The organism is Pseudomonas sp. LFM046 (genome assembly GCF_000949385.2).
Lineage (GTDB): Bacteria > Pseudomonadota > Gammaproteobacteria > Pseudomonadales > Pseudomonadaceae > Metapseudomonas.
Map to the genome: position 1 here is coordinate 390,413 of NZ_JYKO02000001.1, position 54,588 is coordinate 445,000.

Annotated in this window: 51 protein-coding genes (1 of these 51 running past the window's edge); 23 read left to right on the forward strand and 28 right to left on the reverse strand. The window is 64.2% G+C overall.

Annotation, left to right across the window (positions count from 1 at the left end; genetic code table 11):
• From TQ98_RS01810 to rpsU, 4 genes are all read right to left on the reverse strand, one after another.
• On the reverse strand, nucleotides 1-2,700 hold the 5' portion of the coding sequence (locus TQ98_RS01810) for a bifunctional diguanylate cyclase/phosphodiesterase (protein ID WP_044871246.1). Its footprint begins 1,038 nt before the window's first position; only the first 2,700 of its 3,738 coding nucleotides appear in the window; its start codon is at nucleotides 2,698-2,700; its stop codon lies off the left edge, out of view.
• A 141-nt stretch (nucleotides 2,701-2,841) separates the two neighbouring features.
• Nucleotides 2,842-4,695: an RNA polymerase sigma factor RpoD gene (gene rpoD / locus TQ98_RS01815; protein WP_044871247.1), complete on the reverse strand. Its 1,854-nt coding sequence runs from the start codon at nucleotides 4,693-4,695 to the stop codon at nucleotides 2,842-2,844.
• A gap of 67 nt (nucleotides 4,696-4,762) precedes the next feature.
• Nucleotides 4,763-6,757: a DNA primase gene (dnaG, locus tag TQ98_RS01820; RefSeq protein WP_044871248.1), complete on the reverse strand. Its 1,995-nt coding sequence runs from the start codon at nucleotides 6,755-6,757 to the stop codon at nucleotides 4,763-4,765.
• A gap of 182 nt (nucleotides 6,758-6,939) precedes the next feature.
• Entirely contained in the window at nucleotides 6,940-7,155 is a 216-nt protein-coding gene (gene rpsU / locus TQ98_RS01825; protein WP_003085057.1) for a 30S ribosomal protein S21, read from the reverse strand.
• 206 nt (nucleotides 7,156-7,361) lie between these two features.
• Between rpsU and tsaD the strand changes: the two genes are divergently transcribed.
• Nucleotides 7,362-8,387 (forward strand): tRNA (adenosine(37)-N6)-threonylcarbamoyltransferase complex transferase subunit TsaD, encoded by a 1,026-nt coding sequence (tsaD, locus tag TQ98_RS01830; RefSeq protein ID WP_044871249.1) that lies wholly within the window; start codon nucleotides 7,362-7,364, stop codon nucleotides 8,385-8,387.
• 31 nt (nucleotides 8,388-8,418) lie between these two features.
• On the opposite strand, the gene plsY is transcribed toward tsaD, so the two are convergent.
• Nucleotides 8,419-8,988 carry a glycerol-3-phosphate 1-O-acyltransferase PlsY gene (gene plsY, locus TQ98_RS01835; protein WP_044871250.1) on the reverse strand — a complete coding sequence of 190 codons (570 nt, stop codon included), beginning with the start codon at nucleotides 8,986-8,988 and terminating at the stop codon, nucleotides 8,419-8,421.
• Between the two features lie 51 nt (nucleotides 8,989-9,039).
• On the opposite strand from plsY, the gene folB reads away from it, so the two are divergent.
• Both folB and folK read left to right on the forward strand, forming a co-directional pair.
• A complete protein-coding gene (folB, locus tag TQ98_RS01840; RefSeq protein WP_044871251.1) occupies nucleotides 9,040-9,393 on the forward strand; it encodes a dihydroneopterin aldolase in 354 nt (117 codons plus the stop codon).
• On the forward strand, nucleotides 9,384-9,926 hold the full coding sequence (folK, locus tag TQ98_RS01845) for a 2-amino-4-hydroxy-6-hydroxymethyldihydropteridine diphosphokinase (RefSeq protein ID WP_044871252.1): 543 nt from the start codon (nucleotides 9,384-9,386) through the stop codon (nucleotides 9,924-9,926). Before folB ends, folK begins: the two co-directional genes overlap by 10 nt.
• On the opposite strand, the gene TQ98_RS01850 is transcribed toward folK, so the two are convergent.
• The 12 genes from TQ98_RS01850 to TQ98_RS01905 form a co-directional block, all read right to left on the reverse strand.
• A complete protein-coding gene (locus TQ98_RS01850) occupies nucleotides 9,899-11,131 on the reverse strand; it encodes a multifunctional CCA addition/repair protein (protein WP_044871253.1) in 1,233 nt (410 codons plus the stop codon). The two genes, folK and TQ98_RS01850, sit on opposite strands and share 28 nt — an antisense overlap.
• A gap of 32 nt (nucleotides 11,132-11,163) precedes the next feature.
• On the reverse strand, nucleotides 11,164-11,673 hold the full coding sequence (locus TQ98_RS01855; protein ID WP_044871254.1) for a DUF4136 domain-containing protein: 510 nt from the start codon (nucleotides 11,671-11,673) through the stop codon (nucleotides 11,164-11,166).
• 63 nt (nucleotides 11,674-11,736) lie between these two features.
• The gene (locus TQ98_RS01860; protein WP_044871255.1) at nucleotides 11,737-13,302 is read right to left on the reverse strand and encodes a SpoVR family protein; all 1,566 of its coding nucleotides are present in this window, start codon (nucleotides 13,300-13,302) and stop codon (nucleotides 11,737-11,739) included.
• A 13-nt stretch (nucleotides 13,303-13,315) separates the two neighbouring features.
• A complete protein-coding gene (locus TQ98_RS01865; protein ID WP_044871256.1) occupies nucleotides 13,316-14,587 on the reverse strand; it encodes a YeaH/YhbH family protein in 1,272 nt (423 codons plus the stop codon).
• 98 nt (nucleotides 14,588-14,685) lie between these two features.
• The gene (locus tag TQ98_RS01870; RefSeq protein WP_044871257.1) at nucleotides 14,686-16,608 is read right to left on the reverse strand and encodes a PrkA family serine protein kinase; all 1,923 of its coding nucleotides are present in this window, start codon (nucleotides 16,606-16,608) and stop codon (nucleotides 14,686-14,688) included.
• Nucleotides 16,609-16,897: 289 nt separating this feature from the next.
• Nucleotides 16,898-17,227: a thiosulfate sulfurtransferase GlpE gene (glpE, locus tag TQ98_RS01875; protein WP_044871258.1), complete on the reverse strand. Its 330-nt coding sequence runs from the start codon at nucleotides 17,225-17,227 to the stop codon at nucleotides 16,898-16,900.
• Entirely contained in the window at nucleotides 17,220-18,047 is an 828-nt protein-coding gene (locus TQ98_RS01880; RefSeq protein ID WP_044871259.1) for a symmetrical bis(5'-nucleosyl)-tetraphosphatase, read from the reverse strand. The genes glpE and TQ98_RS01880 overlap by 8 nt, the downstream gene beginning before the upstream one ends.
• Before the next feature lie 11 nt (nucleotides 18,048-18,058).
• Nucleotides 18,059-18,439, reverse strand: a complete 381-nt coding sequence (gene apaG / locus TQ98_RS01885) for a Co2+/Mg2+ efflux protein ApaG (protein WP_044871260.1) — start codon at nucleotides 18,437-18,439, stop codon at nucleotides 18,059-18,061.
• A 31-nt stretch (nucleotides 18,440-18,470) separates the two neighbouring features.
• Nucleotides 18,471-19,277 carry a 16S rRNA (adenine(1518)-N(6)/adenine(1519)-N(6))-dimethyltransferase RsmA gene (gene rsmA, locus TQ98_RS01890; protein ID WP_044871261.1) on the reverse strand — a complete coding sequence of 269 codons (807 nt, stop codon included), beginning with the start codon at nucleotides 19,275-19,277 and terminating at the stop codon, nucleotides 18,471-18,473.
• 144 nt (nucleotides 19,278-19,421) lie between these two features.
• Complete coding sequence (gene pdxA / locus TQ98_RS01895; RefSeq protein WP_044871262.1) at nucleotides 19,422-20,411, reverse strand: 4-hydroxythreonine-4-phosphate dehydrogenase PdxA; 990 nt, start codon at nucleotides 20,409-20,411, stop codon at nucleotides 19,422-19,424.
• 75 nt (nucleotides 20,412-20,486) lie between these two features.
• Complete coding sequence (locus TQ98_RS01900) at nucleotides 20,487-21,779, reverse strand: peptidylprolyl isomerase (RefSeq protein WP_103103121.1); 1,293 nt, start codon at nucleotides 21,777-21,779, stop codon at nucleotides 20,487-20,489.
• Nucleotides 21,760-24,537, reverse strand: a complete 2,778-nt coding sequence (locus TQ98_RS01905; protein ID WP_044871264.1) for an LPS-assembly protein LptD — start codon at nucleotides 24,535-24,537, stop codon at nucleotides 21,760-21,762. Before TQ98_RS01905 ends, TQ98_RS01900 begins: the two co-directional genes overlap by 20 nt.
• 126 nt (nucleotides 24,538-24,663) lie before the next feature.
• On the opposite strand from TQ98_RS01905, the gene TQ98_RS01910 reads away from it, so the two are divergent.
• The 3 genes from TQ98_RS01910 to TQ98_RS01920 are packed head-to-tail and all read left to right on the forward strand — an operon-like array spanning nucleotide 24,664 to nucleotide 27,126.
• Nucleotides 24,664-25,689 (forward strand): phosphotransferase, encoded by a 1,026-nt coding sequence (locus TQ98_RS01910; RefSeq protein ID WP_044871265.1) that lies wholly within the window; start codon nucleotides 24,664-24,666, stop codon nucleotides 25,687-25,689.
• On the forward strand, nucleotides 25,686-26,357 hold the full coding sequence (gene murU, locus TQ98_RS01915) for an N-acetylmuramate alpha-1-phosphate uridylyltransferase MurU (protein ID WP_044871266.1): 672 nt from the start codon (nucleotides 25,686-25,688) through the stop codon (nucleotides 26,355-26,357). Before TQ98_RS01910 ends, murU begins: the two co-directional genes overlap by 4 nt.
• A gap of 1 nt (nucleotide 26,358) precedes the next feature.
• The gene (locus tag TQ98_RS01920; RefSeq protein WP_044871267.1) at nucleotides 26,359-27,126 is read left to right on the forward strand and encodes a TerB family tellurite resistance protein; all 768 of its coding nucleotides are present in this window, start codon (nucleotides 26,359-26,361) and stop codon (nucleotides 27,124-27,126) included.
• 35 nt (nucleotides 27,127-27,161) lie between these two features.
• On the opposite strand, the gene TQ98_RS01925 is transcribed toward TQ98_RS01920, so the two are convergent.
• Nucleotides 27,162-28,172, reverse strand: coding sequence for an alpha/beta hydrolase family protein (locus TQ98_RS01925; RefSeq protein ID WP_044871268.1), 1,011 nt, complete (start codon nucleotides 28,170-28,172; stop codon nucleotides 27,162-27,164).
• Nucleotides 28,173-28,306: 134 nt separating this feature from the next.
• On the opposite strand from TQ98_RS01925, the gene TQ98_RS01930 reads away from it, so the two are divergent.
• The 12 genes from TQ98_RS01930 to trpC all read left to right on the forward strand — a co-directional run bounded on the left by TQ98_RS01930 (nucleotide 28,307) and on the right by trpC (nucleotide 41,578).
• Nucleotides 28,307-30,697: a sensor histidine kinase gene (locus tag TQ98_RS01930; protein ID WP_103102847.1), complete on the forward strand. Its 2,391-nt coding sequence runs from the start codon at nucleotides 28,307-28,309 to the stop codon at nucleotides 30,695-30,697.
• Nucleotides 30,694-31,323: a response regulator transcription factor gene (locus TQ98_RS01935; RefSeq protein ID WP_044871271.1), complete on the forward strand. Its 630-nt coding sequence runs from the start codon at nucleotides 30,694-30,696 to the stop codon at nucleotides 31,321-31,323. The genes TQ98_RS01930 and TQ98_RS01935 overlap by 4 nt, the downstream gene beginning before the upstream one ends.
• 151 nt (nucleotides 31,324-31,474) lie before the next feature.
• Nucleotides 31,475-32,584 carry an ABC transporter ATP-binding protein gene (locus TQ98_RS01940; protein WP_044871272.1) on the forward strand — a complete coding sequence of 370 codons (1,110 nt, stop codon included), beginning with the start codon at nucleotides 31,475-31,477 and terminating at the stop codon, nucleotides 32,582-32,584.
• A 49-nt stretch (nucleotides 32,585-32,633) separates the two neighbouring features.
• Nucleotides 32,634-33,665, forward strand: a complete 1,032-nt coding sequence (locus TQ98_RS01945) for an ABC transporter substrate-binding protein (RefSeq protein ID WP_044871273.1) — start codon at nucleotides 32,634-32,636, stop codon at nucleotides 33,663-33,665.
• Between the two features lie 110 nt (nucleotides 33,666-33,775).
• On the forward strand, nucleotides 33,776-35,023 hold the full coding sequence (locus TQ98_RS01950) for an ABC transporter permease (RefSeq protein ID WP_044871274.1): 1,248 nt from the start codon (nucleotides 33,776-33,778) through the stop codon (nucleotides 35,021-35,023).
• Between the two features lie 13 nt (nucleotides 35,024-35,036).
• Nucleotides 35,037-35,864 (forward strand): ABC transporter permease, encoded by an 828-nt coding sequence (locus TQ98_RS01955; RefSeq protein WP_044871275.1) that lies wholly within the window; start codon nucleotides 35,037-35,039, stop codon nucleotides 35,862-35,864.
• A 139-nt stretch (nucleotides 35,865-36,003) separates the two neighbouring features.
• Nucleotides 36,004-36,672, forward strand: coding sequence for a ribulose-phosphate 3-epimerase (gene rpe / locus TQ98_RS01960; RefSeq protein ID WP_044871276.1), 669 nt, complete (start codon nucleotides 36,004-36,006; stop codon nucleotides 36,670-36,672).
• 1 nt (nucleotide 36,673) lies between these two features.
• Nucleotides 36,674-37,513 (forward strand): phosphoglycolate phosphatase, encoded by an 840-nt coding sequence (locus tag TQ98_RS01965; RefSeq protein ID WP_044871277.1) that lies wholly within the window; start codon nucleotides 36,674-36,676, stop codon nucleotides 37,511-37,513.
• Between the two features lie 91 nt (nucleotides 37,514-37,604).
• A complete protein-coding gene (gene trpE, locus TQ98_RS01970) occupies nucleotides 37,605-39,092 on the forward strand; it encodes an anthranilate synthase component I (protein ID WP_044871278.1) in 1,488 nt (495 codons plus the stop codon).
• A 10-nt stretch (nucleotides 39,093-39,102) separates the two neighbouring features.
• Nucleotides 39,103-39,696 (forward strand): aminodeoxychorismate/anthranilate synthase component II, encoded by a 594-nt coding sequence (locus TQ98_RS01975; RefSeq protein WP_103102848.1) that lies wholly within the window; start codon nucleotides 39,103-39,105, stop codon nucleotides 39,694-39,696.
• Nucleotides 39,696-40,745 carry an anthranilate phosphoribosyltransferase gene (gene trpD / locus TQ98_RS01980; RefSeq protein ID WP_044871281.1) on the forward strand — a complete coding sequence of 350 codons (1,050 nt, stop codon included), beginning with the start codon at nucleotides 39,696-39,698 and terminating at the stop codon, nucleotides 40,743-40,745. Before TQ98_RS01975 ends, trpD begins: the two co-directional genes overlap by 1 nt.
• Entirely contained in the window at nucleotides 40,742-41,578 is an 837-nt protein-coding gene (trpC, locus tag TQ98_RS01985) for an indole-3-glycerol phosphate synthase TrpC (RefSeq protein WP_044871282.1), read from the forward strand. The genes trpD and trpC overlap by 4 nt, the downstream gene beginning before the upstream one ends.
• 58 nt (nucleotides 41,579-41,636) lie before the next feature.
• Here the strand turns inward: trpC and crp are convergent, their stop codons facing one another.
• Entirely contained in the window at nucleotides 41,637-42,281 is a 645-nt protein-coding gene (gene crp / locus TQ98_RS01990; protein WP_044871283.1) for a cAMP-activated global transcriptional regulator CRP, read from the reverse strand.
• 224 nt (nucleotides 42,282-42,505) lie between these two features.
• Here crp and TQ98_RS01995 point away from each other — a divergent pair, with 224 nt between their 5' ends.
• Together TQ98_RS01995 and speD are read left to right on the forward strand one after the other, a co-directional pair.
• Complete coding sequence (locus TQ98_RS01995; RefSeq protein ID WP_044871284.1) at nucleotides 42,506-42,931, forward strand: OsmC family protein; 426 nt, start codon at nucleotides 42,506-42,508, stop codon at nucleotides 42,929-42,931.
• A 249-nt stretch (nucleotides 42,932-43,180) separates the two neighbouring features.
• Nucleotides 43,181-43,975, forward strand: a complete 795-nt coding sequence (gene speD / locus TQ98_RS02000; RefSeq protein WP_044871285.1) for an adenosylmethionine decarboxylase — start codon at nucleotides 43,181-43,183, stop codon at nucleotides 43,973-43,975.
• Between the two features lie 60 nt (nucleotides 43,976-44,035).
• On the opposite strand, the gene coq7 is transcribed toward speD, so the two are convergent.
• Together coq7 and TQ98_RS02010 are read right to left on the reverse strand one after the other, a co-directional pair.
• Nucleotides 44,036-44,683, reverse strand: a complete 648-nt coding sequence (coq7, locus tag TQ98_RS02005) for a 2-polyprenyl-3-methyl-6-methoxy-1,4-benzoquinone monooxygenase (RefSeq protein ID WP_044871286.1) — start codon at nucleotides 44,681-44,683, stop codon at nucleotides 44,036-44,038.
• 118 nt (nucleotides 44,684-44,801) lie between these two features.
• The gene (locus TQ98_RS02010) at nucleotides 44,802-45,140 is read right to left on the reverse strand and encodes a histidine triad nucleotide-binding protein (protein ID WP_044871287.1); all 339 of its coding nucleotides are present in this window, start codon (nucleotides 45,138-45,140) and stop codon (nucleotides 44,802-44,804) included.
• Nucleotides 45,141-45,230: 90 nt separating this feature from the next.
• Here TQ98_RS02010 and TQ98_RS02015 point away from each other — a divergent pair, with 90 nt between their 5' ends.
• The gene (locus TQ98_RS02015; RefSeq protein ID WP_044871288.1) at nucleotides 45,231-46,712 is read left to right on the forward strand and encodes an AAA family ATPase; all 1,482 of its coding nucleotides are present in this window, start codon (nucleotides 45,231-45,233) and stop codon (nucleotides 46,710-46,712) included.
• Between the two features lie 6 nt (nucleotides 46,713-46,718).
• On the opposite strand, the gene TQ98_RS02020 is transcribed toward TQ98_RS02015, so the two are convergent.
• From TQ98_RS02020 to hemJ, 5 genes are all read right to left on the reverse strand, one after another.
• The gene (locus TQ98_RS02020; protein WP_044871289.1) at nucleotides 46,719-47,507 is read right to left on the reverse strand and encodes an SDR family oxidoreductase; all 789 of its coding nucleotides are present in this window, start codon (nucleotides 47,505-47,507) and stop codon (nucleotides 46,719-46,721) included.
• 55 nt (nucleotides 47,508-47,562) lie between these two features.
• On the reverse strand, nucleotides 47,563-48,603 hold the full coding sequence (locus TQ98_RS02025; RefSeq protein WP_044871290.1) for a DUF805 domain-containing protein: 1,041 nt from the start codon (nucleotides 48,601-48,603) through the stop codon (nucleotides 47,563-47,565).
• Between the two features lie 97 nt (nucleotides 48,604-48,700).
• Nucleotides 48,701-48,868 (reverse strand): hypothetical protein, encoded by a 168-nt coding sequence (locus TQ98_RS02030; protein WP_177410152.1) that lies wholly within the window; start codon nucleotides 48,866-48,868, stop codon nucleotides 48,701-48,703.
• Nucleotides 48,865-49,827 carry a nitronate monooxygenase family protein gene (locus TQ98_RS02035; protein WP_044871291.1) on the reverse strand — a complete coding sequence of 321 codons (963 nt, stop codon included), beginning with the start codon at nucleotides 49,825-49,827 and terminating at the stop codon, nucleotides 48,865-48,867. Before TQ98_RS02035 ends, TQ98_RS02030 begins: the two co-directional genes overlap by 4 nt.
• 20 nt (nucleotides 49,828-49,847) lie before the next feature.
• Nucleotides 49,848-50,273, reverse strand: coding sequence for a protoporphyrinogen oxidase HemJ (gene hemJ, locus TQ98_RS02040; protein ID WP_044871292.1), 426 nt, complete (start codon nucleotides 50,271-50,273; stop codon nucleotides 49,848-49,850).
• Nucleotides 50,274-50,406: 133 nt separating this feature from the next.
• On the opposite strand from hemJ, the gene argC reads away from it, so the two are divergent.
• Both argC and erpA read left to right on the forward strand, forming a co-directional pair.
• Complete coding sequence (argC, locus tag TQ98_RS02045) at nucleotides 50,407-51,441, forward strand: N-acetyl-gamma-glutamyl-phosphate reductase (protein WP_103102849.1); 1,035 nt, start codon at nucleotides 50,407-50,409, stop codon at nucleotides 51,439-51,441.
• A gap of 150 nt (nucleotides 51,442-51,591) precedes the next feature.
• On the forward strand, nucleotides 51,592-51,942 hold the full coding sequence (erpA, locus tag TQ98_RS02050) for an iron-sulfur cluster insertion protein ErpA (RefSeq protein WP_044871295.1): 351 nt from the start codon (nucleotides 51,592-51,594) through the stop codon (nucleotides 51,940-51,942).
• 57 nt (nucleotides 51,943-51,999) lie between these two features.
• On the opposite strand, the gene TQ98_RS02055 is transcribed toward erpA, so the two are convergent.
• Entirely contained in the window at nucleotides 52,000-53,091 is a 1,092-nt protein-coding gene (locus TQ98_RS02055; RefSeq protein ID WP_044871296.1) for an anhydro-N-acetylmuramic acid kinase, read from the reverse strand.
• A 4-nt stretch (nucleotides 53,092-53,095) separates the two neighbouring features.
• The gene (locus TQ98_RS02060; RefSeq protein WP_044871297.1) at nucleotides 53,096-54,535 is read right to left on the reverse strand and encodes a peptidoglycan DD-metalloendopeptidase family protein; all 1,440 of its coding nucleotides are present in this window, start codon (nucleotides 54,533-54,535) and stop codon (nucleotides 53,096-53,098) included.
• Nucleotides 54,536-54,588 lie beyond the last annotated feature (53 nt).

Here is a 54,588-nt window from a genome sequence, read left to right on the forward strand (position 1 = left end):
GCTGTGCAGGCCGGGCAGCAGGATGATGAATTCGTCGCCGCCCAGGCGCGCGACGGTGTCGATGTCGCGCAACTGGCCGCGCAGGCGAGTGGCGATGCCTTTGAGCAGCAGGTCGCCCACCGGGTGGCCGAGGCTGTCATTGATGTGCTTGAAGCGGTCCAGGTCGATGAAGAGTACGGCGCCGTGGTGCTGGTCGTTGGCAGCGTCGGCCAGGGCGAGCTGTAGCCGGCTCTCGAACAGGAGACGGTTGGGCAGGCCGGTGAGCGGATCGTGGTGGGCCTGGTAGTCGAGGCGGGCCTGGGCGTGCTTCAGCGGTGAGATGTCGGCGAATACGCCCACGTAGTGGGTCACCTGCTCGTGGCGGTCGCGCACGGCGCTGATGGTGAGCCACTCGGGGTAGGGCTCGCCGTTCTTGCGGCGGTTCCAGATTTCGCCCTGCCAGTGCCCCTCGTGTTCCAGTTGGTGCCACATGGCGGCGTAGAAGGCGCTGTCGTGCTGGCCGGAGGCGAGCAGGCGGGGGGACTGGCCGAGGGCTTCGCTCTCGCTGTAGCCGGTGATTTCGCTGAAGGCGCGGTTGACGGCGGTGATGCGCTGGGCGGTGTCGGTGATCATCACGCCTTCGGCGGTGCTTTCGAAGACAGTGGCGGCTTGCAGCAGTTTGTCCTGCATCTGCTGGCGTTCGGTGACGTCGCGCGCGATGGTCAGCATGCAGGCTTCGTCGCCGATGGGAATGGGCTGCGCGGAGAGTTCGCAAAGGCGGATCTGCCCGGATTTGGTCCGGATGCTGGTGGTGAAGTGGTACAGGCTGCCCCGCTCGCGGATGATCTTGATCATGTGGTTGCGGTCCAGCGGGTTGGCCCAGAGCCCCAGGTCCAGGGTGGAGCGGTCGGCGATTTCCTGGGAGCTGTAGCCGGTGATGCGGGTGAAGCCTTCGTTGGCTTCCATCAGCAGGCCGTCGCGGATGCGTGTGATGAGCAGGCCATCCGGTGAGGAATGGAAGGCGCGGGCGAATTTTTCTTCGGAGACCTGCAACTGCTGCTGGGTCTCCTTCAGTTGAGTGATGTCGCGGACCACCACCACCAGGGCAGCGGTGTCGTCGAGGTCGATGGCCTGGGCCGAGATGAGTCCGGTGAAGATTTCCCCGTTGGCGCGACGGAAGGGCATTTCCAGGTTGTGTAGCGGGTTGCCCTGCTGCAGGCGCTGGAGCAGCTTCGGCCCGATGCCGGGGATGCCCCAGATATCGAGTTCGGTGGCGGTCCTGCCGAGAACATCGCTGGCCTTGAGGCCGATCTGCTGTTCGAAGGTCTGGTTGACCGCCAGCAGGCTGCCATCGGTGCGCCGGGCGATGGCGATGATGTCTGGGCAGTTGTGGAACACCGAGGCGAATTTCTGCTCGGACAGGCGCAGGGCCTGCTCGGTCTGCTTGGCCTCGGTGATGTCGATCATCAGGCCGCGCATCATCTGGGTTTCGCCGTGGGGAATCAGGGTGATGATGTCCCTGACCCAGAGCACCCGGCCATCGGCGGCGACCATGCGGTAGTCGAGGCTGTGGTCGCGGCCGGCAAGAGTTTCCGCTTCACAGAAGGCGTTGGCCCAGGCGGAGTCGTCGGAGTGCAGGGTGCGGCGCCAGAAGCCCGGTTCCAGCCAGGTGGCCAGGGGGTAGCCGAACAGCCGTTCGGCGTGGGGCGAGACGTAGGTGTAGCAGTAGTCCTCGACACGCATTTCCCAGGCGATGGCGTTGAGGCTTTCCACCAGGCCGCGGTAGTGCTGTTCGCTGCTGCTCAGTTCTTCCTGGAGGGCGGCGCGGCTGGCCATTTCGTTGCTCAGGCGACGGTTCACGCGCAGGACGAAGGCGAGCACGCCAGCGACCAGGAACACGCCGGGCAGGCCGTAGAGCAGGATGCGGATCCAGTCGGTGGGCTGGTAGAGCGCGCCACCTACCCAGCGTTCCTGGATCGCGGCGGCTTCTTCGGGGGTGATGTCGGCGAGGGCCTTGTCGAGGATGCCGGCAAGGACCGGCTGATTCTTCGGCGTCGCCATGGCCAGTTGATAGCGATAGGGCGTTTCGCCGCTGATGAAGATGCCTTCGAGCTTGAGCTGGCGCAGGCTCCAGACGCTGGAGGCGAGGTCGCTGACGAAGGCGTCCACCTGGCCGGTGGCCAAGGCCTGGAGGGCGGCGGCGACGGAGGGGTAGGCCTGCAGGCTGAGGTCGGGATGCTGGCTGCGCAGTAATTCCTGGGGCGCATAGTCTGCCACTACGCCGACGCGCAGGCCGTAGAGGTCCTTGATGTTCGCGGGTTGCGAGCCCTCGGTGCGGGACAGGATGACGATGGGGAAGTCGAGATAGGGACGGGTGAAGAGCAGGTACCTCTGACGCTCGGGGGTGGACATGATGCCGGGAAGCAGGTCGAGGTCACCTGTCTGGGCGCGCTGCAGCACTTCGCTCCAACTGCTGGGCTCGACCGGGGTGAGTTTCACGTCCAGACGCTGGCGGATCAGGGTGATGTAGTCGGCGGCCAGGCCCCGGTGGTTGCCCTGGAGGTCGCGGAATTCGAAGGGCGGCCAGGAGGCATCGATGCCGAGGCGCAGGTCGCCATGCTGATCGAGCCAGGCCTGCTCCTGCGGGGTGAGTGTCAAGGCACCGGCCGACAGGGTCCAGAGTGCCAGCAGGAGCATTAGTAGGGCCCGCGCTCGCGCCATCGGCGGCCTCGATCCTTGATGAAATGTCAGTTCGAAGTGTAGACGTGGCCGCTTGGCTGCTCGGAAAGAAATGGGAGTCGTTGCGGCTTGGCCAGGGGCACAAAAGAAAACCCCCGGACTGGCCGGGGGTTCTCGTATCGCTTACTCGTCGAGGAAGGAGCGCAGGTGCTCGCTTCGAGACGGGTGACGCAGCTTGCGCAGCGCCTTGGCTTCGATCTGGCGGATACGCTCACGGGTTACATCGAACTGTTTGCCGACTTCCTCGAGGGTGTGGTCGGTGTTCATGTCGATGCCGAAGCGCATGCGCAGGACCTTGGCTTCACGGGCGGTGAGGCCGGCCAGGACTTCGCGGGTGGCTTCCTTGAGGCTTTCCACGGTGGCCACGTCGATCGGGGACTGCATGGTGCTGTCCTCGATGAAGTCACCCAGATGGGAGTCTTCGTCGTCGCCGATCGGGGTTTCCATGGAGATCGGTTCCTTGGCGATCTTCAACACCTTGCGGATCTTGTCCTCAGGCATCTCCATGCGCTCGCCAAGCTCTTCCGGAGTGGGCTCGCGACCCATTTCCTGCAGCATCTGACGGGAGATGCGGTTGAGCTTGTTGATGGTCTCGATCATGTGCACCGGGATCCGGATGGTGCGCGCCTGGTCGGCGATCGAGCGGGTGATCGCCTGGCGGATCCACCAGGTGGCGTAGGTCGAGAACTTGTAGCCGCGACGGTATTCGAACTTGTCCACCGCCTTCATCAGGCCGATGTTGCCTTCCTGGATCAGGTCGAGGAACTGCAGGCCGCGGTTGGTGTACTTCTTGGCGATGGAGATCACGAGACGCAGGTTGGCCTCGACCATCTCTTTCTTCGCCCGGCGAGCCTTGGCTTCGCCGATGGACATGCGACGGTTGACGTCCTTGATCTCGTTGACGGTCAGTTCGACTTCCTGCTCGAGATCCACCAGCTTCTGCTGATTGCGCTTGATGTCGTCTACCAGCTTGCCGATGGCTTCAGCGTATTTGGCCTTGCCCTTGGCCAGGCCGTCGGCCCAGTCGAGGTCGACTTCGTTGCCCGGGAACAGGCGCAGGAAGTCGGCGCGCGGCATGCGGGCGTCACGTACGCAGAGCTGCATGATGGCGCGTTCCTGGCCGCGGACGCGGTCCAGGGCGCTGCGAACTTTTTCCACCAGGGCGTCGAATTGCTTCGGTACCAGCTTGATGGGCATGAAGAGCTCGGCCAGGGCCAGCAGTTCTTCAGTGGCCTGCTTGCTGTCGCGACCGTGCTTCTTCAGGGCCTTCTTGGCCTTGTCGAGCTGGTCGGAAACGGCGGTGAAGCGGCGTAGGGCTTCTTCCGGATCCGGACCGCCATCGCCTTCTTCCTCGGACTCTTCGCCGTCGCCTTCTTCGTCTTCTTCTTCGTCCTTGTCTTTGGCCGAAGCGGAGTCGTCCTTCAGGTCGACGGGTTCGACTTCCTCGGCCGGCACGGAGCCGTCATCGGGGTCGATGTAGCCGCTGAGAACGTCGGACAGGCGGCCACCTTCGCTGGTAATGCGCTGGTATTCGGCAAGAATGCCGTCGACGGCGCCGGGGAAGTGGGCGATCGCGCTCATCACTTCGCGGATGCCTTCCTCGATGCGCTTGGCGATTTCGATCTCGCCTTCGCGGGTCAGCAGCTCCACGGTACCCATTTCACGCATGTACATGCGCACGGGGTCGGTGGTGCGGCCGATATCGGTTTCCACTGCAGCCAGGGCAGCGGCGGCTTCTTCAGCGGCGGCTTCGTCGGTATCGGCTTCGGCCAGCAACAGGGCATCCGCATCCGGGGCACTCTCGAATACGTTGATCCCCATGTCGTTGATCATGCGGATGATGTCTTCCACCTGTTCCGGATCGGAAATATCCTCCGGCAGGTGGTCGTTGACCTCCGCGTAAGTCAGGTATCCCTGCTCACGGCCACGGGCGATCAACTCTTTGAGGCGAGACTGCTGTTGCGCTTTTCCGGACATAGCACCCTATCCACTTAAGGTCTTGGCGGGCTGAAAACAAGCCGAGGATTATACCTGATCCGGGGCCCTACGCGCCAGTTGAGGTCGGAGTCAGGGGAGACGTGTTGCGGCTGAGGAGATCGCGCAGCTGATCTTTTTCCTCTGCGCTGAGTTCGCTTTGCCGTGCTTTCCGCAGCAGATTTTCCAGGCGGCGTTCCCGCTGGCGAGCCGACAACCTAGTTATAGTGTCGAAAAACTGTTGTTCAAGGTTGTCGTCGGAAATCAGCCATTCCTTTTCCGCAAGTGCCCGGAGTAGACGGCCTTGGTCGGTGCCGTGCCAACGGGCGATCAACTGCAGCGAGCGCAGTTTCGGATTCTTCTGCACCGCCTCCACCAGTGACACCATGAGCTGGGCGTACGTGTCGTCTTCTGCGGCGAAATGGCTGGCATCCTCCACCTTCTGGGCCAGCGACGGATGGTGGAGCAGGGTGCGCAAGGCGGTCAGGGTGGGGGATTCCACCTTCACTTCGGTGCGTGGCGGACGCTTGAAGTCGTCACGTCCCTGCTGGTTCCACTTCTTGCCGTCCTTCTTCCAGTCGTCCTTTTTCCAGCCATCCTTGCGTTTCTCGCCCTTCTGCCAATTGCCTTGGGGAGTCGCAGGCTGCTCGAAGTAGTGGCTGTGGTCCGGTTCGTACTGCTGGTCGTCGTAGCCGGAGAAGGATTCGTAGTAGGCATCGTCCGAGTGCCCATGGCTGTCATTGCTGACACTGGCGGCGGCGCTGCGAGCGAACTGGCCGAGGGCGTCGCCGTTGAGGCCGGTGATTTCGGCCAGGCGCTGGCGCATCAGGACCTTGAGATTGGCGCCGGGAATGCGTTCGATCAGTGGGGCCGCCAGCGTGGCCAGGTGGGCTTTGCCTTCCAGGGACGAGGGGTCTGCTTCCTGGGTCAGTTGCTGGAAGAAGTAGTCGGCCAGGGGCTGGGCGTACTGGGTGATCCGGGCGCGGAAGGCGTCGGTGCCTTCCTTGCGGACCAGGCTGTCCGGGTCCTCGCCCTCGGGCAGGAAGAGGAAACGAGCGCGGCGGCCATCTTCCAGGCTTGGCAGAGTGGCTTCCAGTGCGCGCCAGGCGGCCTTGCGTCCGGCTTGGTCGCCGTCGAAACAGAAGAGGATGCTCGGCACCAGGCGGAACAGGCGGCGGACGTGCTCTTCGCTGGTGGCCGTGCCCAGGGTGGCGACGGCATTGCGCAGACCCTGCTGGGCGAGGGCGATGACGTCCATGTAGCCCTCGACGACCATGATCTCGTCGAGGTTGCGGTTGTGTTTGCGTGCCTCGAACAGCCCGTAGAGTTCCTGGCCCTTGTGGAATACCGGGGTCTCCGGGGAGTTCAGGTACTTGGGCTTGTCATCGCCCAGGACTCGGCCGCCGAAGGCGATGATGCGGCCGCGGCTATCGCGGATCGGGAACATCACTCGGTCACGGAAGCGGTCGTAGCGCTTGCCGGTCTCGGCGTTCTCGATCAGCAGGCCGGCATCGATCATGTGCTTTTGCTGCAGGTTGTCGCCGCCCATGTGTTTGAGCAGGTGGTCCCAGCCGGGCGGGGCGAAGCCCAGGCCAAAATCGCGGGCGATCTCGCCGGTCAGGCCGCGACCCTTGAGGTACTCCACCGCGGCCTTGCGGGTCGGGTGCTGCTTCAGGGCGTGCCGGTAGTAGTCCGACGCTGCGGTGAGCAGGGCATAAAGCGGGGAGTCGGTGGGTTGGTGCGGGCGGTTGCTGCGTCCGCCTTCCTCTCGCGGGACTTCCAGGCCGGCGCGTTTCGCCAGTTCATCGACCGCCTGGGGGAAGTCCAGGTGATCGTGGTCCATGATGAAGCCGAGGGCGTTGCCGCCGGCGCCGCAGCCGAAGCAGTAGTAGAACTGCTTGTCCGGGCTGACGCTGAAGGACGGGGTCTTCTCGTTGTGGAAGGGGCAGCGCGCCGTGTAGTTCTTGCCAGCCTTCTTCAGCTGCACGCGAGCGCCGACCACTTCGACTATGTCGGTGCGGTTCAGCAGGTCGTCGATGAAGCCTTGGGGGATCAGGCCAGCCATAAGGTGCTCAGGGCGCGGGAAGGTTCAAAGCATACTCCAGCAGGGCGGCGCTTGGTGTGCCGGGGCTGGAAAGCAAAAAACTCCGCCATTCGCCAAGGCGAAGCGGAGTTTCTTGTGTGCGCTACATGCATTCGCCCGGCCAGGGCCGGGCGTTGCTTGTGCGTGCGGCGGAGCCTGTTAACTCAGTACAGGCGCTCGCGGCGGCGCTGCTCGCGCTGCACTTTCTTGGCGTGACGCTTGACCGCGGCGGCGGCTTTGCGCTTGCGCTCGGCAGTGGGCTTCTCGTAGAACTCACGGCTGCGGACTTCGGCCAGTACGCCGGCTTTCTCGCAGGAGCGCTTGAAACGACGCAGGGCTACGTCGAAGGGTTCGTTCTCTTTAACTTTGACGGCTGGCATCCAGGTCGTACCTTCATCAATTACCGAATGGTCGACGCATTCCGGCAAAAGCTGGCTCGGTGGCGCGTCGGATTTCAAGGGCTGCGGATATTAACGCCTCAAGGCTCGGAATGCAAAGCCTTCAGTCGAAAACCGCTGGTCGGCGGGAGGGGCGGCGATTATGATTCGCGCCTTCTTGTTTGACCAGGCCAGAAAGGCTCGTTCCCATGCTAGTGCTGGGGTTGGAAACCTCCTGCGACGAAACCGGCGTCGCCCTTTACGACAGTGAGCGTGGCCTGCTGGCCGATGCGCTGTTCAGTCAGATCGACCTGCACCGGGTTTACGGCGGCGTCGTGCCCGAATTGGCCTCCCGTGACCACGTCAAGCGCATGCTACCGCTGCTGCGCCAGGTGCTGGAAGAGGCCGATCGCAAGCCCGAAGACATCGACGGCATCGCCTACACCGCCGGCCCCGGCCTGGTGGGGGCGTTGCTGGTGGGCGCTTCCTGTGCCCAGGCCCTGGCCTTTGCCTGGGGCGTGCCGGCACTCGGCGTACACCATATGGAAGGCCACCTGCTGGCGCCCATGCTCGAGGAGCAGCCGCCGGAGTTCCCGTTCGTCGCCCTGCTGGTTTCCGGTGGTCACACCCAACTGGTACGGGTGGACGGTATCGGCCGCTACGCCCTGCTGGGCGAGTCGGTGGACGATGCCGCCGGTGAAGCCTTCGACAAGACCGCCAAACTGATCGGCCTCGGCTATCCGGGCGGTCCCGAGATCGCCCGCCTGGCGCAGAGCGGTACCCCCGGCCGCTTCACTTTCCCGCGTCCGATGACCGATCGCCCCGGTCTGGATTTCAGTTTCAGCGGCCTCAAGACCTTCGCCCTCAACACGTGGCAGCAGTGCCGCGATGCTGGGGACGACGGCGAGCAAACCCGTTGCGACATCGCTCTGGCCTTCGAGCAGGCCGTGGTGGAGACTCTCACCATCAAGTGCAAGCGCGCCCTGAAACAGACCGGTCTGAAACGCCTGGTAATTGCTGGCGGGGTAAGTGCCAACCAGTCGCTGCGCCAGTCTCTCGGCAAAATGCTGGGGGACCTCAAGGGGGAGGTGTTCTATGCGCGGCCGCGTTTCTGCACCGACAACGGCGCGATGATCGCCTACGCCGGTTGCCAGCGTTTGCTGGCGGGGCAGCAGGATGGTCCGGCGATTGCCGTACAGGCGCGCTGGCCGATGGAGCAGCTGCCAGCGGTCTGACAGCCAGCTGAGTCGTTTTCACCAACGCCAGTCAGAAATGTCGTTCGCGTCCCGCGAAAAGGTCGCGTAGATTGCCGCGATGACGCCAGACGATGAGCGCGGTCAGCGCGGTCATCGGCAGGAGCGCGCCGGGCTGTTGCCAGGCCAGTAGTGGCAGGGTCAGCGGCGTGGCGATCAGCGCGGCCAGCGAGCTGGTGCGGGTCAGGTAGAAGGTCAGCAGCCAGACGCAGATGGCCAGCAGTGCGGCCGGTGGATAGAGCCCCAGCAGCATGCCGGCGGCGGTGGCGACGCCCTTGCCACCACGGAAACGGAAGTACAGGGGATACAGGTGCCCGAGCACCGCGGCGAGGCCGACCCAAGCCTGCTGCTGGATGCCCAGGCCGCAAAGAGCGGCGACCACCACCGGCAACAGGCCTTTGGCCAGGTCGCCGAGCAGGGTCAGGATCGCCAGCTTCTTTCCCGCCACCCGCAGCATATTGGTGGCACCAGGGTTGCCGGAGCCCTGGGCACGTGGATCGACCGTGCCGAACAGACGGCTGAGCAGAATGGCGAAGGACAACGATCCGAGCAGGTAGGCGAGAGCCGCCAGCAGCCAAAACATGGTTTCCATTCCGGGGCGAGGAAGTCCCGATTCTAGCGGGGCAGCACTGACGTGGACACGGTTTTCATCGAGGGTCTGGAGGTCGACACCGTAATCGGTGCCTATGACTGGGAGCGGAGCATTCGCCAATGCCTGCGCCTGGACCTGCAGCTGGGCTGGGACAACCGCCCGGCCGCCGAGGGCGACGATCTCGACAAGGCGCTCGATTACGCTTCCGTGTCCCAGCGCATCCAGGCCTTTGCCGCCGAAGCCCAGTTCCTGCTGGTCGAGACCTTCGCCGAGCGCCTGGTTGCGGTCCTGATGGCCGAGTTCAACATTCCCTGGATTCGCCTGAAACTGCACAAGCCCGGCGCCGTGCCGGCGGCGAGCAGCGTTGGCGTGGAGATCGAGCGCGGATGTCGCTGACCTCTATCTACCTCGGCCTCGGCAGCAACATCGACCGCGAGCGCAACTTGACCGCCGGCCTTGAAGCCCTGACGGGTTTCCTCCAGGACATTCGGTGCTCACCCGTGTTCGAGAGCCTGCCCGTAGGCATCAAGAGCGGGAATTTCTTCAATTTCGTGGTGGCGGCCCGTACCGAGCTGTCGCTGCACGAGCTGGATCGCCGGCTAAAGGAGATCGAGGCTGACAACGGTCGATATGCTCCGGGCCGCAAGGGCCTGCCGCTGGATATCGATGTACTGCTCTTTGGCGATCGCGTGGGTAACTTTGATGGCTTGGTCCTGCCGCGCCCCGAGGTCCTGAAGAATGCCTTCGTGCTGTGGCCGCTGGCATTGCTGGCGCCCGAAGTGCGACACCCGGGGGATGGGCGGACGTTCGCCGAGCTCTGGGAAAGTGCCAGTATCCCGCAGACGCTGTGGCCCGCCTCCTTCAGCTGGCACGGCGAAGAGCTGACGCCTCCGGCACTGCTTCAGGCCTTCCCGCCGCTCTCCTTGTAAGCCTTCAGCACCTTGAGTCGCTCGTTCTTGAGCGCCTCGCCCAATTCGGCGCCTTTGAAGCCCTTTTCCAGCAACGGTTGAACCGCCACGGCACGGGCGGCGGCGGCTGCGCCCAGCAGGTAGGTTGATTGCGGGTACTCGCGCTGTTCCAGGCCGGTACGGCCACGAGCGTCCATTTCGCTGGCGGCGACGAACTCCTCGAAGCGCTGGGGGCGGCGGTAGACGTCGAAGCTCTGCAGCAGCTCCAGCAGCGTCGAGGCCCGAAGTTCCAAGGCTCGGTGGGCGTGGGTGTGGTACTCGCCCACCAGTAGCGCCAGTTCCTGACAATCGCGAGGCGCCTTGCAGCGCTCGTTCACCGCCTTGATCAGATTCAGCCCGCGCTTTTCGTGGGCGATGTGCTGCGGCCACTCTTCTTCCGGGGTCGCACCCTTGCCCAGATCGTGGAGCAGGCAGGCCCAACGCACGGTCAGCGGCTGGTCGTGCTCAGCGCACTGGCGCAGGACCGCGAGCACATGGATGCCGGAATCCACTTCCGGGTGATGCTGCTCCGGCTGGGGCACACCGAACAGGCGGTCCAGCTCGGGCATCCAGGCGGCAAGGGCGCCGCTGTCGCGCAGCACCTGGATGAACACATCCGGGCGAGGCTCCATCAGGGCCCGGGAAATTTCCTTCCAGCTGCGCTCCGGGGTGAGGGCGTCCAGTTCGCCGGACTCGGCAATCGTCCGCATCAGCTCCAGGGTTTCGTCGGCTACGGTGAAACCAAGTGGCGCGTAACGCGCGGCGAAGCGTGCCACCCGCAGCACCCGCAGCGGGTCCTCGGCGAAGGCGGGGGAGACATGGCGCAGCAGGCGATTTTCCAGATCCTTCTGCCCGCCGTAGGGGTCGATCACATGGCCTTCCCCGTCTTCTGCCATGGCGTTGACGGTGAGGTCGCGGCGGATCAGGTCCTGCTCCAGGGTCACGTCGGGGCTGGCGTAGAAGGTGAAGCCGCCATAGCCGCGACCGCTCTTGCGCTCGGTGCGGGCAAGGGCGTACTCCTCGCCGGTCGTGGGGTGCAGAAATACCGGGAAGTCCGCGCCTACCGGGCGGAAACCCTTCTCCAGCATTTCGTCGGCAGTGGCGCCCACCACCACCCAGTCGTTTTCGGTCACTGGACGACCCAACAGGCGGTCGCGAACCGCACCACCTACTTTGTATATCTGCATGGCTTGCCTCCGTGGCTGCGGAGGATAGCAGCCTAGCGGGCTGTGGGAACCTGCCCCACCAGGGCACGTGTGGCGCTCTCCAGCAGTTCCTCGCTGTCCCAGGAGGGGCTGAGGCCGGTGCTGGCCAGGCCTTCCCAGAGGACGTTGCCTGTCGGGTCGGTCAGGCGCAGGCGCAGGGTGCCGGTTTCATCCCGCAGACGGTGGATGGCCTGGTAAGGGCCGAGGGGGCTCGGGGGCGCCTGGTTGACCTTGAATTCCAGCGGCTGGTCGGTCACCGCAAGCCAGTAGTAAACCCGCAGCTGGGCGTCGCTGGCGGCCCGGTAGCCGCGCCCTTCCAGGCCCTGGCGAAGCAGTGTGGCGAGCTGGGCATAGCGCTCGTGGTGGGGCAGTTCGCCGTTTACCGCCTGCTCCGGCGAAATCAGCTCGAAGCTCCCGCGGCCGGCCAGTTCGGCCGTGGCTGGCTGCAGGATGTGGATCTTTGGAATGGACGTGGAGCACGTGGCCAGGGCCAGGCACAGCAGCAGGACGAGGAACAGACGCATCTGAGGGCGGCTCCCATGAGGGTCGACTCCATGCTCGGGCTGGCCGGGCATGGAGGCAACCGATCAAATGGGTGGAATGATCAGGTCCAGGCGTGGGTATTCCCCGTCCTCAGTGCGTTCCCCCTTTGGGGGGACATGGTGGCTCCCGGTGATCTGTTCACCCTGGCGGGTTTCCAGGTGGATATCGAAGCCCCACAGGCGGTGCAGGTGCTTGAGCACTTCGTCGGTGGAGTCGCCCAGGGGTTTGCGGTCGTGTTGCTGGTGGCGAAGGGTCAGGGAGCGGTCGCCACGGCGGTCGACGCTCCAGATCTGCACATTGGGCTCGCGGTTGCCCAGGTTGTACTGGGAGGCAAGGGTTTCGCGGATCATGCGGTAGCCCTGCTCATCGTGGATGGCCGGAACCAGCAATTCGTCCTTCTGGTCGTCGTCGAGGACGCTGAACAGCTTGAGGTCGCGGATGACCTTGGGCGAGAGGAACTGCAGGATGAAACTCTCGTCCTTGAAGCTCTTCATGGCGAACTTGAGGGTGGACAGCCAGTCGCTGCCGGCGATGTCCGGGAACCAGTGCTTGTCTTCTTCCGTGGGGTCTTCGCAGATGCGGCGGATGTCGCGGTACATGGCGAAACCCAGGGCATAGGGGTTGATCCCGCTGTAGTAGGGGCTGTCGAAGGCCGGCTGGTAGACCACGCTGGTGTGGGACTGGAGGAACTCCATCATGAAGCCGTCGGTAACCAGGCCTTCGTCGTATAGATCATTGAGCAGGGTGTAGTGCCAGAAGGTGGCCCAGCCCTCGTTCATCACCTGGGTCTGACGTTGCGGGTAGAAGTACTGGGCGATCTTGCGCACGATGCGCACCACTTCACGCTGCCAGGGCTCCAGCAGCGGTGCGTGCTTCTCGATGAAGTAGAGGATGTTTTCCTGGGGTTCGGCCGGGAAGCGCTGGTTGTCCTTTTCGCCGCCCTTGCCAGTGCCCTTGGGAATGGTGCGCCAGAGGTCGTTGATCTGCTTCTGCAGGTGCTCCTCGCGCTCTTTCTGCCGGCGCCGCTCTTCCTCCGCCGAGATGGGGTAGGGGCGCTTGTAGCGGTCGACGCCGTAGTTCATCAGGGCGTGGCAGGAGTCCAGCAGGTCTTCCACGGCATCGATGCCGTGCCGCTCCTCGCACTGGTTGATGTACTGCTTGGCGAACACCAGGTAGTCGATGATGGAGCTGGCGTCGGTCCAGGTGCGGAACAGGTAGTTGCCCTTGAAGAAGCTGTTGTGGCCGTAGCAGGCGTGGGCGATGACCAGGGCCTGCATGGTGATGGTGTTTTCCTCCATCAGGTAGGCGATGCACGGATCGGAGTTGATCACGATCTCGTAGGCCAGGCCCATCTGGCCGCGGGAATACCCCTTCTCGGTGGCGAGGAAGTGCTTGCCGTAGGACCAGTGGTGATAGCCGATGGGCATGCCCACCGAGGCGTAGGCGTCCATCATCTGCTCGGCACTGATCACCTCGATCTGGTTCGGATAGGTGTCCAGTGCATAACGCTCGGCAATCCGGCTGATCTCACGGTCGTAGGCCCGGATCAGGTCGAAGGTCCATTCGGACCCCGTGGAAATCGGTTTGCGTTCCTTCTTGCTGGCAGTCATGTCACGCCTCCCCTCAGGTCACCAGCCGGCGCTGGAAGAGCTCGCGGAACACCGGGTAGATATCCGACGCCGAGACGATTTGCTGCTGGGCGAAGGTATCGTCGAACAGCTCGCAGACCTGTTCGTATTCGTACCACAGCGCCTGGTGCTCCCGAGGCGTGATCTCGACGTAGGTGTAGTACTGCACGAACGGCATGATCTGCTTGATCAGGATATCCCTGCAGATGGGGGAATCGTCATTCCAGTTGTCGCCGTCCGAGGCCTGGGCGGCATAAATGTTCCACTCGTTGATGGGGTAGCGCGCGGCCATGATCTCCTGCATCAGCTTGAGGGCGCTGGAGACGATGGTCCCGCCGGTTTCCCGGGAGTAGAAGAACTCTTCCTCATCCACTTCGCGGGCGCTGGTGTGGTGGCGGATGAACACGACCTCGATCTTGTCGTAGTTCCGCTTCAGGAAGAGGTAGAGCAGGATGAAGAAGCGCTTGGCGATGTCCTTGGTGGCCTGGGTCATGGAGCCGGAAACGTCCATCAGGCAGAACATCACCGCCTTGGACGAGGGGTTGGGCTGCTTGACCAGCAGGTTGTACTTGAGGTCGAAGGTGTCGAGGAAGGGAACTCGCTCGATCCTTGCACGAAGTCTTGCGATTTCGGCTTCCATTTCCTGGATATCGCCGAAGTTGTCCGGCTCTTCCCGTTTCAGGCGTTCCAGCTCAGCCTTGGCTTCCTTGAGCTTGGTGCGGCTGCTCCCGGAGAGGGCGATGCGCCGGGCATGGGCCGAGCGCAGAGTGCGGACGATGTTGATGCGCGAAGGGCTGCCTTCGTTGCTGATGCCAGCGCGCACTGTCTTGAAGGTGTCGGCACCGGTGAGGTGACGTTTGACCAGGTTGGGCAGTTCCAGGTCCTCGAACATGAAGTCGAGGAACTCTTCCTGAGTGATCTGGAAGACGAAGTCATCCATCCCTTCGCCCTGGTTGCTGGCCTTGCCGCCGCCTCGGCCGCCACCGCCGCCGGACGGACGGGGGATGCGGTCGCCGGCCGTGAATTCCTTGTTGCCAGGGTGGACGATGGTCTGCCGACCACCGCGACCGTGGTGAAGGATGGGCTCGTCGATGTCTCTGCCAGGGATGCTGATCTGTTCACCGTGCTCCATGTCGGTGATGGAACGGCGACTTACGGCCTCTTCCACGGCCTTCTTGATGTGCTCGCGGTAACGCCGCAGGAACCGCTGGCGGTTCACCGTGCTCTTGTTCTTGCCGTTCAAACGCCTGTCGATGACATAGCTCATAGACCCCTCCGGGGAGCTTCAGGCTGCAAGGCGCGGAGGACGTCGTACGAAACGGCGCCTCCGGCGGGCTTGCTCCAGACTTGCAGCTTGAGACTGTTTTACTGCGACTTGCGGACCCGCAGGTACCATTCGGACAGCAGGCGTACCTGCTTCTCCGTGTAGCCGCGCTCGACCATGCGTTTGACGAAGTCGTTGTGTTTCTGCTGCTCCTCTTTACTGCCCTTGGCATTGAAGCTGATGACCGGCAGAAGGTCCTCGGTGTTGGAGAACATCTTCTTCTCGATGACCACGCGCAGCTTCTCGTAGCTGAGCCAGCTCGGGTTCTTGCCGTTGTTGTTGGCCCGGGCGCGCAGCACGAAGTTGACGATCTCGTTGCGGAAGTCCTTCGGGTTGCTGATGCCGGCGGGCTTCTCGATCTTTTCCAACTCCTCGTTCAGGGCCACCCGATTGAGGATCTCGCCGGTTTCCGGGTCGCGGTATTCCTGGTCCTGGATCCAGAAGTCCGCATACAGCACGTAACGGTCGAAGATGTTCTGGCCGTATTCGCTGTAGGACTCGAGGTAGGCGGTCTGGATCTCCTTGCCGATGAACTCGATGTAGCGCGGCGCCAGGTATTCCTTGATGTAGCGCAGGTAGCGTTCGCGGGTTTCGGCCGGGAACTGTTCCTGCTCGATCTGCTGCTCGAGGACGTAGAGCAGGTGCACCGGGTTGGCGGCCACCTCGTGGGGGTCGAAGTTGAACACCTTGGACAGGATCTTGAAGGCGAAGCGGGTCGACAGGCCGTTCATGCCTTCGTCCACGCCTGCGGAGTCGCGGTATTCCTGGATCGACTTGGCCTTGGGATCGGTGTCCTTGAGGTTCTCGCCGTCATAGACGCGCATCTTCGAATAGATGTTGGAGTTCTCCGGCTCTTTCAGTCGCGACAGGGCGGAGAACTGGGCCAGCATGCGCAGGGTGTCCGGCGCGCAGTGCGCATGGGCCAGGGAGCTGTTGGCCAGCAGCTTGTCGTAAATCTTGATCTCGTCGGTGACCCGCAGGCAGTAGGGCACCTTGACGATGTAGATCCGGTCGATGAACGCCTCGTTGTTCTTGTTGTTGCGGAAGCTGTGCCATTCCGATTCGTTGGAGTGGGCCAGGATGATGCCGCTGAACGGCAGCCCGCCCAGGCCCTCGGTGCTGTTGTAGTTGCCTTCCTGGGTTGCGGTCAGCAACGGGTGCAGCACCTTGATCGGCGCTTTGAACATCTCGACGAATTCCATCAGGCCCTGGTTGGCCCGGCACAGGGCGCCCGAATAGCTGTAGGCGTCGGCGTCGTTCTGCGGGAATTCTTCGAGCTTGCGGATATCCACCTTGCCCACCAGGGAGGAAATGTCCTGGTTGTTCTCGTCGCCCGGCTCGGTCTTGGCGATGGCGGTCTGGTTGAGGATCGACGGGTACAGCTTGACCACGCGGAACTTGCTGATATCGCCGCCGAACTCGTTCAGGCGCTTGGTGGCCCAGGGCGAGATCACGGTGCGCAGGTAGCGCCGCGGGATGCCGTATTCCTCTTCGAGAATCGCGCCATCCTCGTCAGGATTGAACAGGCCGAGTGGCGACTCGAACACCGGAGAGCCCTTGATCGCATAGAAGGGCACGTGCTCCATGAGTTGCTTCAGCTTTTCCGCCAGGGACGACTTGCCACCGCCTACCGGGCCCAGCAGGTAGAGGATCTGTTTCTTCTCCTCAAGGCCCTGGGCGGCATGGCGGAAGAACGCGACGATCTGGTCGATGCATTCTTCCATGCCGTGGAAGTCGGCGAAGGCGGGGTAGCGGCGGATCACCTTGTTGGAGAAGATCCGCGAGAGCCTGGGGTCCAGCGAAGTATCCAGCAGCTCCGGTTCGCCAATGGCCAGGAGCATGCGTTCCGCCGCGCTGGCATAGGCACTACGGTCCTGCTTGCAGAGCTCAAGATATTCCTGCAGGGAATATTCTTCCTGGCGACTAGCTTCGAAGCGTTGTTGGAAGTGGCTGAAAATGCTCATGACGTCACCTCGCTGGAATCGGGTAGCCGGCGCGGGGGTCGGTTGTGCGGGTGCGGGCAGTCAGCCGGAGAAGGTCGGCTGATGAAAGTCCCCCAGAACACCTGAATGGTCGCTGCCGATGGCCCGGAACCGGTGTACCGGCTCTCCCCTTTTTTGGATGGCCTGAGCTAAGAGTAGTTCGTTATCGGCAAGGTCAAGCATGACGGGACGATAACAGGGGATTACCGTCCGTCGGAGAGGAGGCGCCAGCCCAGAGGCGGCGCGGGCTCGCGCCTCTCGTAAAAAAATTTTACTCGGTGCTGCCCTGGGCAACTTCGCCGGGATAGACGCTGCGCCAGAGTTCGAAGCCGCCATCCAGGCTATAGACCTCCGAGAAGCCCTGATGCGCGAGATAGGCGGCCGCGCCCTGGCTGGAGTTGCCGTGGTAGCAGGCCACGATCAGTGGCTTGTCGAAGTCGGCACGGGCGATGAAGTCCGCCAGTGAGTAGTTGTCCAGGTGGTGCGAGCCGCTGATGTGGCCGAGGGCGAAGCTCTGCGGGTCGCGGATGTCGACCACCACCGCGCCCTGTTCGCGCAGGGCCTGGGCCTGTTCCGGGGCGATGCGTTGGAATTCACTCATGGCGGTACTCCTCGCAGCTGCAACTGATGCGCTCGCCGCTGTCGATGTTCAGAAGGGTCATGGCGCCGCCCCAGACGCAGCCGGTGTCGAGGGCGAACAGGCCGGGTTCGTCGCACTGGCCTTCCAGGGCCGCCCAGTGGCCGAAGATGATTTTCTGCCCACGGGTCTTGCGCTCGGGGTAGCTGAACCAGGGGGCGAAGCCGGGCGGAGCCGTGTCCAGGCCTTCCTTGGACTTCAGGTCCAGGGTGCCGTCGGCACGGCAGAAACGCATGCGGGTGAAATAGTTGGTGATGACCCGCAGGCGCGCCGCGCCGTGCAGGTTTCCGTCCCATTTGACCGGCTCGTTGCCGTACATGCCGTCGAGGTAGAGCGGCAGGCGGGCATCGTCCTGCAGGGCTTCCTCTACCTCGGCGGCGCGCTTCAGGGCTTTCTTCAGCGACCACTGGGGCGGAATGCCGGCATGAACCAGGACAACGTCACGTTGCTCGTCGTAATGCAGGAGTTTCTGCCGGCGCAGCCAGTCGAGCAGTTCGGCACAGTCCGGTGCGTCGAGGATCTCGCGCAGGGTGTCCGCCTTGCGCAACCGCTCGATGTTGTGGGCGGCGGCGAGCAGGTGCAGGTCATGATTGCCGAGCACGCAGACCAGCGATTCCCGTATGGAGTAGAGGAAGCGCAGGGTTTCGAGGGACTTGGGGCCACGGTTGACCAGGTCGCCCACCAGCCAGAGTTCGTCCTTCGCCGGGTCGAAACGGACCTGCTCCAGGAGACATTTCAGAGGGTCCAGGCAGCCTTGGAGGTCGCCTACTGCGTAAGCCGTCATGCGGGTCTCTCTCAGTGCAGGGAGCCGGGAACGGCGAGGCGGAAGGGGGCGATGATGGCATCGAAGTGCTTGCCGTCGTCGGCGACCATCTGGTAGCTGCCCTGCATGCTGCCGACGCGGGTCGCCATCACGGTCCCGCTGGTGTAGGTGTGGCTGGCGCCCGGAGCGATCAGGGGCTGCTGGCCGACAACGCCGGCGCCGCGAACTTCCTGCACGTGGCCGTCGCCGTCGGTGATCACCCAGTGGCGGGTCAGCAGTTTGGCCGGCAGTTCGCCGTTGTTCTGGATGGTGACGGTGTAGGCGAAGGCAAAGCGGTTCTCATCCGGCTGCGACTGGTCCGGGAGGAAGCGGGTGGCGACGCTGACGTCGACCTTGTAGCGGGGATCGGACACGCGAAGGTTCTCGAATTACTGGAATTGGAGTCTAGGGCCTTGGGCCGGTAGTGGCCAATTGATCGGCCAGGCGGACGAACGCGGCCAGGTCGAGCTGCTCCGGGCGCAGGCCGCCGTCGACACCCGCAGCCTCAATGGCGGCAGCGTCCAGCAGACCCTTGAGGGTGTTGCGCAGGGTCTTGCGGCGCTGATTGAACGCCTCGCGCACGACGCGCTCCAGCAGGGCGACATCCTGGGCCGGATGGGGCACCACTTCATGGGGCACCAGACGGACGATGGCCGAGTCCACCTTGGGCGGCGGGTTGAAGGCGCCCGGGCCGACGTTGAACAGGTGCTCCACGCGGCAGTGGTACTGAACCATGATCGACAACCGGCCCCAGTCTCCGCCGCCTGGCTCGGCGGCCAGGCGCTCGACCACTTCCTTCTGCAGCATGAAATGCATGTCGCGGATCAGGTCCGCGTGGTCCAGCAGGTGAAAGATCAGCGGCGTGGAGATGTTGTACGGCAGGTTGCCCACGACCCGCAGGCTGTGCGGTTCGGCATCCAGCTGGCGGAAATCGAATTTCAGCGCGTCGCCCTGGTTGAGGCGGAAGTTCGGCAACTGGCCGAACTTGTGCTGGAGGATTGGGATGAGGTCCAGGTCCAGCTCGACCACGTCGAGTTGGGCACCACTGCCCAGCAGGCCCTCGGTCAGGGCGCCCTGGCCCGGGCCAATCTCCAGCAGGCGTTCGCCGGCACGGGCGTGGATGCTGCGCAGGATGCGGTGGATGACGCCCGCGTCGTGCAGGAAGTTCTGGCCAAAACGCTTGCGCGCGCGGTGTTGGTAGTGTTCAGACATCAAAGGCTCCAGGTGGAGCAGCTTGAAGCGTGAGGCTCGAAGCTGAAAGCGGGGAAAGGCGCGCAGTTTACAGCATTGCGCCACCAAGGCCGAAACTGCGGCGTCCGACGCCTTTCGCGCCTGAGGTTCTCTCAGGCATCCCGCTCAGCGGCTGCTGGTCGCCATCTGGTACGCGGTTTCCAGGGCGACTTCCAGGCTGCCGCAATCGATACGGCCGGTACCGGCCAGGTCCAGCGCTGTGCCGTGGTCCACCGACGTACGGATGATCGGCAGGCCCAGGGTGACGTTCACCGCCGCGCCAAATCCTTTGTACTTGAGCACCGGCAGTCCCTGGTCGTGGTACATGGCGAGCACTGCGTCGCAGTGGTCCAGGTGCTTGGGCGTGAACAGTGTATCGGCCGGCAGCGGACCCACGAGGTCCAAACCTTCAGCGCGCAGGCCTTCCAGCGTGGGTTCGATGATCTCCAGTTCCTCACGGCCCAGATGGCCGCCCTCGCCAGCGTGGGGGTTGAGGCCGCAGACCAGGATACGCGGGTTGGCGATGCCGAACTTGCTCACCAGATCGGCGTGAAGGATTCGGCTGACCCGCTGCAGTCGCTCGGGGGTGATGGCTGTGGCCACGTCCTTGAGGGGCAGGTGCGTGGTCACCAGGGCCACGCGCAGGCCCCGGGTGGCCAGCATCATCACCACCTGGCGAGTGGCCGTCAGTTCCGCGAGGAACTCGGTGTGCCCGGAGAACGCGATGCCCGCTTCGTTGATCACCCCCTTGTGCACCGGAGCGGTGATCATCCCGGCGAACAGGCCATCCATGCAGCCCTGGCCGGCTCGGGTCAGGGTTTCCAGTACATAGTCGGCATTGGCCGGCTCGAGCTCGCCGGGCCGGGTCGAAGCTCGCAGCGGCGTATCCCAGACGTAGAGGCTGCCGGCGGGAGCTGGGGTGTCGGGAAGGGCGGTCGGGGTGACTTCGATCAGCTGAATCGACAGGCTCAACTCGGCGGCGCGCTGTTCGAGCAGGCTGCGACTGGCAATGGCGATCAGGGCGTGGGGCTGGGCGGAGCGGGAGAGGAGCAGGCAGAGGTCGGGGCCGATGCCGGCGGGTTCACCTGGGGTGAGGGCGAAGCGGAGAGGTTTCATTCCGGGTCCTTGCGTGGTGTCCAGCGCGATGGCGGTGATTGTACCGCCAGCGCGCTGGACTGAGACCCGGACAGATTACAGCTTGGTTTCGACGTAGGCCTCGTCGCGGATCTGGCGCAGCCAGGTCTGCAGTTCCTCGTCATATTTGCGATTGCGCAGGATGTTGATGGCCTGCTGTTCGCGGAACTTCTCGCTGCTGTCGGTAGCGCGACGACCCAGTACTTCCAGTACGTGCCAGCCGTATTGGCTCTTGAACGGCTTGGAGAGCTTGCCGGCCGGGGTCTGGGCCATGACTTCGCGGAATTCCGGCACCAGGGCGTTGGGGTCGATCCAGTTCAGGTCGCCACCGTTGAGGGCAGAGCCCGGGTCTTCGGAGAAGCTCTTGGCCAGCTCGCTGAAGTCTTCGCCGGACTGGATGCGCTCGTAGAGGCGTTCGGCCAAGCGCTTGGTTTCCGCTTCGCTGCGAATCTCGCTCGGCTTGAGCAGGATGTGGCGCACATGCACTTCGTCGCGAACCATGGCATCGCCGCCGCGCTTGTCCAGCAGCTTGAGAATGATGAAGCCGCCCGGAGTGCGGACTGGCTCAGTCACCTCGCCCACGGACAGGGCGCTGATCATGCCGTCGAACGGCGGGGGCAACTGGGCAGCCTTGCGCCAGCCGATCTCGCCGCCTTCCAGGGCGGTCTCGCCGGCGGAGCGGGAGATGGCCAACTGGGCGAAGTCGGCGCCCTGCTGGAGCTGCTGGTAGAGCTCCTGCGCCTGCCGCTCGGCAGCCTGGATGGTGCTGGGGGAGGAGCCTTCCGGGACCGGGATCAGGATGTTCGCGAGGCGGAACTCTTCCGACAGCTGCATCTTGCCCATGTCGGAGGCGAGGAAGTTCTGCACTTCCTGGTCGGTGACTTGGATGCGCTCGGCCACGCGGCGCTGGCGCACGCGGCTGATGATCATCTCGCGGCGTACCTGGTCACGGGCGTCATCAAAGGACAGGCCATCCCGGCCCAGGGCGGCGCGGAACTGGTCAATCGTCATGCCATTGCGCTGGGCGATGGCTGCGATGGCCTGGTTCAGTTCTTCGTCGGCGATGCGGATACCGGAGCGGTCACCGATCTGCAGCTGAATGTTCTCGATGATCAGGCGTTCCAGCACCTGCTGGCTGAGCACATGCTCGGGCGGCAGCGACGCGCCGCGCTTGGCGATGGTCTGTTGCACTTCGCGCAGGCGCTGGTCCAGCTGGCTCTGCATGATCACGTCGTTGTCGACGATGGCGACAACTCGGTCGATGGAGTGAACCTCGGCGTGCGCGAGGCCGCCGAGGAGCAGGGCGCCCAACAACAGCGGGCGCAGACAATCAGAGAGCTTGGTCTTCACGTTCACGGTAACCTTGAATACCTTTTTCCAGGAAGCCTTCGGCCTTGTTGCCGACGATGCCGCCGAGGCCCTTGAGGACGATCTGCAGGAAGATCCCACGGTCGCCGCTTTCGTTTGTGCTGGACGGGTTCTGGTCGAACTCGTCGTAGTTGACCCAGTAGCGGTTGATCAGGCGCAGCTTCCAGCAGCAGCTGTCGTACTCGAAGCCACCGAAGGCTTCCAGGGTACGGTCGCGATTGTAGTCGTACTGCCAGCGGGCAATGGCACTCCACTGCGGGACCACCGGCCAGATGACGGAGAAGTCGTGCTGGCTGATCTTGTAGTAGTCCTTGATGAAGCCTGGGGTGCCCGGCGTGCCGAAGTCGTTGTTGAAATTCCACTGACCGGTCGTCTGGTCGAAGCGGATGGTGTCGTTGCGGTAGCGGTAGCCGGCGTTGACCACCTTGTTCGGGTTGTCTTCAGGCTGGTAGTGGAACATTGCGCTGCCTGAGCGGGTGTGATGGGTATCCGGATCCCAGTTGAAGGTCGAATTTAGGCGCCAGTCGCGGTTGAAGCGGTACAGGTAATCCATCGCATAGGGTGAAACGGACGCCTGGGCGTCGGGGCGATCATGGAAGTCGACACCCGGCAGCTGCACCTTGCGGTCCTGGAAATAGAAGGCCTGGCCGATGCTGAAGCGCTGACGTTCGAATCCGTTGGACTCGATCCAGCGGTTGGTCGCCCCGAGGGATACCTGGTTGGCGTCGCCGATGCGGTCGCGTCCGGAGAAGCGGTTGTCACGGAACAGCGACGCGTAGCTGAAGGTGTACTCGCCGGTGTCGAACACCGGAATATCGGTCTGGTCCTCTTCCGGCACGTACAGGTAAAACAGCCTCGGTTCCAGGGTCTGGGTGTAGTTCTTGCCAAAGAACTGGGTCTTGCGATCAAAGTAAAGGCCGCTGTCGACGCTGTAGATCGGCACCTGACGGTCCTGGCTGCTGTGGAAGGTTTGTTCGGCCAGCAGGGTGTTCTTGCCGCGCTGGTCGAGGTCCAGATCGTACTGGGTGTAGGCGTACTTGACCTGTGGCTTCAAGAAGCCCCAGGTCCAGGCCATCGGCAGGCTGACTCCCGGCTCAAGATGGGTGCGGTCGCCGTTGGAGCGTGCCAAGCCTCGGATATTGTTGTCGTTCCAGGGCGACGGATTGCCATCGATGTCGAAGAAATTGCCTTCGCGCAGGTTGCGGTCGAAACGCACGAACTCGGTCTTGTAGGCGAAGTTCAGTCCGCCCGGCTGGAAGGGCAACTTGCCGTCCAGGGTAATCTGCGGCAGGCGATCATATGGCGTGATATCGGTAATGGTTGCCAGCTCGTAGGCATGGGCGTTCAGCTTCGCGGTGTAGTTGTCGCCGCGATAGGTCAGGGTGCCGCGCTGGTTGACGTAAGTCGGTCTGTCGACATCGAGGTCAGTATCCAGATCCTCGAAGTAGTACGGGTCGCTGATGTCGGTGTAGTCGACCTCGGTCAGCAAGCGCGAGTCCAGACCGCCGGTGTGCTTCCAGTTATAGAGCCAGCGCTTCTCTTCGAACTCGGACATGAGCTCGCGCTCGTCTTCCTTGTCATTGAGGTAAGCGGCGCCCAGTTGGCCTTCGCTGCTTTTGGTCAGGTAGCGGAATTCGCCTTCCATCATCAGGCCGCGCTTGGCCATGTAGCGCGGGTACAGGGTGGCGTCGTAATTAGGCGCCAGGTTGAAGTAGTACGGCGTGACCAGCAGGAAGCCGGTATCGCTGTTGCTGCCGATGGTCGGCGGCAGGAAGCCGGACTGGCGACGGTCGTCGATCGGGAAGTAGATGTACGGCGTGTAGAACACCGGAAGGTCTTTGACCCGCAGGGTGACGTTCGTCGCGGTGCCGAAGCCCGTGGCCGGGTTCAGCGTGATGTTATTGCCCTTCAGGTGCCAGGCGTTGTCGCCCGGTTCGCAGCGGGTGTAGGTGCCATCCTTCAGGCGGATGACGGCATCTTCCTGGCGCTTGGCATAAAGCGCGTTGCCGCGGGTATGGGACTGGTGCAGGACATACTCGGCGTTGTCGATCTTGGCTTCGCCGTTGTCCAGTTGCAGTTCGGCGTTGTCGCCGACCACCAGGGCGCCCTTGTCACGCAGCTTGACGTTGCCGACCAGTTCACCGCGGTTTTCAGCCTGATGCAGGTTGGCCTCGTCGGCCTCCACCTGCATGCTGCCCTGACGAAGGACCACGTCACCGGCGAGAGTGGCGATCTGCTTTTCCTGCTCATAGCGCGAGGCTTTGGCGGAAATGTAGGTCGGCGCATCTTCCATCGGGGTTTTGTCGTTCATGCCCGGGCGTGGCGGCTCGATATACGCGCCGGCGCAATAGGGACCCGTCTCGGCCAGTTGGGCGGGGGTGAGCTTCTCGCGTGGCACCCAGTCGAGGTGACTGTAGTCGGCGCTGCGGGATGCCAGTCCTTTGCCACCAGCTTCGGTGACCAAAGTGGCCTTGCTGCCTTCGCCTGCGGCCTGGCCTTCTACGGCCTGGGGCGCGGCGCCGATGGTCGAACTCACGGCGCCGGCACTGTGTACCGGGCGCGGTGGCAGCTTTTCAGCGTTGGCCTTGGGCGCGCACGCCCAGCCGCCAGTGGCGGATGCCTGGCAGTCGAACTGCTCAGCTGCGACGACGAAGGAAGTGGCTACTGGCTGAAGGGCCAGCAGGCTGCCGGTCACCAGCAGGGGGAATTTTTTACGAAACGCGGGGGATGTTACTGCCATCTTGTTAGTCCGGGCTTCCTGCGCGCCTTCGGCCCGCTGGGCCGCACGCCTCTCGATGGGCTGAAAAAGATGCTGGATAATAAAGCATGACCCGCACAACGGCTAGCGCCGCCGGAGACCCCCCCGATGCATCACGAAGACCTGCGCCTTCAGCAGCTGAGCCAATGGCTGGACCAGCAGTTGCCCACCCTGTTCACTGCCGAAGGCTGGGGCCCCGTGCCGGCCGCGACGTTGGTTCCGGCCAGCAGCGACGCCAGCTTTCGCCGCTACTTCCGCTGGGAGGCGGAAGGCCGCACGCTGATCCTGATGGACGCCCCGCCGCCCCGCGAGGATTGCCGCCCTTTCGTGAAAGTGGCAGGCATGCTCGCCGAAGCCGGTGTGCACGTACCGCGCATCCTCGCCGCGGACGTGGAGCAGGGCTTCCTGATTCTCGATGACCTGGGCCGCCAGACCTACCTCGACGTGATCGATCCCGACAACGCCGATGCGCTGTTCGACGATGCCCTGGAGGCTCTGCTGACGTTCCAGAAGCGCAGCCTCGACGTCCCGATGCCTCACTATGACGACGCCCTCATGCGCCGCGAGCTGCAACTCTTCCCCGAGTGGTACCTGCAGCGCCACCTCGGTATCGAGCTCGAGGGCGAGCGACTGGCCGCCTGGGAGCGCATTTCCAACCTGCTGATCGACAGCGCCCTGGCTCAGCCGAAAGTACTGGTGCATCGGGACTACATGCCGCGCAACCTGATGCTGAGCGCCCCCAACCCCGGCGTGCTGGACTTCCAGGACGCGGTATACGGTCCCGTCACCTACGACGTCACCTGCCTGTTCAAGGATGCCTTCCTCAGCTGGCCCGAAGAGCGTGTTGCCGCTTGGCTGGAGCGCTATTGGCAAAGGGCGCGGGCAGCCGGGATTCCGGTTCAGGCCGATTTCGCCGAGTTCCACCGCGCCAGCGACCTGATGGGGGTGCAGCGCCACCTCAAGGTCATCGGTATCTTCGCGCGCATCTGCCATCGCGACGGCAAGCCCAAGTACCTGGATGATGTGCCGCGCTTCTTCTCTTATATAGAAGCGGTGGTCGCGCGCAGGCCGGAACTGGCCGAACTGGGCACCTTGCTGGCCGGCATGCCGCTGCTGGAGGTCCTGCCCGAATGAAGGCGATGATCCTTGCCGCCGGCAAGGGCGAGCGCATGCGCCCCCTTACCCTGCACACCCCCAAGCCGCTGGTTCGTGCCGCTGGTACCCCGCTGATCGAGTTCCACCTTCGCGCCCTGGCTGAAGCCGGCTTTCGCGAGTTGGTGATCAATCACGCCTGGCTCGGCCAGCAGATCGAGGATCACCTGGGCGACGGTACGCGCTTCGGCCTCTCCATCCGCTATTCCCCTGAAGGGGAGCCCCTGGAAACCGGCGGTGGCATCTTCCGCGCCCTGCCGCTGCTGGGAGACGAGCCTTTCCTGGTGGTCAATGGCGATGTCTGGACCGAGTTCGACTTCAGCCGCCCGCGTCTGCCCCTGGATGGCCTGGCCCACCTGGTGCTGGTGGACAACCCGGCGCACCATCCGCACGGTGACTTCCGTCTGGCAGACGGCCGCGTGAGTGATGCGGTAGAGGGAAAGCCCAGCCTGACCTACAGCGGCATCGCCGTGTTGCATCCGCGTCTGTTCGGGGGTTGCCAGGAGGGCGCGTTCAAACTGGCGCCGTTGTTGCGTCAGGCCATGGCGGCCGGCCAGGTGAGCGGCGAGCATTTCGCCGGTCGCTGGGTGGATGTCGGTACCCATGAGCGCCTGGCCGAAGTCGAACGCCTGCTGATGGCGGAGGCCTGAGTTGCTCTGGCCGGCCACCCTGATCGGCGTTGTCGCCGGATTCGCCCTGGCGAACATCCCCGGCGCGTTGCTCGGCGGGTTGCTGGGGCACGTGCTGGATCGGCGCTTGGCGTTGGACTCCTGGGCCGCGCTGCGCGCCCGGATACGGGGCGAGCCGGCCATCGACCAGCAGGACCTGTTGTTCATCCTCCTCGGGCGGCTGGCCAAGAGTGATGGGCGGGTGCGGGAAGCCCACATCCAGCAGGCACGCTCGGAGATGAAGCGGCTGGGGCTGGACGAGGCCGGCAAACGCCGCGCCATCGCCGCCTTCAACCGTGGCAAGGGTGGCGCTGACGACCTGCATTCCAGCCTGCACCAACTGAAGGACGACCACCCTGCCGCAGAGCGCCTGTTGCGCAGCTGCTGGCAGATGGCCGCGGCCGATAGCCGGATCGGCCGGCACGAACGCGAGCTCATCTTGAAGTGGGGCCATTGGCTCGGCTTGTCGGCGTCCCGGGTGGAAGCGCTTGGCGCGGGGTACGACACGCCCCAGGGGCTGCCGCCCAGGCGTGGCAACAGCTACAAGGAGGCGCTCGCATTGCTGGGGGTGACCGCCGATTGCGAGCCGGCCGTCATCAAGCGTGCCTATCGCCGCCTGCTCAGTCAGAACCATCCGGACAAGCTCGCCGGCTCCGGTGCAGGCCCGGCGGTGGTGCGCGCCGCCACCGACCGCACTCGCGAATTGCACAACGCCTACCAGCTGATCCGCGAGCGCCACGGCTTCCGCTGAGAGTGGAGGTGAGTTTTTGAGGCGGTCGGCGCCGATCAGCTGTCTGGCGACTGGCCATCCGCTGTCAGATGCAGGCTCAGCCAGCCGCGAACGCGACGGATCAGTTGTTCCTGCTCGGTGACCCGATCGGCGGGCAGCCCCTTCATGGCGATCTGGATGTAGGCCGGATGCTTTTGCCGCTTGCTCGCGTGCAGGCGGCGGAGGGCGGAGTCGCGGTCCGCAGGCTGGTCCTTGTAGTAGAAGTCGCCAGTGGCCAGTTTCAGTGCCGGCAGTGAATCCTCCAAGGCGGGCTCGTAGCCGGTGGGCAGTTCTGCGGCCACCAGCAGCAGGTTGCGCACGTCCTTGGGGTCCTCGGTTGAGAGGTACTGCACCGCCCAGTACGCGCCAGTGCCGTGGCCCAGCAGCACGATGGACTTCGGCTTCTGCTGGCGGGCGAAGGCCAGTGCCGCCTCGATCCGGGCAAAGACCCGGTCGGTCTGCGCTTTCTGGATGGCATCGCGGGAGAGTGGCGGAGGCGCCGGGTCCGTACTGGGTTCGGCGCTGCCGGCCTGTTCGGTATTGGCCGGGCCCTCTTCCTCGGCTTGTTCGGGGCTGACGGCAGGCTCCGCCTTGCTGGGCTCTTCAGCCTTCACCGGGCGCGGCGGCAGTGGATCGCCGCTGGGGTCGGGAAGGCTCAGGCTCAGGGTGCTCCAGCCGGAATTGGGCAGCCGGCGCCGCAGCGGTCCAATGGCCTCCGGCCAGTCCGCGCTTTCGCCGTCGCCAGGCAGGAGAATCACCAGCCCGTTGGGCTCGCCCACATTCGCCGGTTGCCAGAGGGCCAGGAAGCCTTCCTCGCCCGCCTTCAAGTGCTGCTGCTCCCGGGGCGGCAACCGTCGCTCCAGGCCGCTCGCCTCCTCCTGGCTGCGCTCCTCCAGTGCGGCCCGTTCGACTATCGGCGCCGGCTCCTTGGCCGGTTCGGCTGCCTGCTCCTCCGCGAATACGGCAGGTGAGGCGGGCAGCAGGGCGAGGCAGAGGGCCACTAGGGAAGGACGATAGGCGCGAGACATCTGGGGGTTCCTGGTCGAGCGGGGAAACTGGAGCCTAATGGCTCGCCCGGCATTTGTCAGGCCGAGCCTTCGCATGGTTTGCCACGGCTGGAGTAAGGTATGTCGGCTGTTTTCCAGACTGCGGTTGGCTTTCGATGATTCGTGCGTTCCTTTCCCTGCTGTTCGCCTGCTGCCTGGCGATTCCCGTCCTGGCAGCGCCGAACCGGTTGCCCCTGGACGAGAACCAGCGGCAGTGGTTGGAAAATCATGGCCAGCTCCGGGTGGGCGCCGTGTTGCAGGCGCCCTACGTCCAGCTGGATCGCCGCCTGCAGCAGCTATCCGGCGCCAATGCGGAACTGATGAACTGGCTGGCCCGGGACCTGGGCGTCGAGCTGGTCTGGCGCACCTACGACAGTCAGGGCGAGCTCGAACAGGCCCTGCGGGCCGGGCAGATCGACCTCGCGCCCGGCCTTGTCCAGACGCCCGCCGGCCTTCGTCTTTGGCTATTTTCCGACCCGTACTTGCGTGTTTCGCAGCTATTGGTGGGCGAGCGCGACGGCGCGGCGGCGTTGGACCTGGAGCAACTGGATGCCACTTCGCCCGTCGCCCTGCGCCATCCCAGTGCCGTATTCGATTACCTGAGTTCCACCTATACCAACCTCAATCTCAAGCCCATGGACAGTGAGCGCCAAGCCCTGCAGGTGCTGCTATCCGAGCAGGTGCGCTACGCGGTACTGGACGAAGCCCAGCTCAGCCGCTTGTCCCGGGAGCAGGAATTCTCCGGGCTGGCGGTGGTGGGGGACATCGGTTTTCCGCAATTGCTGCGAGTCGGCACCCGGCGGGACTGGCCGGAGTTGGCGGCCATCATCGACATCGCCCTGCGCGGCCTGCCGGCCAAGGACCTCGATCAGTTGCACGAGCGCTGGCTGCAAGCCAAATATCCGCGCCTGGGCGAATCCGCCGGCTTCTGGCAGAACCTCAGCTTCCTGCTCGGTGTATTGCTGTTGTCCGCCGCCGCCGTCATCACCTGGCTGCGCCGCCAGCGCCGGGGCCTGGAGCGTCAACTGCTGGATGCCCGCCACGCCCTGCAGCTGCGAGATGCCGCCGAAGAGGCCTTGCGCCTCACCCAGTTCTCGATCGACCAGAGCACCTTGGGCATTCTCTGGGTGAACTGGGACAGCCACGTGCGCTATGCCAACCGCGCTGCCGAACAGATGCTCGGTTACTCGCCGGGGAGTCTGGCGGACCGGCCCCTGGCGGATTTCCAGCCGGAACTGAACATGGACCGCTGGCTCAATCTCTGGCGCCGTGCCCGCAACAGCGACGAAGGACCGCTCAGTTTCGAGACCCGTTGCCTGTGCCCCGATGGCCGCTGGCTGCCGGCAGACGTGTCCCTGAGTTTCCTGCGCTTCGGCTCATCGGAATACCTGGTGGTGTTCCTTTCCGACGCCACCGAACGCCGCCGCTCCCGCGAGGCTCTGGAAGAGAGCGAGGCGCGCCTCAAGGGCATCGCTTCCAACGTGCCCGGCCTGGTGTTTCGCCTGGAGCGGCCCACGGCCGGCGCGCCCTCCGCCTTCGCGTTCATCGGCGAGGGCAGCGAGGGTCTGGTGGGCTACAGCGCCAGTGAGCTCCTGGACACCGGCCGTGGCATTCGCGGCCTGGTGCATCCGCAAGACCGTGATGGTTACTGGGCCAGCCAACTGGCGGCACTGGATGCCGATCGTGATTGGCATTGGCAGGGCCGCATCCTCACCCGCGACGGCCAGGTGCGCTGGGCCGATATCAAGGCCAGTGCGCGGATCTTCGACGACGGTCGCGCAGTCTGGGACGGCGTGGTCTGGGACATCACCGACAACAAGCAGATCGAACTGGAGCTGGCCGCCTCCCGGGCCCAGTTGCGGGACCTTTCCGCTCACCTGGAGAGCGTGCGCGAGGAGGAGAAGGCACGTATCGCCCGTGAGGTGCATGACGAACTGGGTCAGGTGCTTACGGTACTCAAGCTGGAGACCTCCATGTGCGAACTGGCGTTCGCCGAGCTCGATGCCGGCTTGCGTGATCGCCTGGACAGCATGAAGCGCCTGATCGCCCAGCTCTTCCAGCTGGTCCGCGACGTGGCCACCGCCCTGCGTCCGCCGATTCTCGACGCTGGCATTGCCTCCGCCATCGAATGGCAGGCCCGACGCTTCGAGGCGCGCACCCAGATTCCCTGCCTGGTCGAGGTGCCGGAGCTGGTGCCGCGCCTGTCCGATGCCAAGGCCGTCGGGCTATTCCGGGTATTGCAGGAGGCACTGACCAATGTGATGCGCCATGCCGAGGCGCATACTGTTGCGGTTTGTCTCAGTGAGGAAGACGGCATGCTCTGCCTGCGTATCAGCGATGATGGCCGGGGTTTCGACACCAGCGCCAAGGGCGGCAGCTCCTTCGGCCTGGTGGGGATGCGCGAGCGGGTGCTGATGCTGGGGGGCAGCCTGCAGATCGACAGCCAGCCGGGGGAGGGCACCACCCTCTCCGTGCGCGTGGCGCTGGATAAGGAGAAAGTGGCGTGATTCGTGTACTGGTGGCTGAAGACCACACCATCGTCCGCGAGGGCATCAAGCAATTGATCGGGCTGGCCAAGGACCTGTCCGTGGCGGGCGAGGCCGGCAACGGCGAGCAACTGATGGACGCCCTGCGGCATACGGCCTGCGAGGTGGTGCTGCTGGATATCTCCATGCCAGGGGTCAACGGCCTGGAGGCGATTCCACGGATCCGTGCCCTGACCAATCCTCCGGCGGTGCTGGTGCTGTCCATGCACGACGAGGCGCAGATGGCGGCTCGGGCCCTGAAGATGGGCGCGGCCGGCTATGCCACCAAGGACAGCGATCCGGCGCTGTTGCTCACCGCCATCCGCAAGGTGGCCTCGGGCGGTCGTTACATCGACCCGGAACTGGCCGACCGCATGGTGTTCGAAGTCGGTCTGACAGACGCCAGGCCGGCCCACACGCTGCTCTCGGAGCGGGAGTTCTCGGTCTTCGAGCGTCTGGTGCGGGGTGAGGGCGTCAACGAAATCGCCCAGCAACTGGCGGTCAGCAACAAGACCGTGAGCACCCACAAAGCGCGGCTGATGCAGAAACTCGGGCTGCATTCGGTCGCCGACCTGGTGAAGTACGCCGTGGAGCACAAGCTGCTGTGAATGTCCGACAACGCCGCTCCGATTTGTAGGGGAATCCCTACAAAAAATCCTCTCTAAGCCTTATAGCAATCTCTCATACCGCCCGATTTGCGTGGTCTGTGGCCTTCTCTAGGCTTTCCCCTACGGCAGACACAAAAACAAAGGTGCGGTTATGGCCGAGACACAAGGCAGCGACATCCTGGTCAGCTTTCGCGGCGTACAGAAGAGCTACGACGGCGAGACCCTGATCGTCAAAGACCTCAACCTGGACATTCGCAAAGGCGAATTCCTCACCCTGCTCGGGCCGTCCGGCTCCGGCAAGACCACCAGCCTCATGATGCTCGCCGGGTTCGAAACCCCCACCAGCGGCGAGATCCTTCTGGCCGGTCGCTCCATCAACAACGTGCCTCCGCACAAGCGCGATATCGGCATGGTGTTCCAGAACTACGCGCTCTTCCCGCACATGACGGTGGCCGAGAACCTCGCGTTCCCGCTCACCGTGCGTGGCATGAGCAAGACCGACGCCAGCGAGCGGGTCAAGCGCGCGCTGTCCATGGTCCAGCTGGACGCCTTCCGCAACCGCTACCCCGGCCAGCTTTCCGGCGGCCAGCAGCAGCGCGTGGCCCTGGCCCGCGCCCTGGTGTTCGAGCCCCAGCTGGTGCTGATGGACGAACCCCTCGGTGCACTGGACAAGCAGCTGCGCGAGCACATGCAGATGGAGATCAAGCACATCCACGAGCGCCTGGGCGTCACCGTGGTGTACGTGACCCATGACCAGGGCGAAGCCCTGACCATGTCTGACCGGGTTGCCGTGTTCCACCAGGGCGAAATCCAGCAGATCGCCCCGCCGCGCGAACTCTACGAGCTGCCGAAAAACACCTTCGTGGCCAACTTCATCGGCGAGAACAACCGCCTCAACGGCCAGTTGGAAAGCCACAACGGCGACAAATGCGTTGTGCGCCTGGCCCGTGGCGAGAAGGTCGAGGCGCTGGCCATCAATGTCGGCAAGCCGGGCGAGCCGGTGACCCTGTCGATCCGTCCCGAGCGCGTGCGCCTGAACGGCCACAGCGAGAGCTGCGTCAACCGCTTCTCCGGGCGTGTCGTCGAGTTCATCTACCTCGGTGACCACGTGCGTATTCGCTTCGAGGTCTGTGGCAAGCCCGACTTTTTCGTCAAGCAACCCATTGCCGAGCTCGACCCCGCTCTGGCGGTAGGCGACGTGGTGCCGCTCGGCTGGCAAGTGGAGCACGTTCGCGCACTGGACCCGCTGATCGCCGAGTGACGCGACGGCACCAAGGCTTTAGCAACCCTGCACTGTGGAGAAAACAACAATGTCCAAATCCCTGAAACTCACCGCCATCGCCCTCGGGTTGGCCTGCGCCGCCCAGGCCATGGCTGCCGACCTGACCGTGGTGTCCTTTGGTGGCGCCAACAAGAATGCCCAGGTGAAGGCCTTCTACGAGCCCTACCAGAAGAGCACCGGCAACAAGATCATCGCCGGCGAATACAACGGTGAGATGGCCAAGGTGAAGGCCATGGTCGACACCAACAGCGTTTCCTGGAACCTGGTGGAAGTGGAATCGCCCGAACTGGCCCGTGGTTGCGATGAAGGCCTGTTCGAGGAGCTCGATCCGGCTCAATTCGGCAAGCAGGAAGACTACGTGCCCGGCGCCATCCAGCCCTGCGGCGTCGGCTTCTTCGTGTGGTCCACCGTGCTGGCCTACAACGCCGACAAGCTGAAGTCCGCCCCCACCAGCTGGGCCGATTTCTGGGACGTGAAGAAATTCCCGGGCAAGCGCGGCCTGCGCAAGGGCGCCAAGTACACCCTGGAATTCGCCCTGATGGCCGACGGCGTTGCGCCGAAGGACGTCTACAGCGTGCTGGCCACCAAGGAAGGCCAGGACCGCGCCTTCAAGAAGCTCGACGAGATCAAGCCGAGCATCCAGTGGTGGGAAGCTGGCGCCCAGCCGCCGCAGTTCCTCGCCTCGGGTGACGTGGTCATGAGCTCCGCCTACAACGGCCGTATCGCCGCCGTGCAGAAGGAGAGCAACCTGAAAGTCGTCTGGACCGGCGGTATCTACGACTTCGATTCCTGGGCCATCCCGAAGGGCGCCAAGGATGCCGAGAAGGCCAAGGAATTCATCGCCTACTCGGTCAAGCCCGAGCAGCAGAAGACCTACTCCGAGAACATCGCCTACGGCCCGGCCAACACCCAGGCCGTGCCGCTGCTGGACAAGGGCCTGCTGAAGGACATGCCGACCACGCCTGAGAACATCAAGGACCAGGTCGCCATGGACGTCACCTTCTGGGCTGACTACGGCGAGCAGCTGGAACAGCGCTTCAACGCCTGGGCGGCCAAGTAAGGCTGCCTGCTCCACCCCTCTCCTCCGGGAGAGGGGCTGGGGTGAGGTCACGACGTCCTCACCCGGCCCTAGAGGCCTGAAAGTCCAACCCTGTTCCAACGGAGTTCGCCATGGCCACTGCAGTGCCCCTGAACGAGGTCGCCGGCCCCAGCCTCAAGCAGCGCCTCGCCCGAGCCGAGCGGATGAACCGCCTGAAGTCCCAGGCGCTGATCCTGCCGCTGCTGATTTTCCTTCTGCTGACCTTCCTGGTACCCATCGCCGCGCTGCTCTACAAGAGCGTGAACAACCCGGAAGTGGTTGGCTCCATGCCGCGCACCGTCGACGCCATTTCCAGCTGGGACGGCAAGGCGCTGCCCGCTGAACCGGTCTACAAGGCCCTGGCCGAAGACCTCGCCGCCGCGCGCAAGAACCAGACCATTGGTGACCTGTCCAAGCGCCTCAACATGGAACTGGCCGGCTATCGCAGCCTGATGGCCAAGACCGCCCGCGCCCTGCCGTTCAAGACCGAGCCGGCCTCCTACAAGGACGCCCTGGAAAGCCTGGACGAGCGCTGGGGTGACCCGGCTTACTGGCAGGCGATCCGCCGCAACGCAAGCCACCTGACCCCCTATTACCTGCTGGCCGCCCTCGACCATCGCATCGACGACCTGGGCGAGCTGGCGCCGGCGACCCCGGACCAGGCCATCTACCTGGACATCTTTGCCCGTACCTTCTGGATGGGCGCGATCATCACCGTGATCTGCCTGCTCCTGGCCTATCCGCTGGCCTACCTGTTGGCCAACCTGCCAACCCGCCAGAGCAACCTGCTGATGATCCTGGTGCTGCTGCCGTTCTGGACGTCCATCCTGGTGCGAGTGGCGGCGTGGATCGTGCTGTTGCAGTCGGGCGGCCTGATCAACGGCGCGCTGATCAAGCTGGGCCTGATCGATCAGCCGCTGCAATTGGTGTTCAACCGCACCGGCGTCTACATCGCGATGGTGCACATCATGCTGCCGTTCATGATCCTGCCGATCTACAGCGTGATGAAGGGCATCTCCCCCAGCTACATGCGGGCGGCGATCTCCCTCGGCTGCCACCCCTTTGCCAGTTTCTGGAAGGTGTACTTCCCGCAGACCGTGGCCGGTGTCGGCGCCGGGTGCCTGCTGGTTTTCATCCTGTCCATCGGCTACTACATCACCCCGGCACTGCTGGGCAGCCCGAACGACCAGATGGTCAGCTACTTCGTCGCCTTCTTCACCAACACCACCATCAACTGGGGCATGGCCACGGCCCTGGGCGGCATGCTGCTGTTCGCCACCCTGGTGCTCTACGTGGTCTACACCTGGCTGGTCGGCGCCGGCCGCCTGCGACTGGGCTGAGGAGAACAAGAAAATGCTGAGTCCCTACATGTCCCCCGTCGAGCGCGTGTGGTACTACACCCTGCGCGTCCTCTGCGGCCTGGTGTTGCTGTTCCTGATCCTGCCGGTGCTGGTGATCGTGCCGCTGTCGTTCAACTCCGGCACCTTCCTGGTCTACCCGCTGCAGGGCTTCTCGCTGCGCTGGTACGCCGACTTCTTCAACTCGGCGGAGTGGATGCGCTCGCTGACCAACAGCATGATCGTCGCCCCGGCCGCCACCGTGCTGGCGATGGTCTTCGGCACCCTGGCGTCCATCGGCCTGACCCGTGGCGAGTTCCGCGGCAAGGCGCTGGTGATGAGCCTGCTGATCTCGCCGATGGTGGTGCCAGTGGTGATCATCGGTGTTGCCGCCTACCTGTTCTTTGCGCCGCTGGGGCTTGGCAACAGCTACATCTCGCTGATCCTGGTCCATGCGGTGCTGGGTGTGCCCTTCGTGATCATCACGGTGTCGGCCACCCTGCAGGGCTTCAATTACAACCTGGTGCGCGCCGCAGCCAGCCTGGGTGCGCCGCCGCTGACCGCCTTCTTCAAGGTGACCCTGCCGCTGATCGCGCCGGGGGTGATTTCGGGAGCGCTGTTCGCTTTTGCCACCTCCTTCGACGAAGTGGTGGTGACCCTGTTCCTCGCCGGTCCCGAGCAGGCCACCCTGCCGCGCCAGATGTTCAGCGGCATCCGCGAGAACCTGAGTCCCACCATCGCGGCAGCGGCAACCCTGCTGATCGGCTTCTCCATCGCACTGCTGCTGGTGCTGGAATGGCTGCGGGGCCGCAGCGAGCGCCTGCGCACCTCGACGCCGGAATAACACTCTCCACCTTTCCGCCCGCCCGCTCCCCGTGCGGGCGGGCTTTTTTCGCCTCCCGCCTCAGTCATCGGTCGAATCCCCGCGCGCCATCCATCCCGGCTACAATTCGCGCCACCGTGATTCTGCCCTGAGGTCAGCCATGCAGCCTTTCGCCATCGCACCGTCGATCCTTTCCGCCGATTTCGCCCGCCTGGGTGAAGAAGTGGAGAACGTTCTCGCCGCCGGCGCCGATATCGTTCACTTCGACGTGATGGACAACCACTACGTGCCCAACCTGACCATCGGCCCAATGGTCTGCTCGGCCCTGCGCAAGTACGGCATCACCGCCCCCATCGACGCGCACCTGATGGTCAAGCCGGTGGACCGCATCATTGGCGACTTCATCGAGGCTGGCGCCACCTACATCACCTTCCACCCGGAAGCCTCCGAGCACATCGACCGTTCCCTGCAACTGATCCGCGACGGTGGCGCCAAGGCCGGTCTGGTGTTCAACCCGGCCACTCCGCTGGACGTGCTGAAGTACGTGATGGACAAGGTCGACATGATCCTCCTGATGAGCGTCAACCCTGGCTTCGGCGGGCAGAAGTTCATCCCCGGCACCCTCGACAAGCTGCGCGAAGCCCGTGCCCTGATCGACGCTTCCGGCCGTGAGATCCGCCTGGAAATCGACGGTGGCGTGAACGTGAAGAACATCCGCGAGATCGCCGCGGCGGGCGCCGATACCTTCGTCGCCGGCTCGGCCATCTTCAACGCACCGGACTACGCCGAAGTCATTGCCGCCATGCGCGCCGAGCTGGCCCAGGTCTGACATGGGCGTGCTGCAGCAGCTGTTCGAAGGGCGTCTGCCACGCCTGGTGATGTTCGACCTGGATGGCACTCTGGTGGATTCGGTGCCCGACCTGGCGGCCGCGATCGACCGCATGCTGATCGCCCTGGGCCGCCCGGCGGCCGGGGTTGAGCGTGTTCGCGAGTGGGTCGGCAATGGGGCACGGGTCCTGGTGCGCCGGGCCCTGGCCGGCGACATCGATCATGCCTCGGTCCACGAGGTGGATGCCGAGCGGGGCCTGGAGCTGTTCATGGAGGCCTATGCCGAGAGTCATGCGCTCACCACGGTCTACCCGGGCGTGGCGGAAACCCTCAAGTGGCTGCAGAAGATGGGAGTGGAACTGGCGCTCATCACCAACAAGCCGGAGCGCTTCGTTGCCCCGCTGCTGGACGAGATGAAACTGGGCCGCTACTTCCCGCTGATCATTGGTGGCGACACCTTGCCGCAGCAGAAACCCGATCCCGCAGCGCTGCTCCACGTGATGCACATGACTGGGGTCAGTCGGAGCGATGCGCTATTCGTGGGTGACTCGCGCAACGATGTGCTGGCCGCCAAGGCCGCCGGGGTGAAATGCGTGGCCTTGAGCTACGGCTACAACCACGGCCGGCCCATCGCCGAAGAGGAACCCGCCCTGGTGGTGGACGACCTGCGGGAGCTGTTACCCGGCGGTTGCGCGGCTCACGGCGCTGCGCTAATGTCGCCGGACTCCTCCGACAATCCGCCTCAACGAGACAGAAACGTGGTGGTTCCCTGCAAGCATTGGCTCGAACGAGCCGGAATGACGATCATCAAGGCCGTCGCGCGTTGGCGCTGGCGCGCCTGAATTCATTCTGGCCGGATGCCCCGGCGCGCTTGCACACCGACGTCTTCATCTCAAGGAGCCCCCAAGGGGCTTCCCGCCCACGAGGCTGATCATGACCCGCGAAGAATTCCTGCGTTTGGCCGCTGAAGGCTACAACCGCATTCCGCTTGCGTTCGAAACCCTGGCGGATTTCGACACCCCCCTGTCCCTTTACCTGAAGCTCGCCGACACCCCGTACTCCTACCTGCTGGAGTCTGTGCAGGGCGGCGAGAAGTGGGGCCGCTACTCCATCATCGGCCTGCAGAGCCGCACTGTACTGCGGGCCCATGGCCCGAAGGTCAGCGTCAGTGTCGATGACGTCGAAGTGGAAGCCCACGACTGCGAAGACCCGTTGGCCTTCGTCGAGGAATTCAAGGAGCGCTATCAGGTGGCGCCCATCGCCGGCCTGCCGCGCTTCAATGGCGGCCTGGTGGGCTACTTCGGCTATGACTGCGTGCGCTATGTGGAAAAGCGCCTGGCCAACTGCCCGAACCCTGATCCGCTGGGTACTCCCGATATCCTGCTGATGGTTTCGGACGCGGTGATCGTCTTCGACAACCTGGCCGGCAAGCTGCACGCCATCGTCCTGGTGGACCCAAGCCAGCCCGACGCCTTCGAGCGGGGCCAGGCGCGCCTGGTCGAACTGCGCCAGAAGCTGCGCCAGCCGGTGGTGCCGCGCCTCGGTGTCGACCCGAGCCTTCCGGTGGAAATGGAGACGGAATTCCGCTCCAGCTTCACCCGCGAGGACTACGAGCAGGCGGTGCGGGACATCAAGGAATACATCCTGGCCGGCGACTGCATGCAGGTGGTGATTTCCCAGCGCATGTCGATCCCCTTCAAGGCTGCGCCCATCGATCTCTACCGCGCCCTGCGCTGCTTCAACCCCACCCCCTACATGTACTTCTTCAACTTTGGCGACTTCCACGTGGTGGGCAGCTCGCCGGAAGTGCTGGTGCGTGTCGAGGACGGCCTGGTCACCGTGCGTCCCATCGCCGGCACCCGCCCGCGCGGCGCCACCGAGGAAGCGGACCGTGCCCTGGAAGAGGACTTGCTGTCCGACGCCAAGGAGCTGGCCGAGCACCTGATGCTGATCGACCTGGGCCGCAACGACGTCGGCCGCGTCTCCAGCACCGGTTCGGTCAAGGTCACCGAGAAGATGGTGATCGAGCGCTATTCCAACGTGATGCACATTGTTTCCAACGTCACCGGCCAATTGAAGGAAGGTGTCTCCGCCATGGCGGCGCTGCGTGCCATCTTGCCGGCTGGCACCCTCTCCGGCGCGCCGAAGATCCGTGCCATGGAAATCATCGACCAGCTCGAACCGGTCAAGCGCGGCGTCTACGGCGGCGCCGTAGGCTATCTGGCCTGGAACGGCAACATGGACACCGCCATCGCGATTCGCACGGCGGTCATCAAGGACGGCGAACTGCACGTACAGGCTGGCGCCGGCATCGTCGCGGACTCGGTTCCGGCACTGGAATGGGAAGAGACGCTGAACAAGCGCCGCGCCATGTTCCGTGCCGTGGCCCTTGCCGAACAGCCCGCCAAGACCGACGCCTGAGGATTGCTCCATGCTGCTGATGATCGACAACTACGACTCCTTTACCTACAACGTGGTGCAGTACCTGGGCGAGCTGGGCGCGGACGTCCACGTGATCCGTAACGACGAACTCTCCGTCGCCGAGATCGAGGCGCTGAACCCGGAACGCATCGTGGTCTCCCCCGGCCCCTGCACTCCCAACGAAGCGGGCGTGTCCCTGGACGTGATCCGCCATTTCGCCGGCAAGCTGCCGATCCTCGGTGTCTGCCTTGGCCACCAGAGCATCGGCCAGGCCTTTGGTGGCGACGTGGTACGCGCGCGCCAGGCCATGCACGGCAAGACCAGCCCGGTGTTCCACAAGGACCAGGGCGTGTTCGAAGGCCTGAACCACCCGCTCACCGTCACCCGCTACCACTCCCTGGTGGTGAAGCTGGAAACCCTGCCCGACGAACTGGAAGTCACTGCCTGGACCCAGCATGCCGACGGCTCGATGGACGAGATCATGGGCCTGCGCCACAAGACGCTGAACATCGAGGGTGTGCAGTTCCACCCGGAATCCATCCTTACCGAACAGGGCCATGAACTTCTGGCCAACTTCCTCAAGCAGACCGGCGGAGTGCGCTGATGGACATCAAGGAAGCCCTGAACCGGGTGGTCAACCAACTGGACCTGACCACCGAAGAGATGCAGAACGTCATGCGTCTGATCATGACCGGCCAGTGCACGGATGCGCAGATCGGCGCCTTCCTCATGGGCATGCGCATGAAGAGCGAGACCATCGAGGAGATCGTCGGTGCCGTCTCGGTCATGCGCGAGCTGGCTACCCGTGTGGAGCTCTCCAGCCTCAATCACGTCGTCGATGTGGTCGGCACCGGGGGCGACGGCGCCAATATTTTCAACGTCTCCTCGGCGGCCAGCTTTGTGGTCGCGGCAGCGGGCGGCAAGGTGGCCAAGCACGGCAACCGCGCGGTATCCGGCAAGACCGGCAGCGCCGACGTGCTCGAAGCCGCCGGCATCTACCTCGACCTCAAGCCGGACCAGGTGGCCCGCTGCATCGAAAGCATCGGCGTCGGCTTCATGTTCGCCCAGGTCCATCACAAGGCGATGAAGTACGCGGCTAGCCCGCGCCGTGAGCTTGGCCTGCGCACCCTGTTCAACATGCTCGGCCCGCTGACCAACCCGGCCGGCGTGCAGCACCAGGTGGTCGGCGTGTTCAGCCAGGCCCTGTGCCGTCCGCTGGCCGAGGTGCTCAAGCGCCTGGGCAGCAAGCACATCCTCGTGGTGCATTCCCGCGACGGCCTGGACGAGCTGAGCCTCGCCGCTCCGACCCTGATCGCCGAACTCAAGGACGGCGAGGTGACCGAGTATCAGATCCAGCCCGAGGACTTCGGCATCAAGAGCCAGAGCCTGATCGGCCTCACCGTCGGCAGCCCTCAGGAGTCCCTGGAACTGATCCGCGACGCTCTCGGCAAGCGCAAGACCGAAAACGGCCAGAAGGCCGCCGACATGATCGTGCTGAATGCTGGTGCCGCCTTGTACGCGGCCGATCTGGCGTCCAGCCTGAAGGAGGGTGTGCGCCTGGCCCAGGATGCCCTGCACACTGGCCTGGCCGGGGAGAAGCTGGACGAGCTGGCCTCTTTTACCGCGGTGTTCCGAGTGGAGAATGAAGCGTGAGCATCCCAACCGTTCTTGAGAAGATCCTGGCGCGCAAAGCCGAGGAAGTGGCCGAGCGCCGAGCGCGGGTTTCCCTGGCCGAGGTGGAGGCCATGGCCCGCGCCGCCGATGTCCCGCGCGGTTTCGCCCGGGCACTGCTGGAGCGCGCCGCTCGTCACGAGCCGGCCGTGATCGCCGAGGTGAAGAAGGCCTCGCCGAGCAAGGGCGTGCTGCGTGAGAACTTCGTGCCGGCACAGATCGCGCGCAGCTATGAGGCGGGTGGTGCGGCCTGCCTGTCGGTGCTGACCGACGTCGACTTCTTCCAGGGCGCCGATGCCTACCTGGAGGAAGCCCGTGCCGCCTGCTCGCTGCCGGTGATCCGCAAGGACTTCATGATCGACCCCTACCAGGTGGTCGAAGCCCGTGCCATTGGCGCCGACTGCATCCTGCTGATCGTCTCCGCCCTCGAAGACGGCCACATGAAGGAACTGGCGGCTGCGGCAAAGGATGTCGGCCTCGACGTGCTGGTGGAAGTGCATGACAGCGCGGAGCTGGACCGTGCGCTGAACTGCCTGGATACCCCGCTGGTGGGCATCAATAACCGCAACCTGCACACCTTCGAGGTGAGCCTGGAAACCACCCTCGACCTGCTGCCGCGCATCCCGCGCGATCGTCTGGTGGTGACCGAAAGCGGCATCCTCAACCGAGCCGATGTGGAGCTGATGGAAGTCAGCGGCGTCTACGCCTTCCTCGTGGGCGAAGCCTTCATGCGCGCCGAAGAGCCGGGTACCGAATTGGGCCGCCTGTTCTTCCCCGAGCGCAATCGCGTGGTGGCCGGCATCGATCCGGACTGATCCGGGACTTCGCGGACACAAAAAAGCCGGCTTGCGCCGGCTTTTTTCATCTGGGGCTTCAGCGAGTGCCGAAGACCACCATCGTCTTGCCCTTCACATGCACCAGGCCCTGTTCTTCCAGGCTCTTCAGTACGCGGCCAACCATCTCTCGGGAGCAGCCGACAATGCGGCCAATTTCCTGACGGGTGATCTTGATCTGCATGCCGTCCGGGTGGGTCATGGCGTCGGGTTGCTTGCACAGGTCCAGCAGGGTGCGTGCGACGCGACCGGTGACGTCGAGGAAGGCCAGGTCGCCCACTTTGCGAGTGGTGTTGCGCAGGCGGTCGGCCATCTGGCTGCCCAGCGCGTAGAGAATTTCCGGGTCCTGCTGGGTCAGCTCGCGGAACTTGGCGTAGCTCAGTTCCGCCACTTCGCACTCGGTCTTTGCGCGGACCCAGGCGCTGCGTTCCTTCTCGGCACCTTCCTTCTCGAACAAGCCCATCTCGCCGAAGAAGTCGCCGGCATTGAGGTAGGCAATGATCATTTCGCGGCCATCGTCATCCTCGATCAGGATGGTGACGGAGCCCTTGATGATGAAGAAAAGGGTCTCGCAACGATCGCCCGCATAGATGATGGTGCTCTTGGCCGTGTAACGGCGGCGGTGGCAATGCGCGAGGAGTTTGTCCAGGCTTTTTATTTTAGGTGTAAGGGTAATTGCGACCATGCCCGAGTCCCGAAAAAGAAGGTAAGCCTTTGTACAGCAGGCAAATTTCTAATAGTTGTCTGGCCAAGTGTGCCAGTAATCCGGCGCCAGCTTAACAGACGACCCTGATTCGACAATGTGATTTTGCGACGCACCTATCACCTGCCTGGGAAGTATTTGGGGTCCGGCATGGAAAAAGCGCTGTGATAAGCTACCGCACCTTTTTCCGAGCGGAGTTCCAGGCGATGAAAGCACGCATCCAATGGGCGGGCGAAGCCCTGTTCCTTGGCGAATCCGGCAGTGGTCATGCGGTGGTGATGGATGGTCCGCCCGAGGCCGGCGGTCGTAATCTGGGCGTGCGCCCGATGGAAATGTTGCTGCTCGGTCTTGGTGGTTGCACCAACTTCGACGTGGTGAGCATCCTGAAGAAATCCCGACAGCCGGTGGAAAGCTGTGAGGCCTTCCTCGTCGCCGAGCGTGCCGACGAGGACCCCAAGGTCTTCACCAAGATCCACGTGCATTTCGTGGTCAAGGGCCGTGGCCTCAAGGAATCCCAGGTCAAGCGTGCGGTGGAACTGTCCGCGGAGAAGTACTGCTCGGCCTCCATCATGCTCGGTCGTGCCGGTGTCGAGATCACCCACGATTACGAAATCGTCGAACTGGGTGCCTGAGCCCGGTTTCCGATGGCTGGCCGGATGAAGACATCCGGCCATCATAATTGCGCGGCAGACTCTGGCAGACGGCGCCCGTCGTCTGCATAATTCGCCCCCTTCCAGATTCCGGGGTATCGGGCCCCGAACCTACGACCACAATCGCCAACGCGAAGAGGTGTAAACCGTCCTACGCAGAAGTGTCGTGCGCTTCTGACGGGCATGCTCAACCACGCGGCAGAGCCGCATATGCACAGAGAGCTCTCAACGGTGAAAAGCAAACTCAAGCTCCACGGGTTCAACAACCTGACAAAGACCTTGAGCTTCAACATTTATGACATCTGCTACGCGGAGACCCCCGAGGATCAGCAGGCCTACGTCCAGTACATCGACGAAGAGTACGACGCCGAGCGCCTGACCCAGATTCTCACCGACGTGGTGGACATCATTGGTGCCAACATCCTCAACATCGCCCGCCAGGACTACGATCCCCAAGGCGCGAGCGTGACCATCCTGATCTCCGAGCAACCGGTGACCCCCACCGACAGCCAGATCGAGGAATCCCCGGGCCCGCTGCCGGAAACCATCCTGGCGCACCTCGACAAGAGCCACATCACCGTTCACACCTATCCGGAAATTCACCCGGTGTCGGGCATCGCCACCTTCCGCGTGGACATCGACGTTTCGACCTGCGGCGTGATTTCTCCGTTGAAGGCGCTCAACTACCTGATCCACCAGTTCGACTCGGACATCGTCACCGTGGACTACCGCGTGCGCGGCTTCACCCGTGACGTGGAGGGCAGGAAGCACTTCATCGACCACGAGATCAACTCGATCCAGAACTACCTCTCCGATGACACCCAGGACGCCTACCAGATGACGGACGTCAACGTGTATCAGGAGAACATGTTCCACACCAAGATGCTGCTCAAGGAGTTCGAACTGGACAACTACCTGTTCGGCGATGCGACTCGCAATCTGACCGCCGAGCAGCGCAAGGAAGTCGAGGCGCGCGTGCGCCACGAAATGCTGGAGATTTTCTACGCGCGGAATGTGCCTAACTAAGGCGGCTCTGCACGGGAAACAAGAAGGGCGCCTTATGGCGCCCTTTTTCATGCTCGGGATTCAGATCCGGTACGTGCTCTTGGTCATGACCTTGGACAGCAGGGTCATGCCGAACTTCACCGGCGCCGGGAAGCGCAGGCCACCGGCCTCCAGGGCGCTGGTGGCGTGCTGCTCTTCGTCGGTGCGCATCTGCTCGAGGATGGCGCGGGACTTGGCGTCATCGGCCGGCAGCTGCCCCAGGTGCTCGTCGAGGTGCTTGCACACCTGATCTTCGGTGGCGGCGACGAAGCCCAGGCTGACCTTGTCGCTGATCAGGCCGGCCATGGCGCCAACGCCGAAGGACAGACCATAGAAGATCGGGTTGAGCACGCTCGGGCGGCTGCCCAGTTCGCGGATGCGCTGCTCGCACCAGGCCAAGTGATCGACTTCTTCCTCGGCGGCGTGCTCCATGGCGGCACGCACCTCCGGCAGCTTGGCGGTCAGCGCCTGCCCCTGATAGAGCGCCTGGGCGCAGACCTCGCCGGTGTGGTTGATGCGCATCAGCCCGGCGATATGGCGGGCATCCTCGGTCTTGAGCTCAGCGTCTGGCTGGCCGTCGGCGGGGGAGGGGCGGAAGGGCTGGCCGGTGAAGGGCAGCAGCGTACGCAGTGCGGCATCGGCCTGCAGCAACAGGCGGTCGGCTGGGGAGTAGAAACGATCGCTGGCCATGCGGCACCTCCGTGAGATTTCGGCGCGCATTCTAACTCAAGGGGCCGGCCTGGGCTTGACGGACATCAGGCCGGACGCGAAAGGCGGGAGGTGTCCCGCCTCGAGTGTGCTGTGGAAATCAGCCCGGCGGCCAGTGCATCTGTCGCTGGCCGAGCACATGCATGTGGATATGGAACACCGTCTGGCCGCCCTGCTCATTGCAGTTCATCACCAGGCGGAAACCGGCCTCGCAGCCTTGCTCGTTGGCCAGCCGCTGGGCCGTGTAGGCGATATGCCCGACCAGGGCCTTGTCGTCCTCGGTCAGGTCCGTGAGGGTGCGTATGTGCTTCTTCGGGATTACCAGGAAGTGCACCGGCGCCTGCGGGGCAATGTCGTGGAAGGCGACGACCTGGTCGTCTTCGTAGAGCTTGCGGGCGGGAATTTGCCCTGAGGCGATCTTGCAGAACAGACAGTCCACTGGAATTCTCCGGCCTGTTATAAGAAACCCCGAGTTTAGCGGTGAGCCATTTCCCCGGCCAGCATCGGCCTGCGCCTGCAAGGAGCCTCTGTGAAGAACGATATCCACGACCTCGGCCTGGTGCTGGATTCGCGTGTGAAGCTGATCCTGATCGAATCCTGGGACGAGCGCCGGGTGCTGGAAACCCTCACCAGCCTGGCGGTGAAACGCGGGTTGGGGCTGTACACCTGGGCGGTGAGCGAAGGCCTGCAGCGCCTGGGATTCGGCGGGGATAGCCTGGGTGACGGCGACAGCCGCGAGCCGGAAACCGCTCTGAAGCTGATCAAGGCCGATCCGCAGCCAAACCTCTACGTGATGTGCGACCTGCATCCCTACCTCGACGACAACCCGAAGGTGGTGCGCCTGCTCAAGGAAGTGGCCATGGCTGAGGGCAACCACAAACCCACCCTGGTGCTGGTTTCCCATGCCCTCAAGCTGCCGCCGGAAGTGCAGCGCTACGCCGCGCGCTTCGACCTGGCGCTGCCCAGCGAGGACGAGCTGCTCAGCATCGTCCGCGAGGAGGCGTCGCGCTGGAGCGAACGCAACCGTGGGGCGCGGGTCCGCACCGACAACCGTACCCTGCAGCAGGTGGTGAAAAACCTGCGCGGCATGAGCCACGGTGAAGCCCGCGCCCTGGCACGCAATGTGATCTGCGACGACGGCGCCATTACCCAGGAAGACCTGCCCGAGCTGAACAAGGCCAAGTTCCAGTTGCTGGACCTGGAGGGTGTGCTCAGCTTCGAGTACGAGACCGGCCGCTTCGCCGAAGTGGGCGGCCTGGCCAATCTGAAACGCTGGCTGGCCGACCGTCAGACCGCGCTGCTGGATGACAAGGGGCTGGACCAGCCCAAGGGCGTGCTGTTGGTCGGTGTACAGGGCGGCGGCAAGAGCCTGGCGGCCAAGGCGGTCGCGGGTCTCTGGGGGCTGCCGTTGCTGCGGCTGGATTTCGCCTGCCTCTACAACAAGTTCTTCGGCGAGACCGAGCGCAACCTGCGAGAAGCCCTGAAGCTGGCGGAGCAGATGGCGCCCTGCGTGCTCTGGATGGACGAGGTGGAGAAGGGACTGGCCAGTGGCGACCACGACGGTGGGGTCAGCCAGCGGGTGCTCGGTACGCTGCTGACCTGGATGGCCGAACGCAAGGCGCCGGTCTTCATGGTGGCCACCGCCAACGCCATCGACCGCCTGCCTCCGGAACTGCTGCGCAAGGGCCGATTCGACGAGTTGTTCTTCGTCGACCTGCCGCAGCCTGACGTGCGCGCCGAGATCTTTCGTATCCACCTCGCGCGTCGCGAACTGGACCCGGCGCAGTTCGACCTGCATCAGTTGGCGGTCGCCAGTGATGGCTTTTCCGGCGCCGAGATCGAGCAGGCCGTGGTGGGGATGCTCTACGCGGCGCAAGCCCGGCAGTGCTCGGCCGACCAGGCGCTGCTGTTGAGCGAGATTCAGGGTACGGCGCCGCTGTCGGTGCTGATGGCCGAACAACTGGCGAGCCTGCGCGCCTGGGCGAATGGGCGTTGCGTTATGGCCGACTGAAACCGATCAGGGTTGGGCGAAGCCGCGGATGATCCGGCCCGCCAGGCGGCGGGCCAGCCAGCGCGGCGCCAGTCTTGGGGAGAAGGCGGCGAGGCGGTTGCGCCAGCCGGGAATGATGATGGCGCGGTTCTTCTCCAGGGCGCGCACGGCCGCCAGCGCCACTTCCTCGGGACTCATCATCAGCTTGCTGCCATCCAGGCTGCCCACTTGCATGTGGGCGCCACGGAAAAACGCTGTGCGGGTGGGGCCGGGGCAGAGGACCGAGACTTTCACGCCGCGGGGCCTCAGTTCTTCGCGCAGGCCTTCGGAGAAGCTCAGCACATAGGCCTTGCTGGCGCAGTAGTTGCTCATCCAGGGACCCGGCTGGAAGCCTGCCACCGAGGCGACGTTGAGGATCTGCCCGCCGCCCTGGCGCGCCATCAGGCCGCCGATGCCGTGGCAAAGTCGGGCCAGGGTCAGGATGTTCAGTTCGATCAGCTCCTGCTCGCGTCCCCAGTCCTGCTCGACGAAAGCGCCCGAGGTGCCGATGCCGGCGTTATTGACCAGCAGATCGATCTCCCGCTCCCCTTGCTCCAGATCCATCAGCAGGCCGGATACCTGCAGCGGCTCGGCCAGGTCGCAGTAGCGGAACAGCACCTCCACACCGAAACGCTGGGTCAGCTCCAGGGCGATGCTTTCCAGTACATCCCGTTGCCGGGCCACCAGCAGCAGGTGGCGACCCCGTCGTGCCAGGGCTTCGGCCAGGGCCAGGCCGATACCGCTGGAGGCGCCGGTGATCAGGGCATAACGGGGCATCTGGAGGTTCTCCGTGAAAGGGCCGGGTTGGACAGCGCCGGCCCCGGGAGGTTGCTTACTCTGTAGATTCGCCGTCGAGCACGGGGGCTTCGGCGGGTTGTTCGAAGCTGGCGGCATCGCCCAGTTGGGCGCGCAGGACGTAATCCTGATAGGCCGGCAGCGCAATGGCCGCGACTATACCGATAACCGGCACCAGGATGATCAGCCAGGCCAGAACTTTGACTGCCCGGCTGTTGGGCGGCGGGGGCGGGCCGTAACGGTTGGCGCCGGCGCTACCAGGCATGAAGAGCATCACCAGGCCGAATACGCTACCGATAACGGGGACGAAGTTCAGCAGCCAGAGCCAGCCTGACCAGCCGATATCGTGCAGTCGCTGCACGCCGATGCAGACGCCGACCACCACCACCGCCAGGCAGAGGACCAGGGTTAGCAGGCTGGCCAGGACGTCGGATACGGCGAAGGTGCCGAGAATGAGGCCACCGACCGGCAGGAGGGCGAGCATCATGGCCATGCTCCAGCCCAGGTAGCGCACCCGGCCGATTCGACCCTTGGTGCTCAGCACCTTGAGCTCGCCGTATTCCGGCAGTGGCTCGCCCACCTGGGACTGAGGCGGCGCATAGGGGGTGGCCGCCTCGCCACCGGCAGCTGGCGCTTGTGCCTGACTGGATTGCGCGGCCTCTTGCGCCTGGCGGGCCAGGTACTTCTCGATGACGATCCCGCAGGCCTGACATTCGGCCGATGTCGGCTGCTCGTGACCGCACTTTGGGCAGCTCATGGTGTTGACGGTGGATGCCGTCCCGCTTGCGGGGACGGCTTTCGCTGCCGGGTGGTCCTCAGTGTCTGCCAGACCGAAGCCGGCGGTCGGCTCCTGCTCCTTGCGGACCCTGGCGCCGGCACGCTCCAGCGCGGCGAGATACTTGTCGGCCTCGGCTTCCACCAGATCGCGCTTGAGGGCGACACTGCGGCCACCGAACAGGCTATCGATTCTGCTGGAGTCGCTCTTGAACAGGCGGGCGAGGTTTTCCTTCACGGTTTCCAGTGCCACGCCGGGCATGGGCTCACCGTCGAAGACGATCTTGTAGCGGGCTTCGGTCATGCGTGCATCCTTGTCGACGACAGAAATTGATGATGGCAAAGCGTAATTGCGCGCCAGGCCACGGCACAAGCGGCCTGGCGCACAAAAAACACAGGCTTCAGGTGAGGCCGAGGGGGCGCCAGCGACCCACCAGGCGGCCGCGTCGCAGCCGCCGCAGGCCAGCGAATTCGCCAAGGGTGCCTTCGGACCGTGTGGGGCGGAGGAATACCCAGTCATCCACGGCGAGGCCGGTGGTGTGGGAGCCGGTCAGGGGGCGTCGCTTCATCGGGCCCAGCGCTGACCCAGTCGGCCAGCCGTGTCGCGGGCCGCGCGGTATTCCTGGTCGAGGCGGGTGATCAGTTCGTCCACCGTGGGCAGGTCGCGGATGTTGCCCACGCCCTGACCGGCGGACCACACGGTTTTCCACGCCTTGGCTTCGTCGCTGAGGGGCTTGAGCTTCTCACCGTAGTTGATGTCCGCCTTGTCCGTGAGGCGTTTGAGGTCGTATCCGGCCGCTTCGAGGCTCTGGCGCATGAAGCTGGCGGGGACACCGGAGACGGCCGGTGTGTGGATGATGTCGGCGGCGCGTGCGTCGAGGATCATCCGCTTGTAGCGGGTTTCGGCGTCGCTCTGCTGAGTGGCGATGAAACGGGTGCCGAGGTAGGCCAGGTCGGCACCGAGCATCTGTGCCGCGAAAATCTCGTGACCGTGATTGAGGCAGCCGGCCAGCAGCAGGGTCTTGTCGAAGAACTGACGGATTTCGGCAATCAGCGCGAACGGGCTCCAGGTGCCCGCATGGCCGCCGGCGCCTGCGGCCACGGCGATCAGGCCGTCCACGCCGGCCTCCGCTGCTTTCTCGGCGTGACGGCGTGTGGTGACGTCATGGAACACCAGGCCGCCATAGCCGTGCACGGCGTCCACGACCTCCTTCACGGCGCCCAGGCTGGTGATGACGATGGGCACGCGCTTTTCGACGCAGATGGCCAGGTCAGCCTGCAGCCGGGGATTGCTGTGGTGGACGATCAGGTTTACCGCAAAAGGCGCCGCGTCGGCGGTCAAGCCTGCCTCGATCTCGTCCAGCCAGTCGCGGAAACCGCTGCTCTCGCGCTGGTTCAGCGCCGGGAAGCTGCCCACGATGCTGTTGTTACAGCAGGCCAGGACCAGCTTGGGGTTGGACACCAGGAACATGGGCGCAGCTACCACCGGCAGGCGCAGACGTTGGTCGAGCAGGGCAGGCAGGGACATCTGGCATTCCTCTTGTCAGATCAGAAGGGCTTGACCACCACAAGGATCACGATGGCGATCAGGAAGAGCACCGGGACTTCGTTGAACCAGCGATAGAACACGTGGCCGCGGCGATTCTCGCCACGGGCGAAGCGCTTGAGCAGTCCGCCACAGGCATGGTGGTAGCCGATCAGCAGGACCACCAGGGTGAGCTTGGCGTGCAGCCAGCCCTGGCTCAGCCAGGTGGGGTTGAGGTAGAGCATCCAGATGCCAAGGATCAGGGTGGCGATCATCGAGGGGCCCATGATGCCGCGGTAGAGCTTGCGTTCCATGACCTTGAAGCGTTCGCGGCTGGGCTCGTCCTCGGCCATGGCGTGGTAGACGAACAGTCGCGGCAGGTAGAAGAGGCCGGCGAACCAGCAGATGACGGCGATGATGTGCAGGGCCTTGAGCCACAGGTAGAGCATGCTGGGGATTCCATCGGACAGATGGGCCGGATAGTAGAGGCTTGACGGGCCGCACGTCACCTCGACGGTTGGCCCCCGGCTGATGCGGCCTTATCATCGGCAGCTTTCCAATCGGTTCTTTGAGGGGCAAGTGATGGTCAAGGTCGGAATCGTCGGCGGCACGGGCTACACCGGTGTCGAACTGCTGCGTCTGCTGGCTCAGCATCCGCAGGCGGAAGTCGCGGTGATCACGTCGCGATCCGAGGCGGGCGTCAAGGTCGCTGACATGTACCCGAACCTGCGAGGCCATTACGACAACCTCGCTTTCAGCGTGCCGGATGTGGCCACTCTGGGTGCCTGCGACGTGGTCTTCTTCGCCACCCCCCACGGCGTCGCCCATGCACTGGCTGGTGAATTGCTGACGGCCGGCACCCGCGTGATCGACCTCTCCGCCGACTTCCGCCTGCAGGACGCCGAGGAGTGGGCCAAGTGGTACGGTCAGCCCCACGGCGCCCCGGCGCTGCTGCCGGAAGCTGTCTACGGTTTGCCGGAAGTGAACCGCGAGGCCATCAAGGGTGCGCGCCTGATCGCTGTCCCCGGTTGCTACCCCACCGCCACCCAGCTCGGCTTCATTCCGCTGCTGGAGGCCGGCCTCGCCGACACCAGCCAACTGATCGCTGACTGCAAGTCCGGCGTCAGCGGTGCCGGCCGTGGCGCCAAGGTGGGTTCGCTGTTCTGCGAGGCGGGCGAAAGCATGATGGCATACTCGGTGAAGGGCCACCGTCACCTGCCGGAAATCAGCCAGGGCCTGCGTCGCGCCGCCGGCGGTCCGGTAGGCCTGACCTTCGTGCCGCACCTGACCCCGATGATCCGTGGTATTCACGCCACCCTCTACGCGAACGTCGCGGACAAGAGCGTCGACCTGCAGGCGCTGTTCGAAAAGCGCTACGCCAACGAGCCTTTCGTCGATGTGATGCCCGCTGGCAGCCACCCGGAAACCCGCAGTGTCCGTGGCGCGAACGTCTGCCGCATCGCGGTGCATCGTCCCCAGGGCGGCGACCTGGTGGTGGTGCTCTCGGTGATCGATAACCTGGTGAAGGGCGCATCCGGCCAGGCGGTGCAGAACCTCAACATCATGTTCGGCCTGGAAGAGCGTCTGGGCCTGTCCCACGCCGCGATGCTTCCCTGATGGCCCTGGCGTCGGCAGCTTGTCTGCCGGCGCCGCACTTCGACCCGTTGTCCGAGTCGAATCGCTTAATAGTTGACCAGTTTTCTAGGGTAAGCGGATAATGCCTCGCCTTAGCGCAGTATGGCGGCGTCAAGCCGGGAGAGTTGCAGCATGAGCGTCGAAACCTTCACCCCTTCAGCCCTGATGTTCACCGAAGGTGCGGCCAACAAGGTGAAGAACCTGATCGATGAAGAGGGCAATCCGCGCCTGAAGCTCCGTGTTTTCGTCACGGGCGGCGGTTGCTCGGGCTTCCAGTACGGTTTCACCTTCGATGAGGACGTGGCCGACGATGACACTATCGTTGAGCGTGACGGCGTGAGCCTGGTGGTCGATCCGATGAGCTTCCAGTACCTCGCAGGTGCCGAAGTGGATTACCAGGAAGGCCTCGAGGGTTCCCGCTTTGTCATCAAGAACCCGAATGCCACCACCACCTGTGGCTGCGGTTCGTCCTTCTCGATCTGATCCCGCATCCGAATACAGAAACGCCGTGCCCTTGGGCACGGCGTTTTCGTTTGTGGGTCAGGCCGGGTAGATGGCGCCGAGGATACGCAACCCTTTGGCGCCGGTGACGCTGGGGCGGTTTGTGGGGATGCCTTCCAGGCAGCAGTGGGCCAGCCAGGCGAAGGCCATGGCTTCGACCCAGTCCGGGTCCACACCGAAGTCTGCCGTACTGCAGACGCGGGTGCCGGGGAGGAGGGCAGCCAGGCGCAGCATCAACTGGCGGTTGTGGGCGCCGCCGCCGCAGACCAGCAGGTCATCGGTCCTGGCCTGGGCCGCACGCAGTGCATCAGTGATGCTGCGGGCGGTGAGTTCCAACAGGGTGGCCTGGACATCTTCGGGCTTGAAGAGGGGCAACCGGGCCAGGTGGGACTGCAGCCAGCCGAGATTGAAAAGCTCGCGCCCTGTGCTCTTGGGGCCACGGGTGGCGAAGAACCCATCGCCGAACAGGGTATCCAGCAACCGCTTCTGCAGGGTGCCACTGGCGGCCCAGTCACCATTGCGGTCGAAGCTTTCCCCACGCTGGAGATGAATCCAGGCGTCCAGCAGAACGTTGCCGGGGCCACAGTCGAATCCGTGCACGGCCTTGCCGGGCTCGATCAGGCTCAGGTTGCTGAAACCACCCACGTTGAGCACGGCGCGGTGGCGACTGACATCACTGAACAGCGACTCGTGGAAGGCGGGTACCAGGGGCGCACCCTGGCCGCCGGCGGCGACGTCGCGACGGCGGAAATCGCCAATCACGGTGATGCCGGTGAGCTCCGCGAGCAGGGCGGGGTTGCCGATCTGGATGGTGAATCCACGGGCCGGCTCGTGGCGCACGGTCTGGCCGTGGCTGCCGATAGCGCGGATGTCCTTGGCGCTCAGGCTGTTACGGACCAGCAGGGCGTTGATGCCGGCGGCGGCCAGGTCGACCCAGCCTTGCTCGGCCAAGGCGGCGCGGGCCAGTTCATCCGGGCCTGAGGCGCAGAGTGCCAGCAGCTCGTTGCGCAGCGAGCCGGGCATGGGAATGTAGTGGGTGTCGAGCAGGGTGGTGCGATCGGTCTGTTCGATCAGGGCGATGTCCAGGCCATCAAGGCTGGTCCCGGACATCACCCCCAGGTAGCGCGGCATCGGCTTAGCGCTTGTTCAGGGCCAGCATGCTGGCCTTTTCCTGGTCCATGCGCGCCAGCAGCGGCTGGGTCATCTGCAGGAAGCGCTTCTTCTCGCTGGCGACCAATGGGTCGGCCATCGGAAGCTTCACGCCCAGCGGATCGACGTGCACACCATTGACCTGGAACTCGTAGTGCAGGTGGGGGCCGGTGGAAAGGCCGGTGGTGCCCACGTAACCGATGATCTGGCCCTGCGAGACACTGCCGCCGGTGCGGATGCCCTTGGCGAAGCCTTGCATGTGGCCATAGAGGGTCTTGTACTTGCTGCCGTGCTGGATGATCACCGCGTTGCCGTAGCCGCCACGACGGCCCGCCAGGACGATCTTGCCATCGCCGGTGGCCCTGATCGGGGTTCCACGAGGCGCGGCGTAGTCCACACCTTTGTGGGCGCGGATCTTGTTCAGGATCGGGTGGCGGCGGCCGTTGGAGAAGCGCGAGCTGATGCGGGCGAAGTCCACCGGTGTGCGGATGAAGGCCTTGCGCATGGCAGTGCCGTCGCCGCGCAGATAGGACGCGGTGCCCTGCTTGTCGACGTAGCGAACGGCGGTGAAGGTCTTGCCGCGGTTGGTGAAGCGTGCGGCGAGAATCTCTCCGCTGCCGACCTTCTTGCCTTCGACCACTTTTTCTTCGTAGATCAGTTCGAATTCGTCGCCTTCGCGGATGTCGAGGGCGAAGTCGATGTCGTAGCCGAAGATGTTGGCCAGGTCCATGGTCAGGTCATGGGACAGGCCAGCGCGCTTGGCGGAGAGGAACAGCGAGCTGTCGATCACGCCACGGGCGTATGCCGAACGCAGTTCGGGCTTTACCAGGTCACGCTTGAATGCGTAACCCTTGGAAGTCTTTTCCAGGTGAACGCTTTCGAGGCCGCTCAGCTTGGTGCTGATCCTCTCAAGTTCACCGCTGGGAGTCAGCTTGAACTCGAAGCTCTGGCCAACCTTGAGGCGGCTGAGCTGTTTGGCGTCCTTGCTGCTGTTCAGGACGTCATGCAGGACGTTGGCGGAAAGGCCGACCTTGGCGAACACGGTAGACAGCGTGTCGCCATTACCCACGGTCGCAGTCTTGAGACTGGGATCGGCGGGTGCTTGAGTGGTTGCGAGGTCGGTGGCTTCTTCTTTCTTCTCGTCCGCGTCTTTTCCGGCGCTGTTCTGGTTTTCAGCTGGGTTCTCGATCTTGGCGAATGGCGAGATACCCTCATCCCCGGTGTCGGGGCCTGGTCGGAGATCGTCCTTTTCCTGGATCACCATCTCAGAGCCGTTTTCCAGCTCCAGGTTGATGTAGGTCTTCTTCGCCTCGACCTCGCGAGACGGGAACACCAGCAGGGCCAGGCTGAGCAGCGCCGCCACACCGCTCGCAGCCAGCAAATGGCTCTTCGGATACGGTGGCGCTTTGGATACTGATTGCGTCATGGCGTGTGGTGTTTTTTGGAATGTGAACTAACTGCCTAAAATATAATCAAAAT

Bases quoted from the DNA above. Each gene is read 5' to 3' on its own strand.
- rpoD (WP_044871247.1), bottom strand. From the start codon at position 4,695: ATGTCCGGAAAAGCGCAACAGCAGTCTCGCCTCAAAGAGTTGATCGCC.
- dnaG (WP_044871248.1), bottom strand. From the start codon at position 6,757: ATGGCTGGCCTGATCCCCCAAGGCTTCATCGACGACCTGCTGAACCGC.
- rpsU (WP_003085057.1), bottom strand. From the start codon at position 7,155: ATGCCAGCCGTCAAAGTTAAAGAGAACGAACCCTTCGACGTAGCCCTG.
- tsaD (WP_044871249.1), top strand. From the start codon at position 7,362: ATGCTAGTGCTGGGGTTGGAAACCTCCTGCGACGAAACCGGCGTCGCC.
- plsY (WP_044871250.1), bottom strand. From the start codon at position 8,988: ATGTTTTGGCTGCTGGCGGCTCTCGCCTACCTGCTCGGATCGTTGTCC.
- folK (WP_044871252.1), top strand. From the start codon at position 9,384: ATGTCGCTGACCTCTATCTACCTCGGCCTCGGCAGCAACATCGACCGC.
- TQ98_RS01850 (WP_044871253.1), bottom strand. From the start codon at position 11,131: ATGCAGATATACAAAGTAGGTGGTGCGGTTCGCGACCGCCTGTTGGGT.
- TQ98_RS01855 (WP_044871254.1), bottom strand. From the start codon at position 11,673: ATGCGTCTGTTCCTCGTCCTGCTGCTGTGCCTGGCCCTGGCCACGTGC.
- TQ98_RS01860 (WP_044871255.1), bottom strand. From the start codon at position 13,302: ATGACTGCCAGCAAGAAGGAACGCAAACCGATTTCCACGGGGTCCGAA.
- TQ98_RS01865 (WP_044871256.1), bottom strand. From the start codon at position 14,587: ATGAGCTATGTCATCGACAGGCGTTTGAACGGCAAGAACAAGAGCACG.
- TQ98_RS01870 (WP_044871257.1), bottom strand. From the start codon at position 16,608: ATGAGCATTTTCAGCCACTTCCAACAACGCTTCGAAGCTAGTCGCCAG.
- glpE (WP_044871258.1), bottom strand. From the start codon at position 17,227: ATGAGTGAATTCCAACGCATCGCCCCGGAACAGGCCCAGGCCCTGCGC.
- TQ98_RS01880 (WP_044871259.1), bottom strand. From the start codon at position 18,047: ATGACGGCTTACGCAGTAGGCGACCTCCAAGGCTGCCTGGACCCTCTG.
- rsmA (WP_044871261.1), bottom strand. From the start codon at position 19,277: ATGTCTGAACACTACCAACACCGCGCGCGCAAGCGTTTTGGCCAGAAC.
- pdxA (WP_044871262.1), bottom strand. From the start codon at position 20,411: ATGAAACCTCTCCGCTTCGCCCTCACCCCAGGTGAACCCGCCGGCATC.
- TQ98_RS01905 (WP_044871264.1), bottom strand. From the start codon at position 24,537: ATGGCAGTAACATCCCCCGCGTTTCGTAAAAAATTCCCCCTGCTGGTG.
- TQ98_RS01910 (WP_044871265.1), top strand. From the start codon at position 24,664: ATGCATCACGAAGACCTGCGCCTTCAGCAGCTGAGCCAATGGCTGGAC.
- murU (WP_044871266.1), top strand. From the start codon at position 25,686: ATGAAGGCGATGATCCTTGCCGCCGGCAAGGGCGAGCGCATGCGCCCC.
- TQ98_RS01925 (WP_044871268.1), bottom strand. From the start codon at position 28,172: ATGTCTCGCGCCTATCGTCCTTCCCTAGTGGCCCTCTGCCTCGCCCTG.
- TQ98_RS01930 (WP_103102847.1), top strand. From the start codon at position 28,307: ATGATTCGTGCGTTCCTTTCCCTGCTGTTCGCCTGCTGCCTGGCGATT.
- TQ98_RS01940 (WP_044871272.1), top strand. From the start codon at position 31,475: ATGGCCGAGACACAAGGCAGCGACATCCTGGTCAGCTTTCGCGGCGTA.
- TQ98_RS01945 (WP_044871273.1), top strand. From the start codon at position 32,634: ATGTCCAAATCCCTGAAACTCACCGCCATCGCCCTCGGGTTGGCCTGC.
- TQ98_RS01950 (WP_044871274.1), top strand. From the start codon at position 33,776: ATGGCCACTGCAGTGCCCCTGAACGAGGTCGCCGGCCCCAGCCTCAAG.
- TQ98_RS01955 (WP_044871275.1), top strand. From the start codon at position 35,037: ATGCTGAGTCCCTACATGTCCCCCGTCGAGCGCGTGTGGTACTACACC.
- rpe (WP_044871276.1), top strand. From the start codon at position 36,004: ATGCAGCCTTTCGCCATCGCACCGTCGATCCTTTCCGCCGATTTCGCC.
- TQ98_RS01965 (WP_044871277.1), top strand. From the start codon at position 36,674: ATGGGCGTGCTGCAGCAGCTGTTCGAAGGGCGTCTGCCACGCCTGGTG.
- trpE (WP_044871278.1), top strand. From the start codon at position 37,605: ATGACCCGCGAAGAATTCCTGCGTTTGGCCGCTGAAGGCTACAACCGC.
- TQ98_RS01975 (WP_103102848.1), top strand. From the start codon at position 39,103: ATGCTGCTGATGATCGACAACTACGACTCCTTTACCTACAACGTGGTG.
- trpD (WP_044871281.1), top strand. From the start codon at position 39,696: ATGGACATCAAGGAAGCCCTGAACCGGGTGGTCAACCAACTGGACCTG.
- crp (WP_044871283.1), bottom strand. From the start codon at position 42,281: ATGGTCGCAATTACCCTTACACCTAAAATAAAAAGCCTGGACAAACTC.
- TQ98_RS01995 (WP_044871284.1), top strand. From the start codon at position 42,506: ATGAAAGCACGCATCCAATGGGCGGGCGAAGCCCTGTTCCTTGGCGAA.
- coq7 (WP_044871286.1), bottom strand. From the start codon at position 44,683: ATGGCCAGCGATCGTTTCTACTCCCCAGCCGACCGCCTGTTGCTGCAG.
- TQ98_RS02020 (WP_044871289.1), bottom strand. From the start codon at position 47,507: ATGCCCCGTTATGCCCTGATCACCGGCGCCTCCAGCGGTATCGGCCTG.
- TQ98_RS02025 (WP_044871290.1), bottom strand. From the start codon at position 48,603: ATGACCGAAGCCCGCTACAAGATCGTCTTCGACGGTGAGCCCATGCCC.
- TQ98_RS02030 (WP_177410152.1), bottom strand. From the start codon at position 48,868: ATGAAGCGACGCCCCCTGACCGGCTCCCACACCACCGGCCTCGCCGTG.
- TQ98_RS02035 (WP_044871291.1), bottom strand. From the start codon at position 49,827: ATGTCCCTGCCTGCCCTGCTCGACCAACGTCTGCGCCTGCCGGTGGTA.
- hemJ (WP_044871292.1), bottom strand. From the start codon at position 50,273: ATGCTCTACCTGTGGCTCAAGGCCCTGCACATCATCGCCGTCATCTGC.
- argC (WP_103102849.1), top strand. From the start codon at position 50,407: ATGGTCAAGGTCGGAATCGTCGGCGGCACGGGCTACACCGGTGTCGAA.
- erpA (WP_044871295.1), top strand. From the start codon at position 51,592: ATGAGCGTCGAAACCTTCACCCCTTCAGCCCTGATGTTCACCGAAGGT.
- TQ98_RS02055 (WP_044871296.1), bottom strand. From the start codon at position 53,091: ATGCCGCGCTACCTGGGGGTGATGTCCGGGACCAGCCTTGATGGCCTG.
- TQ98_RS02060 (WP_044871297.1), bottom strand. From the start codon at position 54,535: ATGACGCAATCAGTATCCAAAGCGCCACCGTATCCGAAGAGCCATTTG.